This is a genomic window from Pontibacter populi, assembly GCF_040278685.1.
GTDB lineage: Bacteria > Bacteroidota > Bacteroidia > Cytophagales > Hymenobacteraceae > Pontibacter > Pontibacter populi.
Window position 1 is genome coordinate 1 of record NZ_JBEOKT010000027.1, and the last position, 46,226, is coordinate 46,226.

A 46,226-nucleotide genomic window follows, 5' to 3' on the forward strand; every position below is an offset into this window, starting at 1 on the left:
GCAGCAACCGACAAGGCTAAAATACATTTATACTGAAGACATATTGGGTGGACAACAAGGTACCTTTTATTCGATGGGCCAAAAGGAAATTTATAGAACAACTATTGCATTGGGAGAATAAATGAACGCACAACAAAGTACAGCAGTACTGCTTTGGCTTCGCCTTGCAATCTGCTATACCAGCACGTTATAGGTAACCTTAAAACAAACCGACATTGAAGCTATTTCTAATCTTTCTGATAATGCATTTAATCATCTTTATTGTGTTTGGACTAGCGATAGCCATTTTTGACGAGCTAGATAATGAAATGTTTGCTGGCCTATTGTGGGGATTTTTGATTTTAGGGACATTTGGAGCCTTTATTCAATCATTTGCCTATAGAACAATAAGTCGTTCGTTTAACATACATAGATGGTCAGGTTTTCTGTTCATCTTTTTGGTTGAATTAATACTGATAAATTTGGCTTATATCGCACAAGGTTCCAAACCAATGACATGGCTTTTAATAACGAACAACTTGAGCAATTCAAGTACTTTCATTTACAAAGGAGCTGTTTCTATGCATATTGGTATACTTATTTCCTCTTTAGTTGCGACTTTTATGATACCAATTAATCATCATATTGAGGAAGAAAAAGAAAGGCTACCTATAACATAGCTTTTGCAAAAATGGCGGGTGACGTTATGCTCAGACTTTTTCTACATTTAACTAAGTTTTGTGCTTGGTGACAATGAATTGCTTTCTATCCGCCATCTTCGCAAAGCCTTAACCGTTCATTTAATACTGACAATAGCTGTATTTTTCAGCTGCAGAAATTTTTAGCTAAATATGAGACAACTGTATTTATACTTCATTGCCTTAATATTCTTCATTTCGTGTGGAGATAGAAAAATTAATGAACAGAGTGTTTCTATTACGGCTAACAATAATCTACCTACCTATGAAGAATCGAACAAGGAGGGATTGAATGAAGAAATTAAATCCCCAAGCATCAGGGAGTACGGGCAAAATATCATCGATAATGAAATTCAACCAAGCGATAATAACGAAACGATTGCTTGCCTTGATAGCATTAGTGATAATGACCTGAAAACCCGACTGTTCTTCTTCCAGGTATATCGGGTTATTGCTAAAAAGTCTGATGGCGCTTTAGGGGAGATAATTGGTAGTTACACGAAAGGTTATTTTGGAAGTTATCCGATAGAAGCTTTACAAAACTTTAAGCATTTACCTGAGCCAGAAAGAAAACTATTTATTGATAATTTAGCATTTGAGTTTTATGCCTCAGGAACAGACTATGATACTGACATAGATGATTACATCAGTTCAATTTATAGTTCGTGTGAGGAATGTAAGGTTGAAAAAGAAATATTAGAAGATATGAGGAGAGATCTGAAAGCAAAGGTCTCTGAAATTAATTACTAATCTTATTCTATAAAGCCTGTTTACCAAATCCACCCCACAAAAAAAGGAGCCCGAAGCTCCTTTTCATATTTTACAAACTATAGTTATAGTTTACGCTTCGCTTCTGGCTTTATCGCGCAGGGCACGGATATGGTCGTGTGCGTGTTTTACATCCATGTACTGCTGCTCCACGATCTGCTTCAGTGTCCCCGGAAGATTTGCCTGGCGGGCTTCCTCAAATGCTTTAACGGCATAATCTTCGCCGCGTTCGCACTCTTCCAGTATACGCTTTCTGTCTTTCGAGCTGATGGCAGATTTAATATCGATCCAGATACGGTGTACTGTACCTTCCAGCGAGCTGGACTCATCGTCTGTTTTACCCATTTTATGCAGTTCGTTCTGTAGTTCAGTGATCATGCTGTCGCGCTGCACAGCGTATTTCATGAACAGTTCTTTCAGGTCTCTGTCATCCACATCTTCGGCGGCAGTTTTGTATCCTTTGGCGCCATCCTTACATCTTTCGATCAGGTGGTGCACTGTCGAGAATACTTCTTTATTGATTTCCATAGTTTTAAAGGTTTAGTTACTATATGCGATATTACTCATATACGTAACGTAAGGTTGCTCGGGGCGGTTATAGTTTGGCTGCCATGGCGTTGCCGGCCAGGTAGCCTGTGGTCCAGGCAGCCTGAAAATTAAAGCCTCCTGTTATACCGTCAATGTCCAGCACCTCACCGGCGAAGTATAAGCCGGGGTGCAGGCGACTTTCCATGGTCTTCATGTTCACCTGGCTAAGATCTATGCCTCCGCAGGTCACAAATTCCTCTTTAAACGTTGTCTTGCCTTTCACTTCTACAGCCATCCGGAGCAGCGCTTCTACCAGTTTATTTGTATTCTTAGCCGGCAGCTCCGCCCATTTAGTTTCAGGTTGTATTTCGGCCAGAGCAGTTAAAGCTTTCCAGAGGCGTTGGGGCAGGTTAAAGAGGGGGTTGGTGCTTACTACTTTCTTAGGATGCGCCTGTCTATAGTTCTGTAATTCAGTTCGAAGGGTCTCTTCCGAATAAGTTGGTATCCAGTTTATAAGCGCCGTAAAGTTATAGTTCTGATCATGGAAAATGCGTGCTCCCCAGGCAGATAGTTTAAGCACAGCCGGACCACTATACCCCCAGTGCGTTACCAGTAACGGTCCTTCGTATTCCAGTTTCTGGCCGGCAATGCGCACCTTAGCCTGTGGCACTGAAACACCCATCAGTTCTTTCAGCGGATTGCCCGGCACATTAAACGTAAAGAGTGAAGGTACAGGCTCCTGTATCGGGTGACCTAATTCGCGTAGCCAGTCGTAGCCGGTTGTTTTAGGGTTACCGCCAGTGCTTACTAAAACCTTATCTGCTTTTATTTCCGAACCGTTGCTCAGGTGAACTATAAAATTGACTTGGTTTATAGTTGCATCGGGAGGAGTGATGCGGGAAACACCAACACCGGTTTTTATAGTTACGCCAGCTTTCCGGGCTTCCTGCAGTAAACAATCGGCTATAGTTTGTGAGTTATCTGTAACCGGGAACATACGGCCATCGGCTTCGGTTTTAAGCTTAACGCCGCGCTGCTCAAACCAGGTTACCGTTTCCTGTGCTCCAAATGTTTTAAAAGCTTCTTTAAGTGGTTTTGCGCCACGCGGGTAATGCTGCGATAAAGGGCCGGGAGAGAAACAGTTATGGGTTACGTTGCAGCGTCCGCCACCAGATACAAGCACTTTAGCCAGCAGCTTGTTGGTTTTTTCGAGCAGGATCACTTCAGCAGCAGGATTAACCTGTGCACACGTTATCGCACCAAAAAAACCAGCCGCCCCACCGCCTATAACTATAACTTTCATCTTAATTGTTTAAATGCTGTATGGTTAAATTGCTGAATATGATAGTAGGCAGATAGTAACCATTTAACAATACAGCCATTTAACAATTCAACAAACAAAGATACTAAAAGAAGTACATGGGGTCGGGGTGCTGGAAAACATAAGGCAGATCGTCTTTCAGTTTCTGGTTGCTGATAAGTTTAAAGTTAGTTTCTTCCATCTCCAGGAAAGTAGGAGGTTCCAGGTTTAGGGCCATTGCAGCAGCAGGGTAGAAGTCTTTGCGCATCGGGTGCGCCTCGGAGCAGGCATTGTATATCTCGCCCCATTTTTCCTGTTCTATAATGCGCTTCAATATCATCACGCAATCATCGCGGTGGATCAGGTTAACAGGTGCGTCGCCGCCCGGAATATCTTTTTTGCCAGCCATAAACCTGCCCGGCCTGCGGTCTTCGCCAACCAGTCCGGCAAACCGAACTATAGTTGTCAACCACTCTTCGCGTTCCATAAAAAGCTTTTCACCTTTCAGCAGGGTGTAGCCGGGGTCCGTTTCTTTGGTATGCGCTGTGTCATCTTCGGTAACGATACGGTTCAGGTCGTTATACACGGATGTTGATGATGCAAACAATACCTTTTTGACAGGAGCCTGTAGCAACGCCTTTAACAGCAGGTGCAATTGTTCCAGGTAACTGCTGCCGGCATCAGAGCGAAGTTTAGGTGGTATATTCAGCACCAATACATCCGCATCCAGGAAATCAGCCAGTTTAGTTTCGTCCAGCGCTTCGGGTTGCAGATTTATTAAGTAGGGTTGTATGCCTTTTTGTTCCAGCATGTCCAGTTTCGCAGCCGAGGTAGTAGAGCCTTTAACCCGTTTACCTGAATTGACCAGGGCCTCGGCAAGCGGTAACCCCAGCCAGCCACAACCTAATATGCTGATATCAGCTTTCTCGTGCATGTTTTCGTTTATAGTTTATAACAAATGTACTGGCATCCTGTTACAGCTTCCGGGAAGTAAAGTTGCAATTTAAAGCCTCCCAAAGCAAAAATCACTTAAATGCAGTACGATGTTATAGTTGTGGGTTCAGGTTTTGGCGCACTAACGGCGGCGGCCTTGCTGTGTAAGCGGGGACTAAGTGTTTGTATACTGGAACAGGCAAAATACCCGGGCGGCTGCGCGACATCCTTTAAGCGGAAAGGATATTGGTTCGAGACCGGGGCTACTACACTGGTCGGGTTAGATGAACACATGCCCTTGCGCTACCTGCTCGATGAAACCGGAATACAGTTACCAAACCTACGCAAACTGGAAGTGCCCATGCAGGTTAGGTTGTGCAACGGAGATATTGTTACCCGCTACCCGGACCTGGAGCAATGGATAATTGAAGCAGAACGGGTTTTTGGCAAGCCAGGTCAACGCGCTTTCTGGGAGCATTGTTACAAAGTCAGTCAGCAGGTTTGGCGTGTTTCGCTGCAGCAGCAAAGTTTCCCGTTCTCTAACGCCAAAGACCTTCTACAGGCAGTAGCTTCCTTCAAGCCGTCACAATTACAACTCATTTCGGGGGCTTTCCGGACCATGGAAGAGGTATTGAGGCGCTTTAATCTGCTGGATAACCGATTATTCGTGGATTTTGTAAATGAGTAGCTCCTGATAACGGCCCAGAATTATTCGGGAGATGTAAATGAGCTGTTCGGGGCAACAGCCTTGTGTTACACCCTCTTTGGAAACTACTATGTTGATGGCGGATTGATAAACCTGGTAAGGCCTGTACTAAATTATAGCTTAACACATGGAGCAACTACAAAATATGGACACGAAGTAACTCAGGTAATTCCCGGTAATGGCAAGTATAAAACGATAACCACCAAAGGAGAGTTTACCAGCAGGTTTGTGATCAGCGGCATTCCGCTAAACAATACACAAATGCTTTTCGATAGCCCAACTATAAAAAAAAAACTACAGAAATACATCCTGTCATCCGAGCAGCTGAACGGTGCCTTCACCATGAGCCTTGTGTTAAAGAAACATCAACAGCTACCGGTACTTCATCATCAGTTACATGTTTCCGGCGGTTTACCAGTTATCGGAAGCAAAAGTATTTTCATCAGTTTCAGTCATCCATCAGATACGTTGCGAGCGCCGGAAGGGGAGCAGGTGGCCAGTATCAGTACCCACATTGCCCATCCGCAACACAAATTCATTCACGATAAGCAGGTCATTGAGAAAGCGATACTTGACAGGTTAGAGCAGGAGGGACTTGTATTGCCAGAGAAAATTATCTCTTTCCAGTCTGCGACACCAGGCGCCTGGCAATTCTGGACCGGAAGAGCTTACGGAGCAGTTGGTGGCTACCCGCAGTACAACCACATAAAACCCTGGCAAATGAAAGATGCCCGCCTGGACCACAAAGGTGCTTACGTGTGTGGTGATACCGTTTATCCTGGCCAGGGTATAGTTGGCGTTTGCCTGAGCGGGATCATCGCTTATCGTAAACTGATGCAGGATCATTTCTAGAACTATAACCTTACTTGTTTACAGTCTATCCCTTCATTTCTGTTAACTATAGTTACACACACTAGCCCTTGAATACCCGATTGTAAAGCAGCCACTTTTAAGACCAACCATAGTCACTTTTATAAATGTTATAACATTGTTATGGGTTGATAATCAAGGCAATAGCAGTGAATATTGAATATTAACCAAAAGGTATATAAGGAAAGAAAGAACTTCAGTCTATATAACAAAAAATTAATATTAGGATGTATAGGATTCGGTAGTAACCTGCCATATTTATTAGATAATTCAACCCTATATCTAAATGAAAAAATCTTTACACCGTGTACTGTATCTTGCCCTAACCGGCCTGATACTTGTGTCCTGTTCGAAGGACGATGTGCAACCCGACGGAGCTGTAAAAGACCTCTCCGGAGTCTCGAAAGTAGCTAATGCCACAGCTACAAAGGACAGTAACCTGGCGATGGGTAACCCAAGCGGGGCCGGCACCAGTTACTCTAATTACCTAATCAACAAAAGCCAGTACTCTATGTCGTATAACAGCTATCGCGGTACGCCAAACTGGGTAAGCTGGCATTTGAGCAGCGCCTGGCTGGGCAGCACTCCTCGCCAGGACGATTTCAGGGCAGATAATTCGTTGCCAGCTGCATTTTACCGTGTTACGCCATCAGACTATACCGGCAGCGGTTTCGATCGTGGTCATAACACGCCGTCAGCGGATCGTACACTTACCGTTACCGACAACTCGGCTACATTCCTGATGAGCAACATGATTCCACAGGCGCCAACCAATAACCAGCAGACCTGGGCAAACCTGGAAAATTACTGCCGCACACTGGTAAACCAGGGTAACGAACTATACATTATAATGGGTAGCTACGGCACAGGCGGAACAGGAAGCGCAGGCTATAAAACTACACTGGCCGGCGGTAAAGTAACCGTGCCAAACCGCATCTGGAAAGTTATAGTTGTGTTACCAGTTGGTACCGGCGATGTTTCCCGTGTTACGTCAAGCACCCGTGTAATCGCAATTGATACACCTAACTCAACATCTATCAGCAGCAGCTGGGGCGGTTACCGCACTACCGTAGATGCCATCGAATCTAAAACAGGCTACAACATCTTATCGAACGTTTCGGGCACAGTACAAAGTGTTATTGAAGCTCGCGTAGATAACGGCCCGACCTCTTAAACCCAACCCAGATACCAGTTACACGAAAACAGCCCGGTTATTTGCCGGGCTGTTTTGTTTTCAGGTCTCTACCACTATTGTTCGTAGTCCGGCAAAATCGCCTTCCTGGGTCTTGCCTAAAATATAAGCTGTTATACTTATCTCATTGGCTTTGTACACTTGTACATCCTGCAGCAGCTCCTGCAATTTTTGTTGCAGCCGTTTGTATCGTTCTACTTCCTGTTTCCGGTCTTCGCCATCTTCAGGGTACAGCCGAACCATATTCCTGAAAAAGTAGTCCAGTTCTTCGACCTTTATTTCGGCCCCGCTGGACTTACCTGCCATGGAGGCAACGGTATCTTTGTTTAAAGGGAGATGCTGGGGGTTATCAAAGTAGTAGAACTCAAAAGGACTATCGGTTTCGCTGCGCATCATTAGCCCGTCGTAAAGTGGCTTTAACTCATTTTCTAGTTGCTCTTTGCTCATAAGGAAGTCATAGTTTTCAAAAGGATCGTACTTTTAAAGCAATTACCAATATGCTTGCTTATATTTAGCAAACACCAATGGTGCAGCTATTATACGAAGCTGATCTAACTTTAAACTGAAAATTTGTTATGAAGGCAGAACCAATGCTGAAAGAAGGAGCCCTGCAAGGCAAAACAATTATAGTTACCGGCGGCGGCACCGGGCTTGGCCGTTCTATGGTGAAGTATTTCCTGGAGCTGGGTGCTAATGCCGTTATCTGCAGCCGCAAACTGGATGTGCTGGAAAAAGCCGCCGAAGAGCTGATGCAGGAAACAGGCGGTAAGGTTTTGCCGATAGCCTGCGATGTGCGCAAGTACAACGAAATAGAAGCCATGCTACAGGCAACTATAGATACCTTTGGTGGGGTAGATGTGCTGGTAAATAATGCTGCCGGAAACTTTGTAAGCCCAACCGAGCGCCTTAGCCACAAGGCCTTTGATGTGATAACGGATATAGTTCTGAAAGGAAGCTATAACTGCACACTTGCCCTGGGCAAGCATTGGATTGAAAAGAAACAACCGGCAACGATACTAAATATAGTTACCACCTACGCCTGGACGGGATCTGGTTATGTAGTGCCATCGGCTTGCGCCAAGGCTGGCGTACTGGCCATGACGCGCTCGCTGGCATCGGAGTGGGCTAAATACGGAATCCGGTCCAACGCCATTGCACCGGGGCCGTTTCCGACAGAAGGTGCCTGGGCACGCCTGTTTCCGAAACAGCTGGCCGATAAGCTGGACCCGTTAAAACGCATACCGGTTGGGCGCTTTGGGGAGCACCAGGAACTTGCTAATTTAGCTGCCTACCTGGTTTCTGATTACGCCTCTTTTGTGAACGGGGAAGTAGTAACAATAGATGGTGGCGAATGGCTTTACGGTGCGGGTGAGTTTAACTCGTTTGATATGATTCCGCAGGAGATGTGGGATGCGATGGAGAAACAGATGCGTGGCAAAGGCCAGTAACTACATAAGCTGTTTCGTGTTTTATCTGGCTTCAGTACACGCCCTTGCTGTGTGTTTTCACCATAGCCGTCAGGCTATGTAGATTAAATTGCTGTTTCGGACATCTGTGTCCGAAACTTTGTCTGCTGCAGACATCCTTGTCCGCATAAAAGGGAGGCTAATCTACGGGGACTAGGAAGTCCCAGGTAGAGTGCTTTCGGACTTGGAAGTCCGAAAGAGCATTAATTTTTTAAAACAAAGCTTAGACTGACGGCCATGGTGAAGACACCAACAATGGCTCTTTTTCTATTGCAGAAACTATAAACCCTAAACAGGTCCATAGTTGAGCAAACAACACCTAACTATAGTTCTATAGTTGAAGAAACAAAAAAGCAGCGCTGGTTTAGGCGCTGCTTTTTTGTTGATAGATATTGCTTCTTTTAATTGGCCAGAGCAATAGCCAGTACGATGTTCACGCCTAAGCCAATACCCCAGTTGCGCCATACTTTCCTTGATTTCATCTGGCGGGCCTTGTTGGTGTAACCGGTGCTGTAACCTGCGTCCTGCATTAGAGCATGGTCCGGGTAGTTCAGGTTATGGGTCTGTGGTTTTATAGTAGAGCAAGCTATAGCCGGCACTAAACCCAGAAGCGGTGATAATAGACTACCTACTAAAACACCCGTACCCGCTGATTTATAGTTGCTGTAGTGCATTTCTGCATCGTGCTGGCCTTTTACATACAAATTGGTACTTGTAGCATTTACAACGGGCTCTTTAGTTATGGCTGTTTTGGTAACTGGAGCCGTTTCTACCGATGGTTTAACAACGCCTTGCGTAAAGCTTTCCGTACCGGTAAATACTTCTTCCGTGTTATTCTCATACTTTACCAGCAGCACATCGGTTTTGGCCAGTGTGTAAATGGGGCCGTCCGGGTTTTCGAAGCGCTTGTATTTAATCTCGGTCGGAGTTATTTCCAGCACTTTTGCCTGCACACCTTCTCCGTTTTTCTTGGTAATAACATCCTGCGCAAATCCTGAAGTAGTAAGTAAGGCAAGCAGGGTAATAGTAAGTAACTGTTTCATCATAAGCTGATAATAGTTTGTTTTCATTTTAAAATCTATTATCAAAACTATCAGACTGAAACGAAATAGTCAAATATAGTTGAATCTATATTTATAGTTTATGCAAGATATAGCCAAAAAAGCGGGAGGCCAGGTTATAGTTGTTGTGCTATACCTGGGTTTTAACAAGCAGCGCTGCCTGTGATTCACTGACCGGCTCCGGAATTTGAGCTGGCTTGTCGCGGTTCCCTGTCAGTACCTGGAACAAAACGGGCGTTGTTCTTCTCAAGATCTCGCCGGTTACAATGCTGATCAGGATAACAACAACAGGAGCGAAGATAAATACTAAAAGTGAAGTAACATCGGTACCGGAGTGTAGCACCAGCAGTAACCCTTTTTTGACTATAGTTAACAGCGGCTCATGAAATGCGAATATAAAGAAGGGAGAAACAGCCGTGAAAAGCCACTTCCGGTTAACAATGCGTGTTTTATCAGCAATTGTACTGATGCTTAACCAGGCAGCAATAAAACCTACCGCTATAGCCAGTTTATGTAGTAGCATAAGTATAAGTTGGTTGTCGTAGCCCAGGAAGCTCAGTTCTGTTTTAAACAGCAGTATACCTATCCAGCCCAGCAAAGCAGGCAAATAACTATAGCTGGCGCTTAGTGTAGCTACAAATTTTGGTTTCGTGCTAAGATAACAGCCTGCCGAGAAAAACAGCAGCGACTCGGATACAAAGAGAACCAAATCAAGATCGGAGAACCAAAGTATAGCCAAAACGGCCAGAAAACTTTGTTGCAGGTATTTTACCAGCCACCAGATAACGGGTGCAAGCAGTGCCATCAGCATCAGGTCGCGCAGGAACCATAACTGGTACGGGATAGGGTCCAGCAGGAGAGTGACAAGCAACTGGTCCGTGCTCATGTCGCGGATAATGCGATTGGGGAAGTATGGTGATATGAAAGGGAACTGCTGCAGTACATAATATAAAACGATGCCAAAGGCGGACCAAAGTACGAAAGGTATAAGCAGCGAAGAAATGCGTTTCCGGTATTTTTGAAGGATAGTATCTGGTTCAGGTTTAAAGCCAATGAAAAAAAGGAAACCCGAAACGGTAAAGAACAGCGGCGTAGCTACCCGCGCCACTCCCTGCGATATAAAATCCTGGACAAAGGTGTTATAGTTCTTTTGGTCTGTTAAGGCGCCGGCATAGCCGTTCAGGTCTAAAGTGTATGCATGTACATATACTACCAGTATCATGGCTACTAACGATAACAGCCTGATCTTGAAGCCTAAATGTGCATTTACGTGATCCATACTTTACTTAAAATGCAAACGGAACAATAAGGATGAGATGTAAAGAGTATCTGACTTTAATGTGCAGTGTTTTTATATTAACATTACTTAATATTTTTTTAAAAAGTTGCACTATATAAAGGTTAATAGGTGTTTTATTTTTGATTGGATGAAGTTTTAAACTATAGTTTAGTTGATGTTATTCATTACCAGGTACATAGCTTAGCACAAATAATTACCCTGATCATTTTCATCCGTAGTATCTTTGCAGGTATAAATCAAACTATAACGGTATGTCATTCGCTGCTCCCGGTCTGTCTCAGGCATTACAAAAAGCTATTAAAGAACAAGGCTATACAGCTTTATACCCGATACAGGAGCAGGCCATACCTGCCATTCTGAAAGGTAAAGATGTGCTTGGCATTGCCCAGACCGGCTCTGGAAAAACTGCAGCTTTTGCCTTGCCTATATTGGAGCTGTTTCACAAAAAAACTACTTCTAAGAACCGTTTTGTAAAAGCGCTGGTGCTGGTTCCTACCCGCGAATTGGCCGTGCAGGTAGAAGAAACCTTTTACAACCTAAGCCTGCACCTGACCCAGAAAGTGAAGACACTGGCTGTGTATGGCGGCGTATCCATTAATCCGCAGATGATGAAGCTGAGCGGGACCGATGTGCTGGTAGCTACGCCCGGCCGGTTGCTTGACCTGGTAGAACATAATGCGGTAAAGCTGTCGGAGGTAGAGATACTGGTGCTGGACGAAGCCGATAAAATGCTGAACCTGGGCTTTAAGGAGGAGATGGACCGGATATTTGGCCTGTTGCCGGCTAAACGCCAAAACCTGTTGTTCTCGGCTACACTCGGTGGAGATATCCAAACTATAGTTGATACCCAACTGCATAACCCTGTAACTATAGCCGTGGAGGCAGAGGCTTCGGTGCCCGAACTGATTGACCAGGTAGCCTACCGGGTTACTCCCGAAAAGAAAGGCCCTTTGTTGCGTTACCTTATAAAACAGGAAAACATGGAGCAGGTGCTGGTGTTCGCATCCTCTATCCGTACGGCAGATAATATAGTTGGGAAGCTTAAAAAACATGGCATAGAAGCGGCAGCTTTGCACGGCGATAAAAGCCAGGGAGCCAGAACTGAAGCATTAAAGCAATTTAAAGCCGGCAAAATACGGGTGCTGGTTGCCACAGACCTGGCCTCTCGCGGTATAGATATCAAGTTTCTGCCCTATGTTATAAATTACGAATTGCCGCGCTCGCCTAAAGATTATGTGCACCGCATTGGCCGTACCGGCAGGGCAGAAGCCTCAGGTAAAGCCATCTCACTAATCACACCCGAAGATGCGCATCACTTCAAGATCATCCAGAAAAAAATGGGCAAGCAGGTAACTATAGTTGCTACTGACGACCTGGATCTGCAAGGGATGTGATCTGTAAGCTATTTAGCTTGAATAAACTCCTTCACATCTGTGGCAAAGCGTTCGGTTTCTTCAATATCCGGGAAATGGGCGCTGTTGTGGTATAGTTTAAGCGTGCTGTTGGGGAGTACCTCTTTAAGAGCAAGACCGGTGTGCAACCCGCCATTCTTATCGTACACACCGCTAATGAGCAGGGTTGGTGTTTGTAAACCTGTGGTTTTCTGTACCAGGTCGGCTTTGTTATTCTGTAAATATACTTTCGCCATGAGGCCGGTGTTTTTCAGATTGCTCTCTTGCCATAGTTGCCTGTTAAGTTGTGCTTTGTCCTGGTTGTGGAAAAGGAATTTGTCGACGGTAGCGGAGTTTGCTAGGTTCCAGATGTTGCCATACTTTGCCTGCAGTGAGGTTGTATCTTTTAATACTTTCTCAATACCTGACCTGAGCGAACTATCACCGATGGAATAAAAACCCTGAATCTGCACCAGCATGTTGGCTTTAGATAACTCGGCAGGAGAGGAAAGGATCAGTTTTTCTACCTTTTCGGGGTGAGCGATTGCATACCTTAATGAAAGCTCTGCACCAAAAGAGTAACCAAGCAAGGTTATTTTATCAACCCCCAACGAATCGCTCAATACATTAAGGTCGCTTATCAGGGTAGGAAGTGCATAGTCGCTTGTGTTTTGGGGAGCATCGCTACGGCCACAACCTCTCTGCTCGTAATACACTATAGTTGTAAACTCTTCCAGCTTCTGGCCAGCTGTTCGCTCAAATGTATAGTTGTTGCCACCGGGGCCGCCATGCACAATTACAACAGGTGTGGTGTTGTGCTCACTGCCGGCAATTTTTACCCAATGCCTGATGCCGTTTATAGTTATGTAGCGCTCCCCGTTCTGGTATTTAACAGAATTGGAAGCAGGGGAATTACTGAATGGTTTGGTACAGGAAAATACCAATATCAACATCAGGAAACTATAGATATACTTCATATTTAGCGTGTTATGCTGCCGGTTTATAGTTTATGTCCAGACTAAACCCAGATATCACTTATAGTTTAGATATGGAAAAATACGAACGGCGTAAAGTATAACTATATAGTTTTAAAGTCAAATATTATAGTCCAGATTTTCAGGTTGAGATTTACTGATGGTAGAGGGGCGGGGGGGCATCAGCAAATTTTTTGTGCCTGCCGGTTAAGTTGCCGAAGAACAGAACGATCGGGAATAAAATCTTCTGTGCAAACCAAGGAATCTCCAGCATCCCGAATTCGGTTTTATACCTGTTAAGCAAAAAGGCAGAATCATACATTCCGGGGCGGCCACCATTCTCATTCAACGACTTGTACACCTCCGACAGGTAATAAACGACATTATCCGGGGGTGTAATGTAGCCTTTACAGTAAAGCACATCCGTTCCGGCGTTCCAGAATTTATGTGGCGTACCTGCTTTAAATAGCAACGACTCCCCGGGGCCGGCAAAACCTGGTTTACTGCCAAGCTCCTGGTAACCCATTTTCCCGGAAACTACAGTCAGGCACTCATCCTGTTTATAGTGCACATGCATTGGCGGACCAACACCAGGCTGAACTTCATTTTCTGCTTCCAGGTATTCTTCGCCGTCTTTAACTGTAATTTTTGTAAAGGTTAATTTTTCCCCGGCTTTGTTCTCGATGGTGTAAGGTAAAGCTATATCCATGGTATTTATACGTTGACGTGAAATACCTGATATTAATTAGTGGGTTTAATAAATAGGGATAGAAGGTTTTTAACGGCTATCGTGCAGCCGAAGCCCAAAGCGTAGCTAGGGTTAAGGCTGAACTTTGTTAGGCTGCGTTTTTCTCAAATCGTTTTATGGATTCCAATTCCTGCTGCTTATTTATCCTTTCTTCTTCCAAATCGTAATCATCTTGCAAACCAAGCCAGAACTTAGGGGAGTTGCCAAAATAATAACTTAACCTTAAAGCCGTATCGGCTGTAATGCGCCTGTTTCCTTTCAAAATTTCAGACACTCTGGTTTGAGGTATACCAATGTCCTTTGAAAGCCTGTAGGCGGTAATGTTTAGCGGAACAAGAAATTCTTCTTGCAGTATTTCTCCCGGATGAATATTAGGTAGTCGCTCCATTTTTTTCTTCTTAGTGGTAATCTATAATTTCTACTTCTGATGCTTGGCCGTTATGCCACTGAAAAATGATTCTCCACTGGCTGTTTATCCTGATACTGTAGAACTCTTTCAGATTTCCCGATAACTTCTCTAATCTGTTGGAGGGAGGAATGCGAAGGTCAGCAATATCCTGAGAGTTATTAAGCATTCTTAATTTACGTCTGCCAATCGTCTGGATTTCCATAGGCAGTTTCGAAACTCGTTCTCCATTCCAGATTTTTTCAGTTTCCTTCGATCCAAAAGATATAATCATACTTACTTTTAGCGTTACTAACGTCAAAAGTAAGTACTAAGTTTAATACTAAAAAGTTTTGTGGATATTTTATTCTTTGAAATATAGCCTAACGTTACTCGTGCATAATATGGGGAGGCGTAGCCGAACCTAAATTATGAACTTTGTTGTGCTTCGTTGTTCTTATTTTAATTTAACTTATCAAACCAAAGCCCATAATAATAACTTTCATACGGCTCTGTATGAATCACCTTTCTTATTTCTTCTATTATATCATCGGTGTTATATAACAGAGGCTTCATTTCTGGTCCCTTCAAACAGATAACATTGTGTTCCTTTAAAAGAGACTCTATGAGCTGTATTGTTGCTTCTAACTCAGATTGAGTAGGTTCTCCATTTGAGAAGCCAAAAATTGAACGGTAGATGTCATTGAAAGGTATCCAGTCAACATCCATATGGTTCAAACATTCTTCTATCGACTCTGCTGAGTTTTTCATTAATTTCTATGCAGCACAACGTGTTCGTGTATGCCTTGTGCGAGGCATACACGAAGCATAAGGTATAAACTGTGTTACCTAAATTTATTTTTTATAGCTTTACCAAGTTAGTTATTCCATAAGTATAGCTTCCTTTCGGCAACCTGTTAATAAAGCCTGAGAAAAGCTTAGAAAGACTTAATTCGGTTTGTAGTGTCCGAAGGATTTTCCTAACATTAATAATTTCCGCTAAACTTCCGTTCTGATACTGCTCGTTTTCTGGTTCCCAATATGAGTAAATACGGTAACTTCCTTGGGTACCTATCTCAAAGACATAGTTTCTTCCGTCAAACCCTTGCGGGTAGCCTTCAATTTCGTCGGAGTCAGGAAGAGTCTCGATATTCGCATTATGTAATGAATCGATAAGTTTTCTTACAGTTAGAGGAGGTATTTTAATTCTATGTATGAGTGTCTCTTTCATTGGCTTTTTCCTTGTGCCAGAATTTTTAGTCACATAGTTTAATATATGTCCGTCAAATATGGAATCATTAAGATGTATTAGTTCCACTACTTGCATACTGTTGTACCATATTCGATAGGTCTTTACATTACCTGCCGAATCAAGAGTAGCCATACCAAGCTCTTTTGCGTCTTTATCAACTATGGATTTCCAATACGCTTGCCGTTCTGTTATCTGCCCTAAAGCAGATAGGCTCATAAGTAGAACTACAATCAAAAGTGGAAATTTCATCTTTATAATTTTAGGTAACGTACTGGGCTAAACGGCGGCGACAGCCGTCGGCTGGAGTTGGCGTTTAGCTGTTGTTAGCAGCTGGTTTTTATGCGTATCCATTTGTTCCAATTCCTAAACGCTCACCTGTCGTTAGGTTTAGTCTAATTGTGAAATAGCAGTTTCCACCATCAAATACATGAATAATTTTTCTCCGCCAATCTTTGTCGAAGTCGTTACAAAATCCATTTATCCAAATTTCTTTTTCTCCTTTTTCATTCAGATAAGGAACGTATTGAATTTTGTAATTACCCAAGTTGTCTATTTGATACATTTTTGCATATTTCTTCCTTTCTCCGCGCTTCTTAAATTCCTCGATTATTGCGGCATTAAAGTCTTTAATGTATTCAAGGGAAGCTTTCTTCGCCAAATCCAGTTCAGTTTCAGATAGCTCTGTAGTTGTCGATGATGAAGGAAGGATTTTATAAGTTGTTATTAAGTCGGTAATTGTTGATTGGTTTTTTAATATTACATAATCCGACTGCCCTTGACAGATAGTTAGATTTAGAAGCCAAAATAATAGTAGTAACGTTTTTTTCATGATTTAACTTGCTGCTAACGGCCGCGTGCTTAAGGAGCCGCTGCGTTAGCAAGGTTACTTAAGCATTGTGTTGTACCATTTAGTTTTTATACCTTATTCCGATGGAGCTGCTACCACCTTTTTCATCATAGTCTACCCACACTTCACCCCAGCTAAATGTTTTTCCTGAGCCCAATTCTGCTTTTAACCAATTGTCAAAAACGACAGCATTTCGCCTTTCTTCTTTTTCATTCCATGACTCCCAGCCTTTGCTTAGGTCATACTTTGAATTGCTGAACACCAAGCTTAGCTGCTTCAGTCTATCATCAAGAAAACCAAAAGATATAATAAAGTATAGTTCTGCGACTTTTACATTTCTGACATTGTACCATTTCCAGCCATTCCCCATATCTATTTCAGACTGACTTTCTCCAATGTCCATACTTTTTATCTCTCCAAGTGACATCGTTGGCTTTATAGTTTTGTCAAAAGCCAATTCTAAGAAACCAGTCTTTCTATCTATCATTTCTATTTGGTACAACGGTTTGTACAGGCTATGGTGAGGCGTAGCCGAGCATAAAGCCTGTGCAGGGTTATGGGCAGTTGTTCTTCAACTATTTATTACTCCTACTTCGTCAGGTTTGGGGTAGCGATTAAGTTGCTCAAAATCTACCTTCCAAAATTCTAATTCATAAAGTTCTTGGTGGTTGTCTAAGGTCAAGGTGATTATAACTGGGACGTTATCTTCGTCTTTATACTCAACCTGTACTAAGTCTGCTGCATACTTTCTTTTAGGCTCACCACTAAAAAAGCGGATACTCCCCATTTTACCATCTTTCAATTCTTCAACCGAGTCGGGAATATCATAGGAGCCTTCCTTCTTTGAAATTCTTACAAGGTGCTTTACAAGATTCAGTTCGTGTTCTTTTAACTCCCTTGTTTCCATTTCTGTAATTACCTATTTCCCATAACGGTTAGGCTAAACGGCGCCAGAGGCCGTCGGCCGAAGCTGGCATTTAGCTGATGTTGTGCGGAGTATTTCTTTACTTTACTTTTAGGCAGCCTAAATTCTATTAATTATTGCTCTATTCCTTGCACTTGAGTCATATAGTTGTCCCGCATTCGAGTCGGCCAATTTTTTATGTATTTGACATCATCTTATCGAAGAATTATCAGGTTTTAATCTTTCGATAACAACCAAGTTAATTATGATTAAATATTCAAGATTAGGGCTTTGACAATATCGAATGATTATTTTATTGATTAAATCCGCTAGACTAATGAATTGGGAGGATATTTAATCATTCTAGTCGACCGAGTAGCGCACTGCAACGATCATTAGTTTCACATATTATCAAATAATGAAGATATATAAGGTTATCGCTTGACATTTAGAATAGGACGTAGTGCCGCCATCATTTGTATCTCTTCTGTTCTCAATAAAGCTGGGTTACATGGTTTATAGTATATTTTTACTTCTCCTGACCTACATTGATTGAAATAATCTAACCACTTATAACGAATTGGTCTATCTTTATCCTTCTCTATTAGCCCATTAAGCCATTTTTCATACCCACTGGAATAAAAAAAGCGTGCCTTTATTGTTTGGCTTGTTAGCCCTACATTCATCGCGACATTATTATATGCGTCAAACCAGCAATAGATGATTGACTTCGTTTTTAAAACTTCTTCATTAACTGGCCGCAATTTGAATTCACTCATATCATTCTTCCAATGGACATCTATCCCATGCACAAATCCGTGGGATTTTAGTTGTTCTATTAACATATTTTAGATTGGATTGAAAAAATTAAGGTTTCATTGAAGTATTATTTGTTTTTAAAATTACGCACAACGTTTTGTACAGCCTAAGCCCGCAGCGTAGCAAGGGTTAAGGCTGTACTTGGTTATGGGACTTAATTTTTATATTCCTTGATATTGACTTCTTGTATAATCGCTTTGCCATCATGGTACAATATCTCTTTGCTTAAGAAACCAGCTGAGTCATACGTGTAGACTATCTTCGAATCAGGGACTTTGACGACCCCAATAGGAGAAGCAACTTTATCATTCACTTCTGTTAGTTTCTCAATCAATCTGCCGTGGTTGTCATAGATGAAGTACTCGTTCTCAAAGATATTTCTGCGAATCTTTCTAAGCTCTACCAGTTTTCCACTCTTATCATACTTGTAGGCTCCCTTCCAGAGTAGACCATCATTTTCTTTTATTACTACTGAGTCTCTTCTATTTCTATCATAGGTATAGTAGTTCCAAGTCTCAACCGTGTCACCTGATGGCTCAACCCTTTCGGCTGTTTTCTCCTTTACCAGCCTATTTTCACTGTCATAAAAGTAAGTCTGCTTGTAATCTACGGTGTCTAGATTAACCAGCGAGTCCTGTGTAGAATAAGTGCCAACATGGTTACCTAAAGAGTCATAGATTAGTATGCTCCTTACTGCTCCATGAGCTTGCTCACAGCTTCTTCCCCAAACCTTCTCTTTCAGTTTTCCAGTTTCATCATAGATGTACCTGGTGCAGTCGCCTTCTCTGCCAATCTCACGAAGCAACCTGTCGGATGAGTCGTAAAATTTAACAGTATGTAAGTTTTTGGGGTCTTCAGCATTACTGTAGTAGCTCTTCACTACATACTCATACTCAAGTCTCTCTTGCTGCTGCTTTTCATGACTTTGGCAAGCAACGAGCAATACAAGAGTCAATATGTAGATTGTTTTCGTCATTATTATGACCCATAACGGATTTGTGCAGCCGAAGCCCGTAGCGTAGCAAGGGTTAAGGCTGAACTGGGTTGGCAGGAGATATTTTAAACTTTCTTGTTAACTAAAAAGAAGCATCTCCCCAGAAGTTTAATAGCCAGTCTTTAAATTCCATTAAATTTTGATGTTCAGGATTTAATACTTTTCCCCATTCTGTTTTTCCAGATTCGCAAGAATTGCTTTCTGTTTCTTCTTCACCAGCTTCTTCGTGGTCAAAATAATATACAATTTCTTTGTTATTAGAAAGATTGATAAAGAAGTAATTACCTCCTATATCATTACCAATTGCAAAAAACTGGCTCGGAAGCCCCATACTTTTCCAGAATTGATTTATTTCAACAAGATATTTAGGGTCTTCTGAAAAATATACTTCATTGAAATTTGCCGCTTTAAGCTCATCTGGATATTGAATTTGGAAATCTTTGTAATAACGTGGTAAGGATATGCCCAAAGATTCTTCTATTTCGCTTAGTTCCTCCTGATTCATACTTAATTTTATTTACTGCCAACGGTTAGTACATAAGGTGATTGAGGCGAAGCCGAGAGTAACTTGTGTACATTGTTGGCGGAAGCTATTCTTAATCGCCATAGAACTTCACATAAGTATGCGGCTCGTCCATACATGCAGATGTTAACTCAAGTATCTCTTCTATCTGTTTTCTTACATCTGCTGACTCGTCCTTCCACAGTTCATTAAGGTCAGAAACCAACTCCTTGCACATAACGGAGTTGAATGTGGTATCGTCATAAGGGTCAATATACCTTAGAGTCTTAAACTTTTCAGATTCAAGATGAGCAAATGAAGAAGGTGTAAACTCTTTGGAGAGCTTCTTTATTTCATTTCCCCTGTAGTCTTCCAAGATTACTGTCCAACCCATTTACAAATACTTTTTATTTAATTCTTTCTGTACTTAAAGTTACCGCCAACGTTACTCGTGCAGCCGATGTGCGAGGCGTAGCCGAGCATAATGGCTGCACATTGTTACCTTACTTTGTTTTTCACTAAGCTCTCGCTATTTATATGAGTTCTCAGAAATTGCTCTATTAAGTTCGCTGCGCTCGGGCTAAGGTTCAATGATTCTTGCTGAAGAACTTTATCTTCGAAGTCGATGAGTATTATTTTGTCGTTCTCTATCTCTACAAATTGCAAAGCACTGCTTTCTACTTTTTCTTCTATCCCTGACAAGGACAGCTTATTAGCTTTTAGCTTCATCACACCATGCGGCAGTTCTAAGAGTCCCATTATAATCAGCAAAATCCCTATGCCGATTCCTCCCAAAGAATACAATCCTGTTGAAGGAATCCAAATATAACAGCCAACCGAAAGAAGAATGATAAATGCGCCTATTCCAAACTGAGTGTATCTGCCGATGCCGTCATTCAATGTGGCATATCTTATCTCACTTTTCTTATAGCCTGCTCTATACAAGATGTTGTCTGCTACACGTACAAGAATCGATGAAAGCCAAAGTATGATGATAGCATTGGTAACAAAAGGGAATCTGTCCGTTCCTATTGAAAAGACAAAGGCAATAATTAGTGCCGTCTCTAAGAAACTACTAAGCTTATTTCTATACTTTTTCATGCTTTCAATGAAAGGTAACTATCTGCTAACAGGAGTACCTACTCCTACTATCTGCACTATGAGTAGAGTGTTGATGGCTTCTTTTTAACTATTTTTAATTTCGAGGCTGCCTTTCTTTTCTTTCACTTACATAGCGCAATACTAATTTAGTTCTTTTCTATAAATTGTCAAGCGGACTCACGATTTTATCCAGGGCGTAGCTGGTTACGTGCGTGTAAACTTCTGTAGTTTTACTCGAGCGGTGCCCGAGCAGGGTCTGAATATACCTTAGGTCGGTGCCTTGTTCCAATAGGTGCGTAGCAAAGGAGTGTCTCAAGGTATGAGGAGTCGCATTTGTCTTTACGCCGGCCTTCTTGCGGCAGGCCTGAAACACGTTGCGCAGGCTGTCTGCTGTGTACTGCCCCCCAAACTGGCCCTCAAAGAGCCATTCCTTCGGTTTGTATTCCTTATAATAGAGCCGAAGGTTCTCCAGCAACTTCTGTGATAGCACGGTGGTGCGGTCCTTTTTGCCCTTGCCGCCTCTGATCAGGAGCAGGTTCCGGTCCGACTTCACGTCGCTGAGTTTCAGGTTTATCACCTCACCGATTCTAAGCCCACCGGCATAGAGTAATTGCAGCATGCAGCGGTGCTTAAGGTTGTCGGTAGCCGACAGTATCTTTTTTACCTCTTCCTTACTAAGCACTGTGGGCAACCTGTCGGGCTTTTCGGGGCGCTCAACATTATTAAGCTGCACCTCGTGGCGACCCAGCACCCGCTGATAATAGAATTTAACGGCATTGATGCTCTGATTTATAAAAGAGCAGGAGTAGGCACCAGCCTGCACCATCTGTCGGTGGTACTGGTTAATATCATTCTCCGTGAAGATATTTACCTGGTCCAACCCCTTTGCCTTGTGGCTGTTGAGGAAGCGCAGCAACAAGCTGTGGTAAGTGCGTATCGTGTTCATAGAGTAATTGAGCAGATAGAGCTTCTCCAGGTAATCAATCGGGCAGGTAATGTAGTCTGCACCCTTCTTATATGTTTGTTCCCAGAGCCTTCGCATTAGCACGACATCGCGAAGTAGAAGTTCCTGGCTCAGCCAAAGCCAACCTACGCCCTCCAGTTCCTCGGCAAGTTGCTGTATGTGCTGCCCGCCTTCTGGTATTGCATAGCATTTCTGCTCCTGTTGCCAGGCAGCAATGCTGCTGTATTTAAGCGTTTCGTAAACCTGCTGGCTGTATTTGAAAGTAATGCCAATGACAGTTCTGCCGTCTTTTGCCAGCATGGGCTGAAGCTTGACCACCGGCAGATCGGGCATTTTTTCAAGTGGCTCGCCCATCTGCTCGCCTGTTAGTACGGGTACCAGTTTATTGGGCTTCAATCTTTTAGCTCGGTATAGGTAGCGGGAGTTAACCAATGCCAGACCCTGAAAGTGCCCGAAGGTCATTTCGATACTTTGTGAATTGTGGTGCATCACAAAGCACTTGTAGGTCTTGCTGTACTTAACCCAGGGGGCCTCCTTAAGCCGCTTAACAATAAAAGGGTTGGGCTTGTGCCAGAGGCGTATGAACTGTTTTCCCTCATGCTCAAGGGGGGGCAGGAATACAGCGGGCTGGGAATTGGCTTGTGTCATGGTGCAAAATCAGTATTACAGGCACCAAATTCGGGTATTCAGCGCATTTAAGCGCAGATCGTGCGCATAAGTGCGCTTATAAACGTATATAACGTTTTTAACCGTTTATGTGCGCTTAATGTATTATCTAACCTATGGATAAGACCAAAAGAACTTGTGAAACCTGCGACCAGCCGCTGGTAGGCAGGGCAGGCAAGGTATACTGTTCCAACCAGTGCCGGGCGGCAGCCAGCAACCGCCGACGCTCCGAGGATGCAGGTGAGCGCCTGATGAAGGAGACCAATAACAAATTGCGCCACAACCGTTTCTTGCTGCAGCGCTACAGCCCGGAGGGCAAGACTACCCTGCGGCGGGAGGTGCTCCAAATGGCAGGCTTCGACTTCCGCCACTTCACCCATTTGTACCGTTCCAAACAAGGCAATACCTACCACTTCTGCTACGATTATGGATACCTGTTACTCCAAGACGAGAAAGTACTTATTGTGAACTGGCAGGCTTACATGGAAAATAAGTAGGTATAGAGGCTGTTTTGAATTTATTCATTGGGCTGCAAAAGCACTTTTCCGGTCTAAGATCAAAAAGACTTTCGGGAAACCTGGCTTCGCCTCTTTTTCGAGCCATAGCGCTGCTACGCCACTCAACTGACACATCCCGAAGAGTTTGGGGGAGGAGTCTCACCAGAAGCCGAAAATCCTCCTTTTTTTAGCTTCCAATAATAAAATTCAAAACAGCCTTATAGATATAATAAAAAAAGCCCCGCCTAAACTATTGGCAGGGCTTTGGGTAACTATAAACTATAGTTGTGCTTAGTTTACTTCAGCAGCTTCTTTCGCTTTCTTTTTAGCTTTTTTAGCCTCTTTCTCCAGTTTGCGTTTCTCTCTCTTAGAAAGCTCTTTAGTTGGCTCAGCTTTTTTACGGCTATCTACCTGCGGCAAACCTGATGTGTTGTCGGTTACCAGGGTCATCTCTTTTACGAGGTGGCCGGCACCGGCAAATTTATCAACTATAAACAGCATGTAACGGGCATCCACAGCAATGTTACGCACCTGGTCCGGGTTGTAAGCAATGTCACTCATGGTGCCTTCCCAGTTACGGTCGAAGTTAGTGCCTATCAGCTGCCCATTGGCATTAATAACCGGAGAACCAGAGTTACCGCCTGTGGTGTGGTTAGATGCAATGAAAGCAACCGGTAGCTCACCGTTCACGCCATACTGGCCATAGTCCTTTTTCTCGTATAGTTCGCGCAGTTTTTCCGGTATTACGTAATCCTCTATACCTTCCATAGCAGCTTTTTCCATAATGCCTTCCAGGGTAGTATAGCAATTATACTGTACGCCATCCAGCGGCTCGTAAGGCTCTACTTTACCGTAAGCAACACGCAGGGTAGAGTTAGCATCCGGGTAAAACTTCTTATCCTGTTGCATGGCACGCAAGCCGGTAATATACTTTCTGTACAACAGGTTCAGGTTATCGTTAACGGCTGTGTAAGTAGGCAATACCTGTGTGCGGTAATGCGTGTCGATGGCGTTGGCAAGAGCAAAGGCCGGGTCATTTTTCAGCGTATTTGTTTTGCCAGCTTTTACATCAGCCAGCAGCTTCTTAACACCCGCCTCTGACGTTAGCTGAGACTTGCTGTAAATTTCATCAGCCAGATTACTGAAATCACCTTTTGCTTTAACACCAGCAGTTCTTACAGCTTCCGGAAGCAACTTCTTGTCCAGGTCGTTGTAATACATGCCCATTAATGCTGCAAACACTTTCTTGTCGGTAGGGGCGTTGTAGTTCTTAAAGAAACCAGCAGCACCTTTTTCAAGTTTTTCAACCTGTGAGTTAATTTCTGCCTGTGGCGCTTTGGCAGCTATCATTTCCTGCAGCTTACCGAAACCGCTGGCGTAACGGATCAGTTCAACGCCGTTGGCTGCTTCCATAATATAGTCGCGGGAAATTGTGATGCCATCCAGAGTCTTATAGTTCTTCTCAAACTCAGCCATCAGGTTACCATATTCCTGCTTGCGTGCCGGGTCAGCGTTTACCCAGTTCACAAACTGGGCTTCTAGTTCTTTTTTCTTCTCAATTGCGTTTGCCTTGCGCAGGCCACGGTTCTCACCGATCCACTTTTTCCAGTAGTTGGCAATGCTAGCATACTTGGCTGCATACTGTATACGAACCGCATCCGAAGCTTTCATGTCCTTATCCAGTATCTGCAGTTTCGTGTCGCGGATCTTTATCTTGGCAGGGTTAGATACTTCGTATATCTCCTCAATAGCATGCGAGGTAAGGTACTCGTTAGTACGCCCCGGGAAACCAAATACCATCGTAAAGTCATTTTCCTTCACGCCGCTTAACGAAATAGGCAAATGGTGCTTCGGCTTGTAAGGCTTGTTGTTAGGTGAGTACTCAGCCGGCTCGTTGTTTGGCCCAGCATAAATACGGAACAACGAGAAGTCACCGGTGTGGCGTGGCCACATCCAGTTATCTGTATCGCCACCAAACTTACCGATAGACGATGGAGGCGCACCAACCATACGGATGTCTTTGAACGTTTCGGTGATGTACATATAATACTCATTGCCATAGAAGTAAGGCTTTATAACGGCATCGTAGTGTGTGCCGGCAGTGGCTTCTTTCGCAACCTTAGTTATGTTCTTCTGGATGATGGCTTCGCGCTCAGCTTCGGTTTTAGCGGCATCAGCGCCGGCTAATATTTGCTTGGTCACGTCCTCCATGCGCACTATAAAAGTGGCAGTAAGTCCTGGGTTTGGCAGTTCCTGTTCTTTGGTCATCGCCCAGAAACCCTTTGTCAGATAATCATTCTCAACTGTACTGTGCTGCTGTATCTGGCCGTAACCGCAGTGGTGGTTAGTAAGCAAAAGACCTTCCGGAGAGATCATTTCGCCGGTACAAAATCCGCCAAACGATACGATGGCATCTTTCAGGCTGGACTGGTTTACACTATAAATGTCTTCGGCAGATAGCTTGAGGCCCTTTTTCTGCATATCAGACTCGTTTAGCTGCTTCAGGAGCATCGGTAGCCACATGCCTTCGTCGGGGCGCGCAGTGCTAATACCAATACTCAACCAGGCAGCTGCTATAAAAGCAAAAATGCGTTTGCTGATCATGAGTGAATGTATAGTTATAAAAAGTTTGATTGCCTGAAATTACTCTAAAGTTAGAAAGTTAAAAAGTTAAAAAGTTAGAAAGGTATAAACAGGCGTGTTTGATAAGTTAGAAAGTTTGTAAGTTAGAAGGTTAGAAAGTTTGTTAAGACGATTTCCAAAAGTTCTACAAACAAGCAAAGCCACTACGCAATTGCAGTGGCTTTCTAAAAGTTTTAATTCCTCAACTCCCAAACTCTTTAACTTTCTAACTCTCTAACTCCTAAACTCGCGCTCTTTCCCTGCTCCCATGCTCTGAAACCGTTTATTTCTTTCTGGAAGGCGTCTACGAACCAGGCCATTAAGCTGATATCATCTAATAAACCGATCACCGGAATAAAATCCGGGATGACGTCGAGTGGGGTAACCAGGTATAAAAGCACGCCAATACCTACCAGCAACGACTTATTGGAAACTGCCCTGTAACTACCATTAGCATATGCTTTTACCAGTCTGATAAAGGTTTGCATAATATCTTTTACCTGGGCGAAGCCGCTTTGAGAACTACCTGTATCTATAAGTTTATCATAAGCGGAGGTAAGGAGTATGGCCAGTTTGGCAGGCTTTGCCAGGAAACCACCGGCCCTGGTAACAAACTTTCGGAATATGGCATGTTGCGACAAGCGCAGCCCTTTTTGTATTAAATCCTGTAACATGGTTCTTTGTTGTTTCTGTTAAATGCTTTACTCTACGGAATTATAGTTGTAAAAGCTGCTTTGCAGGGTTTTAAGAAACTTCTATAGAAATTAAAAAATATATATGCCCCGGCTATTGATTTGCATCAGATACTTCCACTAACTTGGTGAATAAAATCAAACAATAGTACAACTGCATTATCTATTATTACTGTAAACCTTATGAAGCTATTGTTGCGTTTTGCTGTGGTACTGGTGGTGCTGGCGGCCTGTTTTTTTGGGGGAGCTACCTTATTACCTAAACAAATGGAGGTAAGACAAACTATAGTTATTGATGCTACTCCCGAACATGTTTTCCCATACCTGAACAACACAACCGACTGGAAACGCTGGTGCGCCTGGAATACTACCAACGACCCTAGCCTGATCTATTTATATGGCGGACCAATGAGTGGGGCGGGAGCACGGCAGAACTGGAACGGTGACAAATTCGGTAACTGGCACATGCTGTTTACCCAAAGCACTGCACCCGACAGCCTGAACTATGAACTGAAGCAGGAAGGACAAACTATAAAATCGACTGGAAGTGTGGTGTTGAAGGAGACTGAAAAGGGCACCATAATTACATGGCGACAAACAACTCCCTTAGAAGATAGCCCGCTGGCTTTGTATAAAGGTGCCTGGCAAAACTATAAAACGGAACAGGAGATACATGAAAGTCTTACCAACCTGCAAACCCTAATGACCGATAACAAACAAAATACCGCCAAAAAGTAATACTATGACCTTAACGATTAAAAGACCACTACAGAACGAATATCCGGCTTATTACTTACCTTATGTGAACCAGGTACCAGAAAATGCAGAGATCATGCAGACGCTGGAAGAGCAGAACTCAGAGATCCGGTCTCTTTTTGCAGCTATAGATGATGACAGGGCAGAAGAAGCGTACGCTGACGGCAAATGGACTATGAAAGAACTGTTACAACACATGATCGATTCGGAAAGGGTATTTGCGTATCGTGCACTTTGTATTGCCCGTGGCGAACAGACACCGTTGCCAGGGTTCGATGAGAACATGTATGCTGAAAACTCAAGGGCAAATGATCGCCTGTTAAGAGATATTCTGGAAGAGTATGATCTGGTGCGCAGGTCTAATATGTGTATGTTCCGGGGCTTCGACTCAACTATGCTGGAAAATGTGGGTACTGCCAATGGAAAACAGATCACTCTTCGCGGACTTATTTACGTTATTGCCGGTCACGAACGCCATCACATCAACATTTTAAAAGAGCGTTACCTGAAGTAGTCTGTATAGTTTATAACAAAGAAGCTGTTTCGTGTTTTATCTGGGTTCAGTATACGCCCTTGCTGTGTATTTTCACCAGCAAGTATAAAGAGCCAGGCGCCTGGATTGTTGGTGAAAACACCAACAATGGCTCGATTTCTACTGCAGAAACTATAAACCCTAAACAAGTTCAAACTAAAAAAGCAAAAGCCGCAACTATAAACAGCTGCGGCTTTTGCTTTTATAACTTTCTAACTTATAAACCTTCTAACTTACTAACTATAAAAGTTCATTCGCCAGGTTTGCCAGTTCAGAGCGTTCACCTTTCATAAGGGTTACGTGTGCATAAAGCGGGTGATTCTTAGCGCGATCAATCAGGTAAGATAAACCGTTACTTTGAGAGTCCAGGTAAGGTGTATCGATCTGGTAGATGTCCCCGGTAAAGATGATCTTGGTGTTTTCGCCGGCCCGTGAAATGATGGTTTTTACTTCGTGCGGTGTCAGGTTCTGCGCTTCATCAACTATAAAAATGATGTTGGACAAACTTCGGCCACGAATATATGCCAGCGGCGTGATCATCAGTTTTTCCAGTTCTACCATGTCGCGTATTTTCTGGTATTCTTTACTGTTCTCAGCGAACTGGTTCTGTATGTACTTCAGGTTATCCCAGAGCGGCTCCATGTAAGGGTTCAGCTTCGATTTGATATCGCCGGGCAGGTAACCGATGTCTTTGTTGCTTAGCGGCACGATAGGCCTGGCCAGGTAGATCTGCTTATAATCGCGGCGTTGCTCCAGGGCACTTGCCAGTGCCAGCAAGGTTTTGCCAGTACCGGCCACACCCTGTATCGAAACCAGCTTAATGTTCGGGTTTAAAAGGGCGTGCAGCGCAAAGGTCTGTTCGGCATTACGCGGCTTCACCCCGAAGGCAGCTTGTTTGTCCACACGTTCCAGCAGCTTTTCAGAGGCGTTATAGAAAGACAGGATCGAGTTTTTAAAGCTCTTCAGGATAAAAAAATGGTTATCGGCCGGTGGAGAAGGCATTACTTTGTCCACTTCACAAACGCCTTTTTCATACAGGTCATTTATGATGTTGGCTGGCACATCTTCCAGGGTGTCATTCCCGGTGTACAAACCAGCCACATCCTGAATTTTACCTGTTTCATAGTCTTCCGATATCAGGTTTAGGGCGCGGGCTTTCAGGCGCAGGTTTATATCCTTTGTAACCAGCACCACTTTGCGGCCCGGCTGTTCCTGTTGTATCTGAAGCGCCGAGTTCAGTATCCGGTGGTCGTTCTTATCGCCGAAAACCTTTACAGCATCCAGGGTCACGTTCTCGTTCATGATCACCCGGAAACTGCCTTTTGTCTTCCCGTTCAACGGTATCCATTCCTGTAGCTTATGTTCTGCTGATAGTTTATCGATGAAACGGATGAACTCGCGGGCTTCAAAATTCTTGATGTCGTTGCCCTTTTTGAAGTTATCAAGTTCTTCGAGTACAGTTATAGGTATGGCAACGTCATGTTCCTGGAAGTTCTGGATAGCGCTGTGGTCGTAAAGTATAACCGATGTGTCGAGTACGAAAACTTTGCGGTCTGCTGCCTTCATGGCTTTTCCGTTAGTAGCTGCAGGTCGTACGCTGGCTGTTTTGGTAATTGAATCGGTTTTGGTTGTTTTCTGTTTTGCGGTAGCTGTGCTTGCTTTTGGCATAAGGTATTGGTTAAGGGTGAAAACCAAAAAACTGCCTATAGTTGGCAGGTAGTAACGCTCCGGCGGATCTATAGATAGGGAGCTATTTTTATATAGTGTACGGTAAACTATAAGCGCCGGTAATGCCTTTGATAGTATTTTTACTATAGTTAGAAGAATTAATTTTCAGTATAAAGACAACCCGTTTGCATGTTGTTATAAATGAGTGAGTTATTTTATAACTAAATCTTTAGTTGATAAGTAAAATATCATACATTAGCTTTACGTACAGTAACAGGTCATCTAACTATGAAAAGAGCTATCGTTTTACTCATGGTTGCAGCACTGCCATTTGCAGCGTTTGCTCAAACAGCAAAGCCGTTTATAATAAAGCGCTGGTATTTGCCTTTCCAGGTAAATGCTTTTGATAAGAACCAGGAATACCATGGGCGCTGGAAGGTTTACATAAACGATGACAAAGACCTGATCCGTAACGGGCGATTCAGGCATGGCAGAGAAGTGGGGACCTGGTATTACTATAACCCCGGAGGCAAACTGTTCATGAAAGAGAAGTACACCCGTAACTCGCCGGTTATACAGGTATGGCGCTATCACGAAAACGGAAATGTGGCAAAAGCTGGTACTGCCAGACTATACCGCGATGCAACTATGGCGCATTATTACTGGGAAGGCGACTGGCAGGTATTTGATGAACAGGGCAATTTCACCCACACCGAAACCTACCTGAAAGGTAACCTGCTTCGCTACGATAAATAAAACCTAGCTCAGTGTATAGTACTCTTCTTTCTCTTTGTCGTGGAGACGGAGGTAACCGTGTATCACAAGTTTTACCAAAATGCGGTGCGCGCGGCGCTCAGAAAGGTTGGCGGCTTTCATGTATTGTTTTAGCGTAAGGCGGGGTTGTTTTTGCAGCATTTCCAGAGCTGCATTCTCGTGCCGGTCTAGGGGCAAGCGTTCAAACTGAGGCTCTTCGTGCTGTAATACCTTGTTTACCATTTTACTGGTCTGTACGCTGGTATCTTTTACACGCACGTAGCCGCGCCAGTCATCTTCTTTCACTTTCGCGAAATGTGGCTTATGCCGGCTTTCCGGTATAGTTACTTTTAAAACCAGGTGATGATCTACTTCTATTTCTTCGTAGGTAAGCGCAACAGGAGGGTCGCAGTAAAAGTTGGCTGCAAGCTGCAGGGTATGTTTCTCTTCTTCAGGGTCTACACCACACACCACTCCATTATCTTTAACGCCGATCAGGATCGTGCCGCCGCGAGTATTGGCAAACGAAACCATGGTACGGGCAATTTTTTCGGGTTGGGTAACGCGCTGTTTAAAATCTACCTGGTCGTTCTCGCCTTGCCAGATAAGGCGCTGGAGTTCATCCATAAAAATGAATTTAGGCTTTGGCATGATGCAAAACTAAGGTGCGGGTGTGTTGTACTATACTTTACGCGAAAGGTTGGGCAGGGGTGGGCATAAAAAAAGCGGGCTTTGGGCCCGCTTTCTTGTATAATATAGTTTCCTTTGCTTAGAAAGGCAGGTCGTTATCTGCTTCAGAAGAGTAGAACGTAGGGGCTTGAGCCTGTGCAGGAGCCGAAGCAGGAGCACCGCCAAAGTTACCACCACCGGCATTAGCTGCCTCAAGTCTCCAGGCCTGCAGGTTAGTAAAATATAAGGTCTCACCATTCTTTACAAACGGCTTTCCTGATAAGTTGAAAGAAACCTTTACTTCCTGTCCTTTCTGGAACTGGTCTAGCAGGCTGCACTTATCCTGAGTTAGCTGGAACTTAGCGTACTGGGTGTAAGAACCATCCGGAATCTCGAGTACAAACTCGCGCTTTCTGAATTTATCACTTACCTGGTTTTCCGCGAAGATTTCGTGCAGTTTTCCTTGGATATCAAACGACATAATTTCTGTATTTTTATTTAGTAACTAAAAACAAAGATACTAAATTCCGATATGAGTTAAGTGTTTTTTCGCGGTTTAGGTGTACTTTTTTTGTAAACTATACTACCTGCCTAACTGTGACCGGCTTGCATCGTAAACCAAGTTAAATTGTATCATAAGAAACTATAAATGGGTAATTATTCTATCGCCATTCATGGTGGGGCGGGCACTATAACACCAGCCTCCATGACGCCGGCCCTTGAAGTGAAATACAAAGCAGCCTTACACTACGCCATAGAACAGGGAAGTAAGATACTGGAAGCAGGAGGGAATGCCCTGGATGCCGTACAGAAAACCGTGGAAGCGCTGGAAAACACACCGTTGTTTAATGCGGGCAAAGGATCTGTGTTTACCAAGCATGGCAAGCATGAGATGGACGCGGCCATTATGTGTGGTAAAACCCTGCAGGCTGGGGCTGTGGCTGGAGTGTATAACATCAAAAACCCTGTTTCGCTGGCAAGGGCTATCCTGGAGCATTCAGACCATGTATTTATGAGCGGTTATGGTGCCGAAGACTTTGCACGCAACCAGCAGATCGAGTTTGCCCCCGATGATTACTTTTTTGATATGTTCCGGTACAAACAATGGTGCGAAGTGCGCGACTCAGACATTTTTATGCTGGACCACACTCCCGGAGATGAGAAGTTTGGAACTGTTGGCGCCGTAGCCCTGGACTTAGACGGAAACCTGGCAGCTGCTACCTCAACGGGCGGAATGACAAATAAGAACTATAACCGAATCGGCGACACTCCGGTTATCGGGTCAGGCACTTACGCCAACAATGAAACCTGCGCCATTTCCTGTACCGGCCACGGCGAGTATTTCCTGAGAGCCGTGGTTGCCTACGATGTGTCCTGTTTAATGGAATACAAAGCCTATAGTTTGCAGCAGGCCTGCGAAAAAGTAGTGATGGACAAGCTTGTGCGCTTTGGCGGCGAAGGCGGCCTAGTAGCTGTGGATGCCTTGGGTAATGTAGCCATGCCTTTCAACTCCGAAGGAATGTACCGCGCCTGCAAGGCAGGCAACAAACCAACTATAGTGGCTATTTACAAAGATGAGGTAAAAGCCGTTAACTAACTATAGTTTAGCGCCGGGCTTCCTGTACCATGCTTTGGTGCAGGGCTTCCTCATCTTTAAAGAATTCCCTTGTATCAATGTTATAAATGTTGCCTTTTGCCAGTACGTGCATCAGTAATTTCTCTATAGAGATCGGCCGGCCTGCTGGCACATCGTGCACGTTAGTATAACCCACACTATGCCCATCGATCACTACCACCAGGTTAGAGCCAATTGTTTCGATCAGGTCACCTTCCGTTATCAGTACACCGGTATCTTCACCTAAACCAATGCCGATCGTTTTCGAGTGCGTTACTACTGCTTCGATCAGCCTCCCGAAACGTCCACGTATCACAAAGTGAGAATCTATGATCAGGCCATCTATAAAACCAAGTCCGTGTGCCATTTTAACGGAGCCACGCAGCAACGATTCGGTAGAGCTGCCACCCTTTATCATTATCCTGGACATGGCCATGGCGCCAGCGCTTGTACCAGCTACTACAAACGGTTCTTCGTGGTAACGTCGCTGCATTATTTCCAGGAATTCAGTTCCCCCGAAGATCTGGGTTAACCGCGATTGGTTACCACCACTCATCATAACGCCATCGGCTTTACTAATGCGTTCAATGTACTCCGGTAAAAGCGCGTCTTCTTCGTTACGGATGTGCATCAGGCGGGCGTTTTCGGCGCCCAAAATACCAAAGGCACTCATATAGCGTTCACCAACCTCTTCCGGAATAAGCGAAGCCGTTGTAATTACTTCTATATGCGGGTTTTTAACCGGTATTTCCTGTATAAAGCGCTTCAGGATGCCCAGTTCAAAAAAATCGAGGTAGTATTTTTTCTTCGACTTAGGATTAGGGTATGTTCCTTTGTCTTCGTTTCCGCCTACTGCAATCAGCTTTCCTTTAGGTTTCTCCACAGTTACTCTTTTATGCTTTTTATTGTACTGATATCTCTATTACGGTATAGGTACAGTTTAAGTGCTGCAACAACCGGATAGCTATCAGACTTTACCGCTCTGGCGTTTTTTCGTTGCAAATAGGGGGTAAAAAAATATAACAGTTGGTGAGCAGTTAACTTACAGTGATTACAAGAAAGAAGATATATGTAAAGTTATATATATTATTTCGTGAGGTTGATTATTTGGGTTGTTTGCTGAATTAAATTATAATTTGCTTAACCCTGAGGCTGACCCCGCGTATAGTATTTCCACAAGCTCGTAACTGAATTTGTAAGACGCTAAACCTTTCCAAGCTATGAAACTAAACAACTTAGAGGATCTTTTGATCCATGAATTAAAAGACATTTACAGCGCTGAGCATCAGATAACAAAAGCGCTTCCTAAAATGATCAAAGCCGCAGCATCAAAAGATCTGAAGGCAGCATTTGAGGAGCACTTAGAAATTACTAAAAATCAGATTAAGCGCCTTGATAATGTTTTTAAAATGATGGGGCAGAAAGCTGATTCTGAACATTGCAAAGCAATGGAAGGAATTATAAAAGAAGCCGAATCGATGATGGATGAACGTGCCGATAAGAGTGTGATGGATGCTGCCCTTATTGCCAGCGCACAACGTGTAGAGCATTACGAGATCGCAGCTTATGGTACTGTTTGCACCTATGCCAAGCAACTCGGACTGAAAGATGTTGAAATGGAACTGGGAGCAACGCTTGATGAAGAAAAGAAAGCAGACCAGATGCTGACCATGGTAGCAGAAAAAAGTATAAACCTGAAAGCCGAGCACAAAGGCGGCAGATAAAAGCACAAAGCTCTGTTGTTTCGCCGGGCTCCCCAAGCAGGTCAGAAAGCCACAGAGTACTCATAAAAGAAGCCCGACCATACAACTGGTCGGGCTTATTGTTTTTAACTACAGTTTATAATTGCTACTTCAGCATTTCATCCAAGGTTACTGTAGATACGGCATGGTAGTTTGGTCGGGCTTTGGCATAAATAGCCAGGGCTTTCTTTTTACCTTCCGGTGTGGCGGCCAGTGCTTTGTATATCGGCACAAGGAATTTACGACGGCCAACATTGGTCAGGAATGTTTCCAGGGCTTTGTCGGCCGTAATATAGTTGTTATTGATGGCATGTATGAACCAGGCAGCTAACACCTCGGAGTTACCGGAGTTGGTGAAGTTAAAGGCTTTGTCAAGGTCTTGCATCTGCTGCTGGTTCATGTTGGCTGGAAGCATTCGTATAAAGTGCAGCCATTCGTGGCTCGACCAGTCTTTGGTAATTAATTGCGAGGCAGGTTTGCCATTTTTCCAGGCAGTATACGTTTCTTCTACCTGCGCAAACCGTTCCGATGTAGGTTTTATATGATCTTCGGGTAAGCCGGCAGTAAATACCCAGCCTTCAATATCGATTTTCTCAGCCAGTTCTGTGTCACCTTTTATCAGGTCTGTTCTCAAAAACTCCAAAAACTTATCTGTATTGGTGCTCTGGAAAGCAAACGTGTTAAAGTACTTGTTCACGAATTCATCAAAACGCTCACGGCCAACAGCCATCTCGATATGGCGCAAAAACAGGTTGCCTTTCTCATAAGCAATGTCCGTTAATCCTTCATCCGGGTCGCGGCCTTCCAGGTCCAGTTTTAGCCTGGTGTCTTCACTTTCAGCACCCAATTCTTTTATCGTATTTGTCAGGTCCTGGTAGCCCAGCACAGCCAGCATATCCGCGTATGGTTTACCGTATAGTTCTTCCATAATGCGGCGCTCGAAGTAAACGGTAAAGCCTTCGTTCAGCCAGAAATCGTTCCACGTAGCGTTAGTTACCAGGTTGCCGCTCCAGCTATGTGCCAGTTCGTGAGCGATCAGGCTGGTAAGCGATCTGTCTTTCGCTAAAACGGTAGGGGTAACAAAAGTAAGGCGCGGGTTCTCCATGCCACCAAACGGGAACGATGGAGGCAGCACCAGCAGGTCGTAACGGTCCCAGCGGTACTTTCCATAGATCTTTTCGGCGGCAACCAGCATCTTGTCCATTTCAGCAAACTCGTAAGCAGCAGCTTCTATAGTTGCGGGTTCGGCGTAAATACCTGTCTGAGGACCAACTTCACTGAAAACCATATCGCCCACAGACAACGCCATCAGGTAAGATGGTATCTGCTGCTTCATCTGGAAACTATAGACACCGGTGTCGTTCTTTTCCATCGGGTTCTCAGCACTCATAACGGCCATCAACTCTTTAGGCACGCTTACTTTTGCGTTGTAGGTAATGCGTATGCCTGGGCTGTCCTGTATCGGTATCCAGGTGCGGGCAAGTATGGCCTGCGACTGAGTGAAAAGGAACGGATGTTTTTTGCCGGCGGTCTGCTGCGGGTTTAACCACTGCAGGGCGGCTGCATCCGGTGATGTTTTATATTTTATGGTTACGCGGTTGGTCTCAGGTTTTATAGTTACATAAAGCGGCTGGCCTAAAAACTTATCGGTTTCACCTAACCTGAATGTGGTTTCTTCTTTGTTGTCGCCCAGGAATACTTTTTCGATCTGCAGACCACGGGTATCAAAAATTATCTCGTTGCCTTTGGCCAGGTTGTCGATAGCGTAGCTGGCGGTTCCGCTTATAGTTTTAGAATCAAAATTAACCGCAATATCCAGGTCTAAGTGGCGGGCTACGGCTTTGGTTGGTTCGGCGTAGCTGTGCACATCTTCTGAAACCTGTTGTTGGGCTTGTTGCGCTGTGGTCATAGTTTCGGTATTTGTAGTGGTTTGTGTCGTGCAGGCGGTCAGGTGAAGGCTTCCGGCCATCCCTAAACCTAGTAAATATTTCTGATAAGGCTTCATACGTATCTGGTTGCTTTAACGGGTAAGTTAATGATTTCATGTTTACCATAAAAACCTTACCAATTGCTGTCTATAGTTGATGTATGAGTGTTGCCGCAAGAATTATAGCTGAGTAATACGGACAGGCACAGGCTTATAACTTTTTAACTAAAGTTGCAGTACATAAAGCTAAACCACGTGATTATCAATTCAAAGTGGCTATAAAATTGTATTAAAAACAGATTGCTGTTGAACTATATACATCATTCGCTACACAATTGCATCAAAACCTAACAACATGAACCCTTATCATTATAAATCAAAAGTATTATACCTGTTTTCGGCCCTTTTGCTGATGATATTTACTGTTTCCTGTAATAAATCGGGAGGCAAAGAGAATGGGAATAAAATTGGCGATATGCTGGGCATAAAAGAACTGCCACAAGCCACTACCGACAGCCTTTACATAAAAGAATACATCAGCAAGGAACCTGCTTTTAAAGAGCATGCCGACATGATGTACCTGTTTTATGGAGAAAGAGACTATAGTCTGGCCTGGTTCCGGGATAACGAACTGGTGCCGGAAGCCCAGAAATTCTTAGCGACTATTGATAATGCGACCAAAGAGGGCCTGGACCCGAAAAGGTATAAGCTGGTAGATTTTAAAACCCTGTTCAAACAGTATGAAGACATGGGCGGACAGGACTCCGCACGGCTGGAACTACAGCAGAAGATAGATCTGGGCCTTACTGCGTCTTATTTTAACTATGCATCCGACTTTTACCGCGGACGTGTAAACCCTGGCGAAGTAGGCTCAATAGACTGGAACGTAAAAAAGAACAAGATTAAACTGCACAAAGCATTACAGACCATACTGCAGGAGCGTGAAAGTACTTACCCGTACTACGAGTTTGAAGCCCTGCATAAAGGCTACATTGATCTCCGGGAAACCTTACAGAAATACCGTGAATTGCAGGAAAAAGGTGGCTGGGCTAAAGTAGAGCTTGGCAAAGCAAAAGTACTGGAAAAAGGAGATACAGCAGCAGCTGTTATTCAGCTACGTAAGCGCCTGAACCCGGGCGGCGTTATAAACGTGAACGACCCGAAGATGCGCCTGTTTGATGATGCATTGGTTGCCCAGGTAAAAGAGTTTCAGCGCTTGCATGGCCTGGACCAGGATGGAAAAGTAGGCGGAAACACGCTGCGCATGATGAATGTGCCTGTTGAGGAACGGATACAGCAGATTATGATGAACATGGAACGCTGGCGCTGGATCCCAAAACGACTGGTACCAAAAAGCCTTGATCAGAAATATATCTGGGTAAACATACCGGAATACAAGCTATACATGTACGAAGACCCGGATAATGACCCTGAAGCTGAAAGGGAATATAAGAAAACCTTTGAGATGAAAGTAATTGTGGGTAAAGAACTTAACTCGACCCCGATCTTTAGTGATAAGCTGGAGTTCATTGTATTGGCCCCTTACTGGAACGTACCCAACAGTATAGTTGAGAAAGAAATAAAGCCTGCCATGCTGCGCAACCCGAATTACCTGGAGGGTGCGGATATGGAGATCGTCACAAAAGAAAAGAATCCGAAGCCAATCTCTTCATCGAGTATAAACTGGGCAGGTGTTACTGAAAAGAACTTCCCGTATATGGTGCGTCAGCGTCCGGGGCCAACAAACTCGTTGGGTAATATCAAGTTCTTGTTCCCGAACTCCTATAACGTATACCTGCACGATACACCAGCTGATGCTCTGTTTAACCAGACAGAACGCGGATTCAGCCATGGTTGTGTACGCCTAGAAAAACCACTTGAACTAGGAGAATATCTTTTAAAGGATATGCCGGAATGGGACAGGGCGCGCATGCGCCAGACTATAGCTGACGGTGAGGAAACCTGGATAACATTGCCTAAAAAGTTACAGGTATATCTGGTTTACTTTACAAGTTGGGTAGATGATGAAGGTAAGGTGCATTTCCGAGATGATATTTATGGCCACGACAAGAAACTGGCGAAAGAATATTTTGGATAAGATGGCTTTAAAGAGGAGCATCTCATGAAAAGAATAGCTCATATAGTAACAATAGCCTCGGTATTTGCCATAGCAGCTTGTGGTAACAATACCAGTGAGGTTGGTGTGCTGGAGAAAAAAATGAATGATAGCGTATCTGCACCTATCCAGGAAGTAGCCGACACAACCTTGCAGCCTACTGTTGAAATTGTGTTGCGGGCAACCGGAGATGAAGTTGAAGAAATGGTTTTTGACCAGGATACCCTGGAAGTAGAAGCGGATGCGCTGGTAAAGTTAACCCTGATAAATGAAGGAACAGATCTGAATGCTATCCATAATTTTGTGGTTATAACAGAAGGTATGTTAGAGAAGGCGGCAAAGATAGGCGCGGAGATAGGCCCGTCCGGAAATTATATACCGGATAGCAAACATGTGTTAACCGCAACACCTTTGGCACTACCTAGTCAAACAGTGGTGCATGAGTTTAAAGCACCGCCACCTGGCACCTATGATTTTGTCTGTACTTATCCGGACCATTGGAGAAGAATGAATGGCAAACTTATCGTGAAATAAGAAATAACTATAATTTTAAAAACTGCACTGCTCCCAGGATACTCTCCGAAGGTAGTGCAGTTTTTTTATGCGCTATAGTTTACGTTGTGTGTTAAAAGTACAAAAACTATGAGTGGTGATATGTGTTGGTGAAAGGAGGGTGTCGCTCTATCTTTCCTGGATGGGACCCGATGCATAATGTGGCAGTATTATAGTATCTAAAGCTATAGTTTGATACATATAGCTAATGCGCTATTGTTAAGTAAATTAGGGTGTTGTGGATAACTCGGTTTATCCACATAGGGGTAAAATGAGGGGTGACATTGTGACAGTTTAGGTTAAGCCTATAGTTGCTGCTAGTCAAACAGTTAGTAAGTGTAAGATAGCCAACCTAAACCTTTAAAGACTGATAGCTAGACCACAATGATGAAATTACACCATAGTTTACAAATGTATATACAATTGTAAACTATAGATAAATGTTTTGCTTTAATGATGCTTAATTATTTGATAATAAAAGACAAGTGTATAAAATTGAAACCTATAGTTTAAGTTAATATTTGATGTGTTTGTTGTTGCTTTTGGTAGTCTTGTTAAGTGTTGTTACATTTGTTACAAGTCGTAATTACTTAGTTTTATGGTTGAAAGGATCAGGCAATTAATAGAATACGCAGGGCTTTCTTCGTCGCAGTTTGCTGACGGTATTGAAGTGCCTCGTGCCATCCTGAGCCACATCCTGAGTGGCAGAAACAAACCCAGCCTGGATGTAATTCTCAAAGTACTAAGTAACTACAGAACTATCAACCCTGACTGGCTATTGCTGGGAGAAGGCGATATGCTAACAAAAATAGCAACACCTGCTAACACGGTAATACCCGAAACTATAGCTGAGCCTGTTACAAAGTTCGATGAGATTGCTGGCGAGGTGATAAACGGTAAAGTACAAAACGAAGTAACTGCTGAAACAGTAAAATTGCCTGCTTTAAAAGAAGATAAGGTCGTAAAACAGATCGTGTTCTTTTATACAGATAATACATTTTCTGTATTTAACCCGGAAGTCTGAGGTCAGCAAACTATAGCTGCAACTATAAATTATAGTCAGGTAAGTGGCTAAAAGCCTGCACAGAAGCCTATCCGGAACGTTTCGTAAAAAAAGGCTGTTGCTTGCCTTAGGATATATTGTGCTAATGCTTACTTTTACAGCACTATTCGAAATTGTATGATGAAATTTGCAGCGCCAGATTGTATGAACTGCGCATCCAGGAAGCACTCGCTGATGGGTTGCTGTAAAGGCAATGAGTTAGAAGATGTATCTGCTACTAAGTCGTGCTTTACCTTCAAAAAAGGACAGGTTATTTTCCATGAGGGCACCAGGCCTTCGGGCTTGCATTGCATTAACTCGGGTAAGGTAAAAGTTTCCAAAATGGGTAGCGATGGCAAAGAGCAGATCATTCGTTTGGCTAAGCCAGGCGATGTGGTAGGCTACCGGGCTCTAATGGCTGATACTAATTATTCAGCTTCGGCTGTAGCTCTTGATGATGCCGTTGTCTGCTTTATTCCAAAGTCACAGTTTCTCGACCTTATTGCTACCAACAACGAATTCTCCAGTGGACTGATGAAGTTGTTCTCGCGTGCCCTTGGCGAAGCAGAAGAGCGCATGGTGCAAATGGCCTATAAACCAGTTCGCGAGCGTTTAGCGGAAGCACTATTGCTGTTACAGAAAACCTACCAGCAGCAGGAAGGCGAAAATACATTTACGATCTCAATTTCCAGGGAAGACCTGGCCTCTATAGTTGGTACCGCCAAAGAAACCACTATACGCCTGTTATCCGACTTTAAAGACGAAAACATCATCACTACAAAAGGCAGCAGCATTACCATTCTCGACCCTGAGAAACTGTATAAGATTTGTCACCTTTACGATTAAGTAAACTATAGTTCAGGCATAAAAACAAAAGGCAGGCTCATAAAAGCCTGCCTTTTTTGTTTTGGTATCCGCTCCCGGATACCAGTCGTTCACCTGTACTAAACTATAAAACAAAACACCTATCACTTTAAAACTGCAACTATAGCTCAGTTGCTTTGTAAACCGCTTTTTCCCGAACTATACGAGCGCTAACCTTTCGGTACCAACTCTTTCCCTCAGCGTTTACATTACAAATGTCTGTTCTTTTTAAAGCCTTTGCAGTGACATCAATCACCCCTAAACATGACCCTTGTCATCATTTCAGGGAGGGTATCCATCTACCTTTGCAAAAGACCATAAAAAGAAAATTGAGATGGAAGCCGCACTCCAAACCAATGTTCAGACATGCTACCATTGCGGGGATTCCTGCGTGGACGAACTGATACTAGCAGACGATAAAGCATTTTGCTGCACAGGCTGCAAGAACGTTTACGAACTTTTAGAAGAGAACAATCTCTGCAATTACTATAACCTCGAAGAAAATCCGGGTATTACAGGTAAAAAACCTGTTGTAGAAAGCCGCTTTGCTTACCTAGACGATGCCGGTGTAGAGGCTCAACTGATCAGTTTTAAAGATGACAATATCTGTAAGATCACGTTCTATACACCCCAAATGCACTGCAGCTCGTGTATCTGGCTGCTCGAGAACCTTTTCAAATTGAATCCGGGAATTTCAGAGACTACTGTAAACTTTCTGCGCAAAGAAGTATCTCTTACTTACTTCCATCAAAAAGTATCGCTGCGCGAGGTCATTACTTTGCTTTCGCGCATTGGCTACGAGCCGGAAATTACACTGGCCGATACCGACGGTAAGAAAACTATAAAACCAAGCCGCACGATTATCTATAAACTGGGCATAGCTGGCTTTAGTTTTGGTAACGTTATGTTGCTGGCTTTCCCGGATTACCTTGCTTTTACCGAAGGTTTGCAACGTACGTTTGGCACTTTCTTTGGCTATCTGAGCTTTTTGCTGGCAATTCCGGTGTTCTTTTATAGTGCGCGCGGGTTCTTTACGTCTGCCTGGGAAGGTATCAGACAGCGCATGGTAAACATTGACCTGCCTATTGCCACAGGTTTGCTGGCGTTGTTCTTTACCAGTATCTATGAAGTGGTTTCGGGTACAGGTCCGGGCTATTTCGACTCGTTTACAGGACTGGTGTTCTTTATGCTGATCGGTAAATATTTCCAGCAGAAGACCTATGACACGCTTTCATTCGACAGAGACTACACCTCCTATTTCCCGGTTTCTGTAACAGTGCTCAAAGAGAACGGTGAGGAAGAAGCCGTGGCTGTACGCAACCTGAAAGTAGGGGACCGTATCCGTATCCGGAACCAGGAGCTTATTCCGGCTGACGCAATTCTACTTCGTGGTTCTGCCCTGATAGACTATAGTTTCGTGAGCGGAGAATCGGAGCCTGTTGAGAAAGTGATGGGCGAAGTGATATATGCCGGTGGCCGACAGGTTGGCGAAAGCATTGAACTGGAAGTAGTAAAGGAAGTATCCCAAGGATACCTGACGCAACTCTGGAATGACAGCGTTTTCTCTAAAGAAGAGAGCACTGGTGTAAATACCTATGCCAACATTGCCGGTAAGTGGTTTATTATAGTTACGCTTATAGTTGCCGCCGGCTCGCTCGTTTACTGGGTGCCCCGCGACACGGAAATGGCCATGCGTGCCTTCACGTCTGTACTTATCATTGCCTGCCCATGTGCGCTTTCGCTGGCTACGCCTTTTGTGCACGGCCATACCCTGCGCGTTTTCGGCAGAAACAAATTCTATCTTAAAAACACTGCTGTAGTAGAAACGCTGGCTAAAATTGATGCCGTTGTATTTGATAAGACCGGTACACTTACAGAGCCAAGTGCCGCAGAACTTACCTATAGTGGCAAAGCACTTACAGTAGGGCAGGAGCAAACTATAAAATCAGTATTAAGCCACTCAACACACCCATTAAGCCAGCGCATTTTCCAGAGCCTGATCGGTGAAACTATAGCTGTAGAAAACTTCCGGGAGATTGCAGGAAAAGGTCTTGTGGGCGAAGTTAACGGAAGTATAGTTCGTGTCGGATCTGCTTCATACATAGGTGTAAAAGCAGATGCTGTTAAAGATACACTTAAAACAACGGTGTACGTTTCTTTTGACGGGGTTGTGCTTGGTTACTATACATTCTATAACGTTTACCGCCAGGGCCTGAAGGGTATACTGACTGATTTGAAAGATAAAAAACTGGCAGTATTATCCGGCGACAATAATCACGAAGAAGCACGTTTGCAGGAACTGCTGGGCAAAGAGGCAGAACTTAACTTTAACCAGAGCCCGGTGCAAAAGCTGGAGTACATTCAGCACTTGAAGAAGCTACGGCACCAGGTGATGATGGTAGGAGACGGATTGAATGATGCCGGTGCCCTTCGCCAAAGTGATGCCGGTATTGCCCTAACAAACAGCATTACCAACTTCTCACCGTCCTGCGACGCCATTCTGGATGCCACCGCTTTTGATAAGCTAAGCAAGTTCCTGAAGTTTTCTAAAACTACCATGACCCTGATCCTACTCACTTTTGCCGTGTCGCTGGTCTACAACGTGATAGGCTTAACTATGGCGGTAATGGGGCTGTTCACCCCGATCGTTTCCGCTATTCTGATGCCTGTGAGTACGCTTAGTGTGATGACTTTTGCAACACTCTCTGTAAAAATAGCCGCCAAACGAGCCGGTTTGTAATGACAATTTTCAATGACTAATGAATAGTTAGTAATGATTAATGATTTGTAAAAATTTCATAAAATCTTTCTTCACTAACTCCTAAACTCTTTAACTCTCTAACTACCATGTATATCATCTTTTTAATGATCGCGGTGAGTGTAACAGTGGCAGCAGCCTTCCTGGGAGCTTTTTTGTGGGCGGTTCGCTCCGGCCAGTACGACGACGATTATACGCCGGCTGTGCGCATGCTTTTCGATAACGAGGTAACTCCAAAAAATAGTAAAAAATTGAAAGAAGGGATAGGGACTGAAGAGAGCCTGCAGCCTTAAAGCTATAGTTATGAGTTGGTTGCATGTAATATAGTTGTGCTTTAAACTATAAACCCAAACACTCTTAAACTCTTTAACTCATACTTCTCTAACTATTCCGGCTGATATCAATCACCAACTGAAATGACATTAATCATCTTTTTGCGGAATACATCTGCAGAAATTTGTAGCCATAGTTCAGAAACTATCAAATCGTCAAATTATCAAAACAAATACAACACTTAAACAAAATGGAGGACACCGCACATGTCGACTAATGTAGCTGAAGTCTTAGAAAATGCACCAGATAAGCTGAAGCCGAAAGGCCGGGACGCAGGTGCTACCGAAACGTTCTTCTATGACAATAAGATCGTTCGGGATTTTGGTATAGCCACCGTGTTCTGGGGTATTGCCGGTATGCTGATAGGGGTGATCATTGCCTTTCAGCTGGCTAACCCGGATATGAACATGGGTACGCAATACACAACTTTTGGCCGTGTAAGACCATTGCACACCAACGCTGTTATCTTCGCCTTTGTTGGTAACGCCATCTTTATGGGTGTTTATTACTCATTGCAGCGCCTTTGCAAAACCCGTATGTATTCTGATCTGCTCAGCAAGATCAATTTCTGGGGCTGGCAGTTAATTATAGTTTCTGCTGTTATCACGCTTCCGCTGGGTATAACTACTTCTAAAGAGTATGCTGAGCTGGAGTGGCCTATCGATATAGCTATCACGCTGATCTGGGTAGTTTTCGGATGGAACATGTTTGGTACACTTGCCAGGCGCCGCGAAAAGCACATGTACGTAGCCATCTGGTTCTACATTGCTACCTTCTTAACTGTGGCAGTGCTACACATTGTAAACTCTTATGAGATGCCGGTTAACCTGTTTAAGAGTTATTCTGGTTATGCAGGTGTGCAGGATGCGCTGGTGCAGTGGTGGTATGGCCACAACGCGGTTGCGTTCTTCTTAACTACGCCATTCTTAGGCCTGATGTATTACTTCCTGCCTAAGGCTGCCAATCGTCCGGTTTACTCTTACAGATTATCTATTATCCACTTCTGGTCGCTGATCTTCATCTATATCTGGGCTGGTCCGCACCACTTATTGTATACTTCATTACCAGACTGGGCTCAGTCGCTGGGTGTTGTGTTCTCTGTTATGCTGCTTGCTCCGAGCTGGGGTGGTATGATCAACGGTTTGCTTACACTGCGTGGCGCCTGGGATAAAGTGCGTGAAGAGCCTATCCTGAAATTCATGGTAGTTGCTATCACAGCTTATGGTATGGCAACGTTCGAAGGTCCGATGCTTTCTTTAAAGAACGTAAACGCCATTGCCCACTTTACTGACTGGATAGTAGCACACGTACACGTTGGTGCCCTTGGCTGGAACGGCTTCCTGACATTTGCCATGCTATATTGGTTGTTCCCGCGTCTTTACAAAACAGAGCTTTTCTCGAAGAAGATGGCAAATGCCCACTTCTGGTTAGGTACGCTGGGTATTCTTTTCTATGCCATTCCAATGTACTGGGCTGGTTTTACACAAGGCTTAATGTGGAAACAGTTCACTGCAGAAGGTACACTACAATACTCTAACTTCCTGGAAACAGTACTTCAGATCGTGCCAATGTATTATCTGCGTGGTATCGGTGGTATCCTTTACCTGAGCGGTGTGTTCCTGATGGTGTATAACCTTTATAAAACTGCCAAGTCTGGTAGCCTGGTTGCCAACGAAAGAACTGAAGCCCCTGTAGTTGTTAAGTCAGAAAGCTCAAATGCTGGTCACTGGCACTCATGGATCGAGAAGCGTCCAACTCAAATGGCCATCTGGGCTACAGTTGCGATCCTGATCGGTGGTCTGGTAGAGTTTATACCTGCTTTTGTGATCAAATCTAACGTGCCAACTATAGCCAGCGTGAAGCCTTACACGTCGCTGGAGTTACAAGGTCGTGACCTGTACATAAAAGAGGGTTGCGTTAACTGCCACACACAAATGGTTCGTCCATTCAGGTCAGAAACAGAGCGTTACGGCGAATACTCTAAAGCTGGTGAGTTCGTGTACGATCACAACTTCCTGTGGGGTTCTAAACGTACCGGTCCGGATCTTCACAGAGTGGGAGGTAAGTATCCGCACAGCTGGCACTACCATCACATGATGGATCCAACTTCTATGTCCCCGGGCTCTATTATGCCAGCATACCCATGGTTGTTTGAGCAGGAAATAGACCAGAGTACAACCGAAGATAAACTACGCGTTCTGAAGCAGCTTGGTGTTCCTTATGAAGATGAGTATATCGCTAAAGCTAATGAAGAGCTGATGACACAGGCAAAGGGTATTTCTGCAGACCTGGCAAAAGAAGGTATTGAAGTAAAGCCTGAAGCAGAGATCGTAGCCCTGATCGCTTACCTGCAGCGCCTGGGTACTGACATTAAAGTGAAAGAAACACAAGAGTAAATCTGACAAAAGACCAGGTGACAAAAGACGAAAGAGATTTTATCCTTAGTCTTTTGTCCTTTGTCCAGAAGTCGCAAAATCTAAGACAATGTATAAGAATGTTTTGCAAGCCATAGATGGCATCGAAATATATCCGCTGATCTCATTCAGCATCTTCTTCGTGTTCTTCCTGGGTCTTATAGTATATGTTGCCCTGATGGACAAGAAGTATGTGCAGGCAATGAGCTGCATAGCTTGCGAGGATGAAACCGAAGACACCACATTTGAAGGAGTAAGACAATGAGCTCTTTAAAGAAAATGATCAGAAACAGCAGCCTGGCATTTGTAGCCGGATTACTGCTGAT

49 protein-coding genes are annotated in these 46,226 nt (G+C 43.9%); 21 read left to right on the forward strand and 28 right to left on the reverse strand.

Going from position 1 to position 46,226, the window contains the following annotated elements:
* Positions 1-242 precede the first annotated feature (242 nt).
* Both ABS362_RS18570 and ABS362_RS18575 read left to right on the forward strand, forming a co-directional pair.
* Positions 243-659, forward strand: coding sequence for a hypothetical protein (locus ABS362_RS18570; RefSeq protein WP_350414431.1), 417 nt, complete (start codon positions 243-245; stop codon positions 657-659).
* A 171-nt stretch (positions 660-830) separates the two neighbouring features.
* Positions 831-1,427, forward strand: coding sequence for a hypothetical protein (locus ABS362_RS18575; protein WP_350414433.1), 597 nt, complete (start codon positions 831-833; stop codon positions 1,425-1,427).
* 90 nt (positions 1,428-1,517) lie between these two features.
* On the opposite strand, the gene ABS362_RS18580 is transcribed toward ABS362_RS18575, so the two are convergent.
* The 3 genes from ABS362_RS18580 to ABS362_RS18590 all read right to left on the reverse strand — a co-directional run bounded on the left by ABS362_RS18580 (position 1,518) and on the right by ABS362_RS18590 (position 4,207).
* Positions 1,518-1,973: a ferritin-like domain-containing protein gene (locus tag ABS362_RS18580; protein WP_350414434.1), complete on the reverse strand. Its 456-nt coding sequence runs from the start codon at positions 1,971-1,973 to the stop codon at positions 1,518-1,520.
* Between the two features lie 67 nt (positions 1,974-2,040).
* On the reverse strand, positions 2,041-3,276 hold the full coding sequence (locus tag ABS362_RS18585; RefSeq protein WP_350414436.1) for a BaiN/RdsA family NAD(P)/FAD-dependent oxidoreductase: 1,236 nt from the start codon (positions 3,274-3,276) through the stop codon (positions 2,041-2,043).
* 103 nt (positions 3,277-3,379) lie between these two features.
* Positions 3,380-4,207, reverse strand: a complete 828-nt coding sequence (locus ABS362_RS18590; RefSeq protein ID WP_350414438.1) for an SDR family oxidoreductase — start codon at positions 4,205-4,207, stop codon at positions 3,380-3,382.
* A gap of 99 nt (positions 4,208-4,306) precedes the next feature.
* On the opposite strand from ABS362_RS18590, the gene ABS362_RS18595 reads away from it, so the two are divergent.
* The 3 genes from ABS362_RS18595 (at position 4,307) to ABS362_RS18605 (ending at position 6,956) form a co-directional block, all read left to right on the forward strand.
* Positions 4,307-4,894: a phytoene desaturase family protein gene (locus ABS362_RS18595; RefSeq protein WP_350414440.1), complete on the forward strand. Its 588-nt coding sequence runs from the start codon at positions 4,307-4,309 to the stop codon at positions 4,892-4,894.
* Positions 4,895-4,954: 60 nt separating this feature from the next.
* On the forward strand, positions 4,955-5,764 hold the full coding sequence (locus ABS362_RS18600; RefSeq protein ID WP_350414442.1) for a phytoene desaturase family protein: 810 nt from the start codon (positions 4,955-4,957) through the stop codon (positions 5,762-5,764).
* 304 nt (positions 5,765-6,068) lie between these two features.
* Positions 6,069-6,956 (forward strand): DNA/RNA non-specific endonuclease, encoded by an 888-nt coding sequence (locus ABS362_RS18605; protein ID WP_350414444.1) that lies wholly within the window; start codon positions 6,069-6,071, stop codon positions 6,954-6,956.
* Positions 6,957-7,016: 60 nt separating this feature from the next.
* Here ABS362_RS18605 and ABS362_RS18610 read toward each other — a convergent pair whose 3' ends face one another.
* Positions 7,017-7,421 (reverse strand): nuclease A inhibitor family protein, encoded by a 405-nt coding sequence (locus tag ABS362_RS18610; RefSeq protein ID WP_350414446.1) that lies wholly within the window; start codon positions 7,419-7,421, stop codon positions 7,017-7,019.
* 128 nt (positions 7,422-7,549) lie between these two features.
* Here ABS362_RS18610 and ABS362_RS18615 point away from each other — a divergent pair, with 128 nt between their 5' ends.
* The gene (locus ABS362_RS18615) at positions 7,550-8,422 is read left to right on the forward strand and encodes an SDR family oxidoreductase (RefSeq protein ID WP_350414448.1); all 873 of its coding nucleotides are present in this window, start codon (positions 7,550-7,552) and stop codon (positions 8,420-8,422) included.
* A 419-nt stretch (positions 8,423-8,841) separates the two neighbouring features.
* Here ABS362_RS18615 and ABS362_RS18620 read toward each other — a convergent pair whose 3' ends face one another.
* Together ABS362_RS18620 and ABS362_RS18625 are read right to left on the reverse strand one after the other, a co-directional pair.
* Positions 8,842-9,486 carry a hypothetical protein gene (locus tag ABS362_RS18620; protein WP_350414450.1) on the reverse strand — a complete coding sequence of 215 codons (645 nt, stop codon included), beginning with the start codon at positions 9,484-9,486 and terminating at the stop codon, positions 8,842-8,844.
* A 145-nt stretch (positions 9,487-9,631) separates the two neighbouring features.
* Positions 9,632-10,780: an acyltransferase family protein gene (locus ABS362_RS18625; RefSeq protein WP_350414452.1), complete on the reverse strand. Its 1,149-nt coding sequence runs from the start codon at positions 10,778-10,780 to the stop codon at positions 9,632-9,634.
* A gap of 272 nt (positions 10,781-11,052) precedes the next feature.
* On the opposite strand from ABS362_RS18625, the gene ABS362_RS18630 reads away from it, so the two are divergent.
* The gene (locus tag ABS362_RS18630; RefSeq protein ID WP_350414453.1) at positions 11,053-12,195 is read left to right on the forward strand and encodes a DEAD/DEAH box helicase; all 1,143 of its coding nucleotides are present in this window, start codon (positions 11,053-11,055) and stop codon (positions 12,193-12,195) included.
* An 8-nt stretch (positions 12,196-12,203) separates the two neighbouring features.
* Here ABS362_RS18630 and ABS362_RS18635 read toward each other — a convergent pair whose 3' ends face one another.
* The 15 genes from ABS362_RS18635 to ABS362_RS18705 form a co-directional block, all read right to left on the reverse strand.
* Positions 12,204-13,169, reverse strand: a complete 966-nt coding sequence (locus ABS362_RS18635) for an alpha/beta fold hydrolase (protein ID WP_350414455.1) — start codon at positions 13,167-13,169, stop codon at positions 12,204-12,206.
* 151 nt (positions 13,170-13,320) lie between these two features.
* Positions 13,321-13,875 carry a cupin domain-containing protein gene (locus ABS362_RS18640; protein WP_350414457.1) on the reverse strand — a complete coding sequence of 185 codons (555 nt, stop codon included), beginning with the start codon at positions 13,873-13,875 and terminating at the stop codon, positions 13,321-13,323.
* A gap of 127 nt (positions 13,876-14,002) precedes the next feature.
* On the reverse strand, positions 14,003-14,302 hold the full coding sequence (locus ABS362_RS18645) for a HigA family addiction module antitoxin (protein WP_350414459.1): 300 nt from the start codon (positions 14,300-14,302) through the stop codon (positions 14,003-14,005).
* 10 nt (positions 14,303-14,312) lie between these two features.
* Complete coding sequence (locus tag ABS362_RS18650) at positions 14,313-14,594, reverse strand: type II toxin-antitoxin system RelE/ParE family toxin (protein WP_350414507.1); 282 nt, start codon at positions 14,592-14,594, stop codon at positions 14,313-14,315.
* A gap of 167 nt (positions 14,595-14,761) precedes the next feature.
* Positions 14,762-15,070, reverse strand: coding sequence for a hypothetical protein (locus ABS362_RS18655; protein ID WP_350414460.1), 309 nt, complete (start codon positions 15,068-15,070; stop codon positions 14,762-14,764).
* Between the two features lie 91 nt (positions 15,071-15,161).
* On the reverse strand, positions 15,162-15,800 hold the full coding sequence (locus ABS362_RS18660) for a hypothetical protein (protein ID WP_350414462.1): 639 nt from the start codon (positions 15,798-15,800) through the stop codon (positions 15,162-15,164).
* Between the two features lie 88 nt (positions 15,801-15,888).
* Complete coding sequence (locus ABS362_RS18665) at positions 15,889-16,380, reverse strand: hypothetical protein (RefSeq protein WP_350414464.1); 492 nt, start codon at positions 16,378-16,380, stop codon at positions 15,889-15,891.
* Between the two features lie 79 nt (positions 16,381-16,459).
* Entirely contained in the window at positions 16,460-16,885 is a 426-nt protein-coding gene (locus tag ABS362_RS18670) for a hypothetical protein (RefSeq protein WP_350414466.1), read from the reverse strand.
* A gap of 84 nt (positions 16,886-16,969) precedes the next feature.
* Positions 16,970-17,305 (reverse strand): DUF6984 family protein, encoded by a 336-nt coding sequence (locus tag ABS362_RS18675; RefSeq protein ID WP_350414467.1) that lies wholly within the window; start codon positions 17,303-17,305, stop codon positions 16,970-16,972.
* A 431-nt stretch (positions 17,306-17,736) separates the two neighbouring features.
* Positions 17,737-18,147 (reverse strand): hypothetical protein, encoded by a 411-nt coding sequence (locus tag ABS362_RS18680; RefSeq protein ID WP_350414469.1) that lies wholly within the window; start codon positions 18,145-18,147, stop codon positions 17,737-17,739.
* Between the two features lie 128 nt (positions 18,148-18,275).
* The gene (locus ABS362_RS18685) at positions 18,276-19,097 is read right to left on the reverse strand and encodes a hypothetical protein (RefSeq protein ID WP_350414470.1); all 822 of its coding nucleotides are present in this window, start codon (positions 19,095-19,097) and stop codon (positions 18,276-18,278) included.
* A 100-nt stretch (positions 19,098-19,197) separates the two neighbouring features.
* Positions 19,198-19,620 carry an SMI1/KNR4 family protein gene (locus ABS362_RS18690; RefSeq protein WP_350414471.1) on the reverse strand — a complete coding sequence of 141 codons (423 nt, stop codon included), beginning with the start codon at positions 19,618-19,620 and terminating at the stop codon, positions 19,198-19,200.
* Positions 19,621-19,711: 91 nt separating this feature from the next.
* Positions 19,712-20,011: a hypothetical protein gene (locus tag ABS362_RS18695; RefSeq protein WP_350414473.1), complete on the reverse strand. Its 300-nt coding sequence runs from the start codon at positions 20,009-20,011 to the stop codon at positions 19,712-19,714.
* A gap of 104 nt (positions 20,012-20,115) precedes the next feature.
* Complete coding sequence (locus ABS362_RS18700; protein ID WP_350414475.1) at positions 20,116-20,718, reverse strand: hypothetical protein; 603 nt, start codon at positions 20,716-20,718, stop codon at positions 20,116-20,118.
* A 157-nt stretch (positions 20,719-20,875) separates the two neighbouring features.
* Positions 20,876-22,171, reverse strand: coding sequence for a tyrosine-type recombinase/integrase (locus tag ABS362_RS18705; protein ID WP_350414476.1), 1,296 nt, complete (start codon positions 22,169-22,171; stop codon positions 20,876-20,878).
* Positions 22,172-22,464: 293 nt separating this feature from the next.
* Between ABS362_RS18705 and ABS362_RS18710 the strand changes: the two genes are divergently transcribed.
* The gene (locus tag ABS362_RS18710; protein ID WP_350414478.1) at positions 22,465-22,845 is read left to right on the forward strand and encodes a hypothetical protein; all 381 of its coding nucleotides are present in this window, start codon (positions 22,465-22,467) and stop codon (positions 22,843-22,845) included.
* Between the two features lie 291 nt (positions 22,846-23,136).
* On the opposite strand, the gene ABS362_RS18715 is transcribed toward ABS362_RS18710, so the two are convergent.
* Positions 23,137-25,449, reverse strand: a complete 2,313-nt coding sequence (locus ABS362_RS18715; protein ID WP_350414480.1) for a S46 family peptidase — start codon at positions 25,447-25,449, stop codon at positions 23,137-23,139.
* A gap of 236 nt (positions 25,450-25,685) precedes the next feature.
* Positions 25,686-26,141: a YkvA family protein gene (locus ABS362_RS18720; protein WP_350414482.1), complete on the reverse strand. Its 456-nt coding sequence runs from the start codon at positions 26,139-26,141 to the stop codon at positions 25,686-25,688.
* Positions 26,142-26,342: 201 nt separating this feature from the next.
* Here ABS362_RS18720 and ABS362_RS18725 point away from each other — a divergent pair, with 201 nt between their 5' ends.
* Positions 26,343-26,897: an SRPBCC family protein gene (locus ABS362_RS18725; protein ID WP_350414483.1), complete on the forward strand. Its 555-nt coding sequence runs from the start codon at positions 26,343-26,345 to the stop codon at positions 26,895-26,897.
* A gap of 4 nt (positions 26,898-26,901) precedes the next feature.
* Positions 26,902-27,429: a DinB family protein gene (locus ABS362_RS18730; RefSeq protein WP_350414484.1), complete on the forward strand. Its 528-nt coding sequence runs from the start codon at positions 26,902-26,904 to the stop codon at positions 27,427-27,429.
* Between the two features lie 258 nt (positions 27,430-27,687).
* Here the strand turns inward: ABS362_RS18730 and ABS362_RS18735 are convergent, their stop codons facing one another.
* Complete coding sequence (locus ABS362_RS18735; protein WP_350414508.1) at positions 27,688-29,013, reverse strand: PhoH family protein; 1,326 nt, start codon at positions 29,011-29,013, stop codon at positions 27,688-27,690.
* A 390-nt stretch (positions 29,014-29,403) separates the two neighbouring features.
* Here ABS362_RS18735 and ABS362_RS18740 point away from each other — a divergent pair, with 390 nt between their 5' ends.
* Positions 29,404-29,871, forward strand: a complete 468-nt coding sequence (locus ABS362_RS18740) for a toxin-antitoxin system YwqK family antitoxin (RefSeq protein WP_350414485.1) — start codon at positions 29,404-29,406, stop codon at positions 29,869-29,871.
* A 3-nt stretch (positions 29,872-29,874) separates the two neighbouring features.
* Here ABS362_RS18740 and ABS362_RS18745 read toward each other — a convergent pair whose 3' ends face one another.
* Positions 29,875-30,495, reverse strand: coding sequence for an AlbA family DNA-binding domain-containing protein (locus tag ABS362_RS18745; protein WP_350414486.1), 621 nt, complete (start codon positions 30,493-30,495; stop codon positions 29,875-29,877).
* Between the two features lie 142 nt (positions 30,496-30,637).
* Positions 30,638-31,018, reverse strand: a complete 381-nt coding sequence (locus tag ABS362_RS18750; protein WP_350414487.1) for a DUF3127 domain-containing protein — start codon at positions 31,016-31,018, stop codon at positions 30,638-30,640.
* Between the two features lie 168 nt (positions 31,019-31,186).
* On the opposite strand from ABS362_RS18750, the gene ABS362_RS18755 reads away from it, so the two are divergent.
* Positions 31,187-32,134: an isoaspartyl peptidase/L-asparaginase family protein gene (locus ABS362_RS18755; RefSeq protein WP_350414489.1), complete on the forward strand. Its 948-nt coding sequence runs from the start codon at positions 31,187-31,189 to the stop codon at positions 32,132-32,134.
* Between the two features lie 7 nt (positions 32,135-32,141).
* On the opposite strand, the gene ABS362_RS18760 is transcribed toward ABS362_RS18755, so the two are convergent.
* Positions 32,142-33,035 carry a cyanophycinase gene (locus ABS362_RS18760; RefSeq protein ID WP_350414491.1) on the reverse strand — a complete coding sequence of 298 codons (894 nt, stop codon included), beginning with the start codon at positions 33,033-33,035 and terminating at the stop codon, positions 32,142-32,144.
* 337 nt (positions 33,036-33,372) lie between these two features.
* On the opposite strand from ABS362_RS18760, the gene ABS362_RS18765 reads away from it, so the two are divergent.
* Complete coding sequence (locus ABS362_RS18765) at positions 33,373-33,876, forward strand: YciE/YciF ferroxidase family protein (protein WP_350414492.1); 504 nt, start codon at positions 33,373-33,375, stop codon at positions 33,874-33,876.
* A gap of 124 nt (positions 33,877-34,000) precedes the next feature.
* Here ABS362_RS18765 and ABS362_RS18770 read toward each other — a convergent pair whose 3' ends face one another.
* Positions 34,001-35,899 carry a M1 family metallopeptidase gene (locus ABS362_RS18770; protein ID WP_350414494.1) on the reverse strand — a complete coding sequence of 633 codons (1,899 nt, stop codon included), beginning with the start codon at positions 35,897-35,899 and terminating at the stop codon, positions 34,001-34,003.
* A gap of 277 nt (positions 35,900-36,176) precedes the next feature.
* Between ABS362_RS18770 and ABS362_RS18775 the strand changes: the two genes are divergently transcribed.
* From ABS362_RS18775 to ABS362_RS18810, 8 genes are all read left to right on the forward strand, one after another.
* Positions 36,177-37,919 carry a L,D-transpeptidase family protein gene (locus ABS362_RS18775; RefSeq protein ID WP_350414496.1) on the forward strand — a complete coding sequence of 581 codons (1,743 nt, stop codon included), beginning with the start codon at positions 36,177-36,179 and terminating at the stop codon, positions 37,917-37,919.
* 24 nt (positions 37,920-37,943) lie between these two features.
* Complete coding sequence (locus ABS362_RS18780) at positions 37,944-38,471, forward strand: plastocyanin/azurin family copper-binding protein (protein WP_350414498.1); 528 nt, start codon at positions 37,944-37,946, stop codon at positions 38,469-38,471.
* Positions 38,472-39,087: 616 nt separating this feature from the next.
* Entirely contained in the window at positions 39,088-39,513 is a 426-nt protein-coding gene (locus ABS362_RS18785; RefSeq protein ID WP_350414499.1) for a helix-turn-helix domain-containing protein, read from the forward strand.
* Between the two features lie 183 nt (positions 39,514-39,696).
* Positions 39,697-40,377 carry a Crp/Fnr family transcriptional regulator gene (locus ABS362_RS18790; RefSeq protein WP_350414500.1) on the forward strand — a complete coding sequence of 227 codons (681 nt, stop codon included), beginning with the start codon at positions 39,697-39,699 and terminating at the stop codon, positions 40,375-40,377.
* 289 nt (positions 40,378-40,666) lie between these two features.
* Positions 40,667-43,135: a heavy metal translocating P-type ATPase gene (locus tag ABS362_RS18795; protein ID WP_350414501.1), complete on the forward strand. Its 2,469-nt coding sequence runs from the start codon at positions 40,667-40,669 to the stop codon at positions 43,133-43,135.
* Positions 43,136-43,242: 107 nt separating this feature from the next.
* Complete coding sequence (gene ccoS, locus ABS362_RS18800) at positions 43,243-43,446, forward strand: cbb3-type cytochrome oxidase assembly protein CcoS (RefSeq protein ID WP_350414502.1); 204 nt, start codon at positions 43,243-43,245, stop codon at positions 43,444-43,446.
* Positions 43,447-43,692: 246 nt separating this feature from the next.
* Positions 43,693-45,882, forward strand: coding sequence for a cytochrome-c oxidase, cbb3-type subunit I (ccoN, locus tag ABS362_RS18805; protein ID WP_350414504.1), 2,190 nt, complete (start codon positions 43,693-43,695; stop codon positions 45,880-45,882).
* Between the two features lie 88 nt (positions 45,883-45,970).
* Positions 45,971-46,165, forward strand: a complete 195-nt coding sequence (locus tag ABS362_RS18810; RefSeq protein ID WP_350414506.1) for a hypothetical protein — start codon at positions 45,971-45,973, stop codon at positions 46,163-46,165.
* Positions 46,166-46,226: the final 61 nt, after the last annotated feature.

What these genes read in the sequence shown, in the direction of transcription:
- ABS362_RS18730 (WP_350414484.1), top strand. Translation starts at nt 26,902, where the DNA reads ATGACCTTAACGATTAAAAGACCACTACAGAACGAATATCCGGCTTAT.
- ABS362_RS18690 (WP_350414471.1), bottom strand. Translation starts at nt 19,620, where the DNA reads ATGAATCAGGAGGAACTAAGCGAAATAGAAGAATCTTTGGGCATATCC.
- ccoN (WP_350414504.1), top strand. Translation starts at nt 43,693, where the DNA reads ATGTCGACTAATGTAGCTGAAGTCTTAGAAAATGCACCAGATAAGCTG.
- ccoS (WP_350414502.1), top strand. Translation starts at nt 43,243, where the DNA reads ATGTATATCATCTTTTTAATGATCGCGGTGAGTGTAACAGTGGCAGCA.
- ABS362_RS18580 (WP_350414434.1), bottom strand. Translation starts at nt 1,973, where the DNA reads ATGGAAATCAATAAAGAAGTATTCTCGACAGTGCACCACCTGATCGAA.
- ABS362_RS18585 (WP_350414436.1), bottom strand. Translation starts at nt 3,276, where the DNA reads ATGAAAGTTATAGTTATAGGCGGTGGGGCGGCTGGTTTTTTTGGTGCG.
- ABS362_RS18755 (WP_350414489.1), top strand. Translation starts at nt 31,187, where the DNA reads ATGGGTAATTATTCTATCGCCATTCATGGTGGGGCGGGCACTATAACA.
- ABS362_RS18725 (WP_350414483.1), top strand. Translation starts at nt 26,343, where the DNA reads ATGAAGCTATTGTTGCGTTTTGCTGTGGTACTGGTGGTGCTGGCGGCC.
- ABS362_RS18670 (WP_350414466.1), bottom strand. Translation starts at nt 16,885, where the DNA reads ATGATAGATAGAAAGACTGGTTTCTTAGAATTGGCTTTTGACAAAACT.
- ABS362_RS18745 (WP_350414486.1), bottom strand. Translation starts at nt 30,495, where the DNA reads ATGGATGAACTCCAGCGCCTTATCTGGCAAGGCGAGAACGACCAGGTA.
- ABS362_RS18750 (WP_350414487.1), bottom strand. Translation starts at nt 31,018, where the DNA reads ATGTCGTTTGATATCCAAGGAAAACTGCACGAAATCTTCGCGGAAAAC.
- ABS362_RS18640 (WP_350414457.1), bottom strand. Translation starts at nt 13,875, where the DNA reads ATGGATATAGCTTTACCTTACACCATCGAGAACAAAGCCGGGGAAAAA.
- ABS362_RS18700 (WP_350414475.1), bottom strand. Translation starts at nt 20,718, where the DNA reads ATGAAAAAGTATAGAAATAAGCTTAGTAGTTTCTTAGAGACGGCACTA.
- ABS362_RS18790 (WP_350414500.1), top strand. Translation starts at nt 39,697, where the DNA reads ATGAACTGCGCATCCAGGAAGCACTCGCTGATGGGTTGCTGTAAAGGC.
- ABS362_RS18740 (WP_350414485.1), top strand. Translation starts at nt 29,404, where the DNA reads ATGAAAAGAGCTATCGTTTTACTCATGGTTGCAGCACTGCCATTTGCA.
- ABS362_RS18735 (WP_350414508.1), bottom strand. Translation starts at nt 29,013, where the DNA reads ATGAAGGCAGCAGACCGCAAAGTTTTCGTACTCGACACATCGGTTATA.
- ABS362_RS18575 (WP_350414433.1), top strand. Translation starts at nt 831, where the DNA reads ATGAGACAACTGTATTTATACTTCATTGCCTTAATATTCTTCATTTCG.
- ABS362_RS18635 (WP_350414455.1), bottom strand. Translation starts at nt 13,169, where the DNA reads ATGAAGTATATCTATAGTTTCCTGATGTTGATATTGGTATTTTCCTGT.
- ABS362_RS18695 (WP_350414473.1), bottom strand. Translation starts at nt 20,011, where the DNA reads ATGGGTTGGACAGTAATCTTGGAAGACTACAGGGGAAATGAAATAAAG.
- ABS362_RS18605 (WP_350414444.1), top strand. Translation starts at nt 6,069, where the DNA reads ATGAAAAAATCTTTACACCGTGTACTGTATCTTGCCCTAACCGGCCTG.
- ABS362_RS18665 (WP_350414464.1), bottom strand. Translation starts at nt 16,380, where the DNA reads ATGAAAAAAACGTTACTACTATTATTTTGGCTTCTAAATCTAACTATC.
- ABS362_RS18675 (WP_350414467.1), bottom strand. Translation starts at nt 17,305, where the DNA reads ATGGAAACAAGGGAGTTAAAAGAACACGAACTGAATCTTGTAAAGCAC.
- ABS362_RS18610 (WP_350414446.1), bottom strand. Translation starts at nt 7,421, where the DNA reads ATGAGCAAAGAGCAACTAGAAAATGAGTTAAAGCCACTTTACGACGGG.
- ABS362_RS18660 (WP_350414462.1), bottom strand. Translation starts at nt 15,800, where the DNA reads ATGAAATTTCCACTTTTGATTGTAGTTCTACTTATGAGCCTATCTGCT.
- ABS362_RS18705 (WP_350414476.1), bottom strand. Translation starts at nt 22,171, where the DNA reads ATGCACCACAATTCACAAAGTATCGAAATGACCTTCGGGCACTTTCAG.
- ABS362_RS18685 (WP_350414470.1), bottom strand. Translation starts at nt 19,097, where the DNA reads ATGACGAAAACAATCTACATATTGACTCTTGTATTGCTCGTTGCTTGC.
- ABS362_RS18775 (WP_350414496.1), top strand. Translation starts at nt 36,177, where the DNA reads ATGAACCCTTATCATTATAAATCAAAAGTATTATACCTGTTTTCGGCC.
- ABS362_RS18720 (WP_350414482.1), bottom strand. Translation starts at nt 26,141, where the DNA reads ATGTTACAGGATTTAATACAAAAAGGGCTGCGCTTGTCGCAACATGCC.
- ABS362_RS18590 (WP_350414438.1), bottom strand. Translation starts at nt 4,207, where the DNA reads ATGCACGAGAAAGCTGATATCAGCATATTAGGTTGTGGCTGGCTGGGG.
- ABS362_RS18625 (WP_350414452.1), bottom strand. Translation starts at nt 10,780, where the DNA reads ATGGATCACGTAAATGCACATTTAGGCTTCAAGATCAGGCTGTTATCG.
- ABS362_RS18615 (WP_350414448.1), top strand. Translation starts at nt 7,550, where the DNA reads ATGAAGGCAGAACCAATGCTGAAAGAAGGAGCCCTGCAAGGCAAAACA.
- ABS362_RS18620 (WP_350414450.1), bottom strand. Translation starts at nt 9,486, where the DNA reads ATGATGAAACAGTTACTTACTATTACCCTGCTTGCCTTACTTACTACT.
- ABS362_RS18655 (WP_350414460.1), bottom strand. Translation starts at nt 15,070, where the DNA reads ATGAAAAACTCAGCAGAGTCGATAGAAGAATGTTTGAACCATATGGAT.
- ABS362_RS18595 (WP_350414440.1), top strand. Translation starts at nt 4,307, where the DNA reads ATGCAGTACGATGTTATAGTTGTGGGTTCAGGTTTTGGCGCACTAACG.
- ABS362_RS18770 (WP_350414494.1), bottom strand. Translation starts at nt 35,899, where the DNA reads ATGAAGCCTTATCAGAAATATTTACTAGGTTTAGGGATGGCCGGAAGC.
- ABS362_RS18680 (WP_350414469.1), bottom strand. Translation starts at nt 18,147, where the DNA reads ATGTTAATAGAACAACTAAAATCCCACGGATTTGTGCATGGGATAGAT.
- ABS362_RS18765 (WP_350414492.1), top strand. Translation starts at nt 33,373, where the DNA reads ATGAAACTAAACAACTTAGAGGATCTTTTGATCCATGAATTAAAAGAC.
- ABS362_RS18570 (WP_350414431.1), top strand. Translation starts at nt 243, where the DNA reads ATGCATTTAATCATCTTTATTGTGTTTGGACTAGCGATAGCCATTTTT.
- ABS362_RS18645 (WP_350414459.1), bottom strand. Translation starts at nt 14,302, where the DNA reads ATGGAGCGACTACCTAATATTCATCCGGGAGAAATACTGCAAGAAGAA.
- ABS362_RS18650 (WP_350414507.1), bottom strand. Translation starts at nt 14,594, where the DNA reads ATGATTATATCTTTTGGATCGAAGGAAACTGAAAAAATCTGGAATGGA.
- ABS362_RS18810 (WP_350414506.1), top strand. Translation starts at nt 45,971, where the DNA reads ATGTATAAGAATGTTTTGCAAGCCATAGATGGCATCGAAATATATCCG.
- ABS362_RS18780 (WP_350414498.1), top strand. Translation starts at nt 37,944, where the DNA reads ATGAAAAGAATAGCTCATATAGTAACAATAGCCTCGGTATTTGCCATA.
- ABS362_RS18715 (WP_350414480.1), bottom strand. Translation starts at nt 25,449, where the DNA reads ATGATCAGCAAACGCATTTTTGCTTTTATAGCAGCTGCCTGGTTGAGT.
- ABS362_RS18630 (WP_350414453.1), top strand. Translation starts at nt 11,053, where the DNA reads ATGTCATTCGCTGCTCCCGGTCTGTCTCAGGCATTACAAAAAGCTATT.
- ABS362_RS18785 (WP_350414499.1), top strand. Translation starts at nt 39,088, where the DNA reads ATGGTTGAAAGGATCAGGCAATTAATAGAATACGCAGGGCTTTCTTCG.
- ABS362_RS18710 (WP_350414478.1), top strand. Translation starts at nt 22,465, where the DNA reads ATGGATAAGACCAAAAGAACTTGTGAAACCTGCGACCAGCCGCTGGTA.